This window comes from Streptomyces sp. URMC 124 (assembly GCF_051386455.1).
Lineage (GTDB): Bacteria > Actinomycetota > Actinomycetes > Streptomycetales > Streptomycetaceae > Streptomyces.
This window is the reverse complement of record NZ_JBPQTS010000033.1, coordinates 1-50,909: the sequence shown is the minus strand read 5'-3', so window position 1 is coordinate 50,909 and position 50,909 is coordinate 1. Positions and strand designations below refer to the sequence as shown.

Below are 50,909 nucleotides of genomic sequence, written 5' to 3'. Positions count from 1 at the left end.
CCCCAGCGCCCGTCCCCTCCCCCGGCGCCCCGCACCGGGGCACGGTCGCCGGTGCGCACGCTCCCGGCCACTCCGCCGCTCGCGAACGGGCCGCCCGCGTCTTCGCGGAGGGACGCAAGGCCGCCACCGCGCAGGGTTCGCTGGGCAACCACGCGCGCACGGCCGGCGGCGGGACCGCGACCCCCGAGGCCGGCCTCACGCACAACTGGTGGGGCGTCTTCCCGCAGCCCGGAACCCACGACGGCATCATGGCCACCCACAGCGTCGACGCCTCCTACCGGGTCTCGGACGGGGAGAACTTCACCTACTCCCCCACCACCAAGGCGCAGAATTCGTGCATGGAGGTGGTCACGGCCTACTGGAACAGCGGGAACGAGATCTGGGCCTGGGACTGGTGCTCGGATCCCGGAGGGCCCGCCAGGACCGTGGCCGTCGACGCCTCGTTCCTCGCCACGTACACCGACGGCGCGACCGGGCGACCGGCCTACAGCGTGCAGATGGTCCAGGACGACGCGTCGGCCAACCGGTGGTCCGCGTACCTCTACAACTACCGGACGGCAGGCTGGGAGCTGCTCTTCCGGAACGCGGGCCGGGACCGGAGCGGGCTCTCGCACGGCTGGGACATGTTCGAGATCTACGCCAGCGTCAACCCTGCGACCGGTACGGGCTACTACTGCAGCGAAGCCCGGAGCACCGTCTTCGACTCCAGCTCCGTGGCCCTGCGCAGCCGCGGGGCGTGGAAGCCCGCCCGGCCGGCCGACTCGCCGTGGACCGAGGCCGCCCCGCAGGGCCGTGACTTCCTCTGCCCGCCCCTGAAGTTCCTCCAGGCGGGCGCCAACGACCACTGGACGGTCCGTCAGTAACCGCACTCGCGGCGGCCGGCCACCGCGAGAACGGCCACGCCACCCACGCAGAGTAATCAACCAGCCAGAACTCATGAGCGGGCGGGCGGCGAAAACCGAAGGTGCGCCAGGGAAAGAGAACTACCCGGCCCCGGAGGCCGTCACACGCTGTGTCACCGGAGCGAGGGAGAGATCCGCAGATCCCGCCTCCTGCGCCCGGTGGATCCCCCGAGAGTTGCACCCATGAGCCTCACCACTGCGGGCAAAACTCCCGGACCCGTCCGCTTCTATCTGGCGTGCGATCACCACGGCTGCACCACGCACACCACCTTCGACCTCGTCATCCCCGACCCCGGCCCCTCGCGCGACGACGACCTGTGGGGGCACCTCCTGCACCACACGCACACGGCCACGCCGCACATCAAGGAGCTCGGCTGGAGCTACATCCACGGCAACGGCTACACCTGCCCCACCCATCAGGTGCCGGCCCTGCCCAGCGCCTCCTGACGTCCCGTCGGGGCGCCTCCCGGCTCCGGCCCCCACCAGGGGGCCGGGCCCGGCGCCGGCGGACCCCACCCCGCACCCCGCGCCCCGGGCCCGGGCCGGCGCCCGGCAACCTCCCCGCGAGTGGCATGCTGACGCCGTGAGCAGACCGGAAATCCATGTCACCGTCGCCCCTGAGCTGCGGCTCTTCGTCAACTCCGAGCTACGGCGCGAGCGGGCGCCCGTCACCGTCGACGCGTCGTCGTCGCTGGGCCACGTCGTCGAGTCCCTGGGCGTCCCGCTCACCGAAGCCGGCCGGCTCCTCGTCGACGGACGGCCCGTGCCCGCGGCGCACGTCCCCTCGGCGGGCGAATCGGTGGAGGTGCGCGCGGTCGAGCGCCCGCAGCAGGTGCCCGGCGCGCCGCTGCGCTTCCTCCTCGACGTGCACCTCGGAACGCTCGCGCGCCGGTTGCGCCTCCTGGGCGTGGACGCGGCCTACGAGAGCGAGGACATCGGCGATCCCGCCCTCGCGGCGCTCTCCGCGGCGGAACGCAGGGTGCTGCTCAGCCGTGACCGCGGACTGCTGCGGCGGCGCGAGATATGGGCCGGCGCCTACGTCTACAGCGACCGGCCCGACGAGCAACTGCGCGACGTCCTGAGCCGCTTCCTGCCCGTGCTGGCGCCGTGGACGCGGTGCACCGCCTGCAACGGCCGGCTCGCGGACGCCGAGAAGGACACCGTGGCGCAGCGGCTGGAGCACGGGACGCGGCGGACGTACGACGTCTTCGCGCAGTGCACGGCCTGCGCGCGCGTGTACTGGCGCGGGGCGCACCACGAGCGGCTGGAGGCCATCGTCGAGGATGCGGTGCGGGAATTCGGCGGACGGGTGGTGTGAGCCCTCCGCCGGGGCGTGCCGTACCGCTGAGGGCGGCTTGACGGAATGTAGCGTGCTGTCCGGTTTCCGCGAGCCGGTTCCGACTCCGGGAGCCGGTCGTGCACGGGAGCCGGTCGTGTCCGGAGGACGGTCATGCTCAAGGGATTCAAGAGTTTCGTCATGCGCGGTGACATCGTCGTCGTCGCCGTGGGCCTGATCATCGCGCTGGCCCTCAGCACGCTCATCAAGGCGTTCACCGACTTCATCGTCAACCCGGTCATCGCCCGGGCGCAGGGCGGCCACTCGATGGGGCTGGGCTGGCAGCTCGGCCGGCCGGGCAACAAGAACACCTACCTGGACCTCGGCTCGTTCCTGTCCGCGGTCGTCTACTTCCTCATCTTCATGGCGGTGGTGTACTTCTTCATCGTCGTCCCCTACCGGCACGTGCAGGGGCGGCGAGGCGTCGCCGCCTTCGGGGAGCCGGGGCCCCTCAAGACCTGCCCGGCCTGCCTGTCGGAGGACCTTCCCGCGGCGGCGCTCAAGTGCCGTTACTGCGGCAGCGAACAGCCCCCGTCGGCCGCGCCGGCCGGGAGGCCCGCACCCGGAGGGCGCTGAGGAACGCCGCGGGCGCGCCGCTCCCGTCCGGCGGGAGCACTGCCGACGGGGCGTCAGGGCCAGGTGCGGTTACGGGCCTCGGCGCGGGCGCGCCGCTCCTCCGTCCGGATGCGGCGCTCCTCCGCGGCCCGCCGCACTCCCTCGGCCCGTCGCTCCGCGTAGCCGTTGGGCTCGACGACGTGGAAGCACTGGCCGCAGACATAGCCGCCCTCGGGGCCCTCGATGACCGGGTTCAGACAGTCCTTGCACAGCATCACGACAGCATTCGGCCGGGAAACAAGACGCCCTCCATTATTCAGCCCGCCAGCCGCACCGGCAGCACAATCCGTTGCTGTCAGCCACCCGGAGTAACCGGTGGGATGGCGACAGACGTAGTCGCGACACTCGCCCGGGTGACGGGGCGCCCCGGTCCGGGCCGGGCGGACGGCCCGGGCCGGACCGGGGCTGCAGGTGCGGCCCGTGACGGCGGCTCAGCCCATCGCGGCCCGGGTGGCGGGGGCGTCCTCCAGGCCGCCGCGGTTGACGTCCTTGCACAGCGGGACGGCGCTGACGTTGCCGACGTAGGCGGCCGCGATCCAGGTGGGGCGGTTGCGCAGCATGTACCAGACGTCGTTGCCGCCGACGCTCTGGGCGTGGACCTTGCAGCGCAGTCCGATCTTCGCGCCGCGGCCGAAGGTTCCCCGCACGGTGGAGTCCGTGCTGGGGTACATCCGCTCGTTGACGCCCGTGGGGCTGGTGACGGTGCCGGCGGGACGTTGCGGCACCGGCGGGACGCCGGGGCCCGAGGCCGCCTGGGCGGATCCGGCGACCAGCAGCGAACCGGCGAGGGCGGCCCCGACGATGACGTCCGTCGAGATCTTCTTGCTGCGGGTTGCGAGGGTCCTGGGCATGGGGGCTCCCTGTGTGAGGGGTGGATGAAGCAATGCCGACGTACCACGCCGCAATCCTCGCTAAACCATGACAAAGCACTCTCATTCGGACGGGTGCGAGTCCTCGTGCGAGGGCGGGTCCTTACGGGCCCGGCTGGGCTGCACGCGCTTCGGCTCGCCCTTCATCTTGGGGTGCTCCGGCGGGTAGGGCAGGTCGCCCAGCCCGTGCTCGCGCTCGTCCCGCTCTGCCAGCTCCAGCGCGGCCTCCAGCCCGCACGGGTGGTCCTCCATGTCCGCGTGCAGATCGCCGACGGCCTCGAACCGGGCCGGCATGGTGGCCAGGTCGAAGTCCTCCGGCTCCGCGTCCGCGGCCACCTCGTCCCACGTCAGCGGGGCGGAGACCGGGGCGTGCGGGCGGGGCCGCACCGAGTAGGCGCTGGCGATGGTGCGGTCGCGGGCGGTCTGGTTGTAGTCGACGAAGACCTTGGCCCCGCGCTCCTCCTTCCACCACGCCGTGGTGACCTCCTGCGGCGCGCGCCGCTCCAGCTCCCGGGCGACGGCGATGGCGGCCCTGCGCACCTGCACGAACGTCCACTGCGGCGCGATGGGCACGAACACGTGCAGCCCGCGTCCCCCGGAGGTCTTGGGCCAGCCGGTCAGGCCCAGGCCCTCGAGGACTTCCCGGAGCCCGAGCGCGGCCCGGACGGCGTCCGCGTAGCCGGTGCCCGGCTGCGGGTCGAGGTCGATGCGCAGCTCGTCGGGGTGCTCGGTGTCGTTCCGGCGGACGGGCCAGGGGTGGAAGGTCAGGCAGCCCAGGTTCGCGGCCCACAGCACGGCCGCGGCCTCGTTGGGACAGATCTCGTCGGCGTAGCGACCGCTGGGGAAGGCGATCCGGCCCGTCGGGATCCACTCGGGCAGGTTCTTCGGCGCCCGCTTCTGGAAGAAGGACTCCCCCGTGACCCCGTCCGGGTAGCGCTCCATCGTGGTCGGGCGGTCCTTGAGCGCCCGGACGATGCCGTCGGCGACACCGAGGTAGTAGCGGGCCAGGTCGTACTTGGTGAAGCCCCGCTCGGGGAAGTAGACCTTCTCCGGGTGCGACAGCCGTACCGTCCGCTCCCCGACGGTGAGCTCCAGCGCATCCTGTGCCATGGTCCTCACGCTAGAGGCCCGCGCCGCACGGCGCCTGCGGGCGGCGGCGCGAAGAGGCGGCCGGAGGCCGGGGCCCGCACAATCGCGGTCATGGATCTCCCCGTGATGCCCCCGCTGCAGCCGATGCTCGCCAAGCCCGTGGCGAAGATCCCGCCCGGCATGCTGTACGAGGCGAAGTGGGACGGCTTCCGGGCGATCGTCTTCCGCGACGGCGACGAGGTCGAGCTCGGCAGCCGCTCCGGCAAGCCGCTCACCCGCTACTTCCCGGAGCTCGTCGACGTCCTCCGCGAGCAGCTTCCGCCCCGCTGCGTGCTCGACGGGGAGGTCGTCGTCACCCGCGGTGGGCGCCTCGACTTCGACGCGCTGCTCGAACGCATCCACCCGGCCGACTCCCGCGTCCGCCGTCTGGCCGAGGTGACCCCGGCGAGCTTCATCGCCTTCGACCTACTCGCCCTCGGGGAGGACTCCCTGCTCGCGACGCCGCAGCGGGACCGGCGGGACGCGCTGACCGCGGCGCTGCAGGGGGTACGGGCCCCGGTCCACATCGCCCCGGCCACCTACGACCTGGAGACGGCCCACGCGTGGTTCGAGCAGTTCGAGGGGGCCGGCCTCGACGGCGTCATCGCGAAACCGCCCGCCTCCCCGTACCGGCCCGGCGAGCGGGCCATGGCCAAGATCAAGCACGAGCGGACCGCCGACTGCGTCGTCGCGGGGCTGCGCCACCACAAGAGCGGGCCCGTGGTCGGGTCCCTGCTGCTCGGTCTCTACGACACGGGCGGGCGGCTGCAGCACGTCGGGGTCTGTGCTTCCTTGCCCATGCGCCGCCGGCAGGAGCTGATGACCGAGCTCGAACCCCTGCGGATGCCCACGGCGGAGGGGCACCCGTGGCAGGAGTGGGCCACCGAGGAGGCGCAGGCCACAAGCCGGATGCCCGGCGGGCCGAGCCGGTGGACGGGCGGCAAGGACCTGTCCTGGGTGCCCCTGCGCCCCGAGCGGGTCTGCGAGGTGGCCTACGACCACCTCCAGGGCGACCGCTTCCGCCACACGACGCAGTTCCGCCGGTGGCGCCCCGACCGCGAGCCGCACGAGTGCACGTACGCCCAGCTGGAGGAACCGGCGGACTACAAACTCGCCGACGTCCTGCGGCTGTGAGGGCCGCGACGGCGGCGCCCGCGCCGTGCCCGCTCAGAGCGTGCGCAGCGCGGGGAGCAGCTCCCTCTTGGCCCAGTCCAGGTACGGGACCTGGTGGTCACCGCCGATCTGGACGAGGGCGACCTCGGTGAACCCCGCCTCCGTGTACGCCCGCACGGCCTCGACGAAGCGGTCCACGTTGGATCCGCAGGGGATCCCCTCGGCGACCTGGTCCTTGGTGACGGAGGCGGACGCGGAGGCGAACGCCGTGTCGTGCGGCAGCTCGGAGTTGACGGGCCAGCCGAGCCCGAACCAGCGGAACTGCTCGTGGGCCCGCTCGACCGCCGCGTCGTGGTCGGGGTCGTAGCAGACGGGCAGCTGCCCGATGCGGGGCTTTCCGGCGCCGCCGTGGCGGTCGAAGGCCTCCAGCAGCTCCCGCCGGGGCTCGGTCGCGATGACCAGGTCGGCCAGCTGCCCGGCCAGGCGGCAGGAGTGGTCCCCCGAGACGGCGATGCCGATGGGCGGGGCGGGGGTGGGCACGTCCCACAGCTTGGCGTGCTCGACGTCGTAATGGGTGCCGTGGTGCGTGACGAGCTCCCCGTCCAGGAGCGCCCGGATGATGAAGACGGCCTCTTCGAGCATCTCGTGCCGGACGCTGATGCCGGGCCAGCCGCGCCCGACGACGTGCTCGTTGAGGTTCTCGCCCGAGCCGAGCCCGAGGCGGAACCGCCCTTGCGAGAGCAACTGCACCGTGGCCGCCTGCTGGGCGACGACCACGGGGTGGTAACGCGTGGTGGGACACGTCACGTACGTCATGAGCGGAATCCGTGACGTCGCCTGTGCCGCGGCGCCCAGGAGGGCCCACGCGTTGGGTGCGTGGCCCTGGGCGGCGAGCCAGGGAAAATAGTGGTCCGACGTGACGGAGAAGTCGAATCCCGCTTCCTCCGCGCCCACCACGTGGGCGACCAGGTCCCGGGGCCCCGCCTGCTCCGTCATCATCGTGTATCCGATGCTCACCATCGTGCCCGTCCTCCGATTTCCCCTTTTTCAGATCCCGTTCGGCGTAATCCGACGTGTCTGACGGGTCGGCACCTGTCACTCTGTCTGGAATGGACAGATCGGCCGATATGAAATATTGGGGGATCGATGTCATACAAGTCTCGGCGACACACGGCCCGGCCCCGCCCGGCCCGTGCGCGTACGGCCCGGACGCACGCGTCCCGGACGCACGCGGCCCAGGTGTCCACGACGAGAAGGCAGAGGAAGAGGGCATTGCGTTGCGGTGCGGTTGTCCTGGTGTGCGCGGGGGCGCTGGCGCTGGCCGGGTCGGCCAGCGTGGCGCTGACGGAGGACGACGACAACCTCGATGCCACGGCCCCGTTCTGGGTCGAGCCGAGGGGGCCGGCGGCCCGTCAGGTGAGGGTGTGGCAGGAGCAGGGGCGCGAGGAGGACGCCGCCGTCCTGCAGCGCATCGCGAAGGAGCCGATGGCGGTCTGGCTGACCGGTGACGATCCGAAGGCACAGGCCGAGAGCGTCACCCGGCAGGCCGAGCGCAGCGGAGTCATTCCCGTGCTGGTCGCCTACAACATCCCTCAGCGCGACTGCGGGCAGTACTCGTCGGGCGGGGCCGCGGACGCCGCCCACTACCGCACCTGGGCCGCACGGGCCGCGGCCGGCATCGGCGCCCGGCGGGCCTGGATCATCCTGGAACCGGACGCGCTCGCCCAGTGGGCGTCGGGCTGCGTCCCCGCGGCGGCCGCCAAGCAGCGCCTGGCGCTGATCGCCAAGGCCGTGCGGACCTTCAAGTCCCGGCCCGGCGTTTCCGTCTACATCGACGCCGGCAACCCCGGCTGGATCAGCGACCACAACATGATGGTGACCGCGCTCACCGAAGCGGGCATCGCGGAGGCCGACGGGTTCGCGCTGAACGTCTCCAACTTCCATACGACTCCGGTCACCCGCGCTTACGGAGACCGGCTCTCCGCCCTTCTCGGCGGCGCCCATTACGTCATCGACACGAGCCGCAACGGCAACGGCCCGCTGCCCCCGCCACCGGAGGGCGAAAAGAAGAAGAAGGAAGAACACAAGAAGGAGAAAGAAAAGGAGAAGGAGAAGGAGAAGGGGAAACAGGAAGCCGGTAAGCGGGAGGACGGCAAAGGAGGGAACGGTCGGCAGCAGCCCGTGCCGCACGCCGCCGGGGCCAGGAGGGCCGCCGGAACGCTGGAACCCGAGGGCACGGACGAAGCGGAACTGCAGGGCGAGGGCGAGGAGGAAGAGCACGAACCCGAGTCCTGGTGCAATCCGCCGGGCCGGGCACTCGGCTCCCGGCCCACGACCGCCACGGGGAACCCGCGCATCGACGCCTTCCTGTGGATCAAGCGCCCCGGGGAGTCCGACGGCGCCTGCCGCGGCGCCCCGCCCGCGGGCCGCTGGTGGGCGCAGTACGCGCTGGACCTCGCGCGCGCCACGCCGTCGTACCTCATGCCGCCGTCCCTGGAGTCCGGGCCGCCGGAAGTCCCCCTCCTGCCGTCCGTGCTGCCGCCCAACCCGCCGAGTGCCGCGCCGGCCGACGGCGCGCGGGCGCCCGCCGCTTCGGCCCCCGCGTCCGCTCCCGGGCCGGCGCCCGTGCCCGCTCCGGTCCCCGCGCCCGCCACGGGCCCGGCGGCCGGACCGTCCCAAGGCCCTGCTCACACCGCTCCCCCGGCGGCCCCGCCCGCCGGGCCGCCGACGGACCCGCCCGGCGACCGAACGGCCCCGCACGTTCCGGGCACGGACCCGGCAGGGCCGGGGCATCATGGGTGAGTGACTGCCGGGCAGGTCCGGAGCCGACGCGGGGGGCTGCGATGAACCCTGGGGAACGGGTCAACCGACGGGTGGCGTTCATCGCCGGCGCAGGGCACTCCGGTACGACGCTCCTCGGCCTGCTGCTGGGCACGCACACGTCGGTCTTCTACGCAGGAGAAGCGTGGAACAGCAGGCGCTTGGGCGCCGTGCAGGACAACGGGCAGACGGTGCACTGCATCTACTGCGGTGCCGGGTGCACCGTGTGGGCCGGTCTGCGCCCGGGCATCGACGGTCTGGGGCCGGCCGGCTCACCGGATCTCTACGAAACCCTGTCCGTGCGATCCGGACGGCCCGTCGTCGTCGAGTCGACCAAGGCCGTCGGCTGGATCGAGTTGCAGGAGGCGGCGGTGCGCGACGCCGTCCCGGCCCATCTCTTCCTTCTGGGCCGGGACGGCCGGGCCGTCGTGAATTCGCAGTTGCGCAAGTACCCTCGCGTCCCGGCGCGCGAGCACGCCCGGAAATGGGTGGAGCAGATCCGTGCCTCGGAGCGGCTCGCCGCCCGCTGGCCCGGCCCCGTGGCCCGCCTCCATTACGAGGACCTGGCCACGAGGACCGAAAGCGTGCTGCGGGGGCTGACCGCCTCCCTCGGTCTCGCCTTCGAGCCCGGGATGCTGAATCCCTGGCTCAGCGAGCAGCATCCGCTCGGCGGCAACAGCGGCACCCATTTCCTCCTCGCCCGTGCGCGCGGCTCCGGCGACGCGAACGGCGCCTCACCGGCGCACTTCACCGTCGACGCGAGCAAGAGGGAGCACTATTCCGGGCATCCGCCCGCCGTCGTCCTCGACCTGCGGTGGCAGCGGGAAATGCCGGCGGATGCCCTGGCCGTGTTCGACGAGGTCGCGGGCGAGGTCAACGTTCCCTACGCCAGGTGACCGGAGGCGTGAGGAGCCGTCGTGCGGGGTGCTCCGGGCGGCGGGCGCGGAGCGTCAGTAGTGCCAGCGCGGCTTGCCGCCCTCGCCGCCGCAGATGATGACCCGGCCCTGAGCGTCGTGCGTGCGCGACCCCGCATCGGCCGAACGGCAGTACTGGCCCGCCTTGTAGCAGTTGCCGGCGTTGGAGCGGATCTCGCACGTCGTACCGGCGTTGCGCGGCGCGGACGTACGGCCCGGGGCGCCGGCCGCATCGGTGTGCCCGGCGGCGGGCGCGGTCGCGGTCTTGCGCGGCGGCTTGGGCAGGACCGGCGAGGGCACCGTGCTGGGCGTGGGCGGGGCGGAGCGGGGCGCCGACGGAAGGGCCGACGGCGAGGAGGGGGACGGGGTCGTGGACGCCGAAGCGGACGCGGAGGGCGAGGACTTCTTGCCCGGCGAGGCGTCCTCGTCGCCCCCGGTGCAGCCGGCCAGCGTGAGCACGCCGGCCACGGCTATCGCGCAGGCGGTGGCCCAGCGACGGCGAAAGGCGGAGCGGGACGGGGACGAGGGAGAAACCGCAGAAGCCGGGGAGGCTTGGGAGGCTTGGGAGGAAGACATGACCAGGGAACTCCACGAGCGGAACGGGCAGGGAAAGCCGCACTTCGAAATCCGCGATTCCGCTTGCTGCGGACACGGAAATCGCTGCCGACACGTGGGGGGAACCAACTTGGCGCACCCACATTAGCGGCAGTACGCCACACAGGTGAACCAAGATCTCAGGGAAATGCGCGCTCGGCGATCCGCTCCGTTCTGGAATGATGGAGCCGTGGACGAAGAAGCCATCCCCGTGCTCCATGTCGAGAACGCGAGCGCAGCGGTCGCGTGGTATGCCCGCCTCGGTTTTGCCGAGCAGTGGGAACACCGCTTCGAGCCGGGTCTGCCCGCGTTCGTGGAGGTGGCGCGCGGTGCGGTGCGGCTGTTCCTGTCCGAGCACCGAGGGGACGCCCGGCCCGGCACGCTGATTTACCTGCGGGTCCGCGATGTCGACGCCGTCGCGGCCGAGTTCGGCGTTCCTCCCGTTTCCGCCCCGTGGGCGCGGGAGATCGAGTTGCAGGACCCCGACGGCAACCGGCTGCGCGTGGGCACTCCGGTGAGTTGACGGGCACGGCGCGCGGACGCCACCGACCGTCCGCCCGCCTACCCACGTGCCCGCCTTGCAACCATCCCCTCCGCGGCATTGACCGAATATCGACGTTTCGATGCGGTGAAGTGCGGATGCGCCGCTTCCCGACTTGGAGCTGTTGATCGCTGGCACTACCATCCAACTGGTTGCCTAAGTCAACTGCCGGCAATCGCACTGCCGCATCAGGAGGAATCACCCATGACCGCCACGGCGCAGCAGTTCCGCACCTACGTGGAGCGGAACCTCGACGTCCTGGGAGCCGAACCCACCAGGACGGCCGTCGTTCACCACGACCGCCGCGTCACCGCCGGCGAACTCCGCGACCTCGTCCACCGGATGGCCCGCGCGCTGCTCGCCCAGGGCATCGAGCGAGGGGACACCGTCACGCTGCTCAGCGGCAACCTGCCGGAGACGATCGCGGCCCGCTACGCCGCCAACCTGATCGGCTGCTCGGTCAACCACCTCTACAACAAGCTGGCGGCAGACGTTCAGGCCAACATCATGCGCGACGTCGAGACGCGCGCCCTGATAGCCGACCCCGCCTACGCCTCGCGCGCCGCCGAGCTGGCCGCGCTGACGGAGGTCCGCACCGTCCTCGCGCTGGGCCCGGCCGAGGTGGGCGCTGACCTGCTGGAGCTGTCCGCCGGGCAGTCGGCGGAGCCGCTCTCCGGCCTCGCCCGCCCCGAGGACATCTGCATGATCCGCCACACCGGCGGCACCACGGGTCACCCCAAGGCCATCTGCACCGCCTTCGAGCGGCTGCCCGGCTTCCAGGACGACGTCGACGAGATCCTCGAGCCGGAGGGCAAGGACGAGGACGGGATGCGGCAGCTGGTCTGCACGACGCTCGCCCACGCCGCCGGCCTGCTGGCCGACGTCACCCTCCGCACCAGCGGCGGCACGGTCGTCCTGCTCGACGACTTCGACCCCGCGGAGGTCCTCGCGGCGATCGAGCGCGAGCGCATCACCCACATGTTCCTGCTGCCGCCCCTGCTGTACCAGCTCATGGACCAGCCGGAGGTGGAGAGCACCGACACCTCCAGCCTGCGCAACATCACCTACGGCGGCTGCCAGTCCTCCCCCGCCCGGCTCGCCGCCGCCGTCCGGCGCTTCGGTTCCGTGCTGACGCAGTTCTACGGGCAGAACGAGGCGGGCGGCATCAGCGTCCTCGGCCCCGAGGACCACGACCCGGAGAACCCTGACCGGCTGCGCACCGCGGGCAAGGCCATGAAGGGCGTCGAGATCGCGATCCGCGACGAGTCCGGCCGCGACCTGCCCGCCGGGGAGCACGGCGAGGTCTGCGTGCGCTCGGAGCACATCATGCAGGGCTACTGGAAGCAGCCCGAGCTCACCGCCGAGGTCCTGCGGGACGGCTGGCTGCACACCGGCGACATCGGGTTCCTGGACGACGAGGGCTACCTGACCATCGTCGACCGGCTCAAGGACATGATCGTGGTGGTCGGCGGCCACGTGTACACCACCGAGCTCGAGGACCTCCTCAACACCCACCCGCAGGTCCTGCAGAGCGCCGTCTTCGGCGTCCCGGACGCCAACCGCATGGAGCAGGTCTACGCGGCGGTGGTGACCGTGCCCGGCAGCGAGCTCGACGAGAAGGAGCTGCGCGAGATGGTGCACCGGGAGCGGGGCGCCATGTACGAGCCGGCGCACATCTCCTTCATCGACGCCCTGCCCCTGACGGACGCGGGCAAGCCCGACAAGAAGCTCCTGCGCCGCGAGGCGGAAGCGGAGGCCGCGGCCTCCCTCTGACCCCGCCGGCCCGGCCGCGACCGGGCCCTCGTGGTCCGCGTACCGCCCCGCCGCCCTCGGCAGCGGGGCGCTCGTGCGTCAGCGCGCGGAGTCGGCGGCCGCGGATTCCGCGGCCTGTTCGGCGCGGAGTTGGGCGGCGACGGTGTCCGTCCGGGCCCGCAGGGCGAGGACGCGCTCGCCGGTCTTGGTGCCGTGCTGCGGGGGCTCGGCGGGGAGGACGGGGACGCCCTTGGCCCGGGCGGTGAGCAGCAGGCTGTCCATGACCTCGGGCTGCTGGGCCAGCAGGGCCGTGCTGAACATGTTCGCCCGCAGCGTCTTCTTCATGCCGAGCGCGCCGCGGTAGGTGATCTCGCACGCGACGTCCACGGTCTCCAGCCGCTGCTCGCCCGCCTGCTCCAGCGCGGCGAGCATGACGGAGGCGAGGCCCTCGACGACCTTGGTGACGACCCACTTCCGCCCGGGGAGCATGGGCAGGAGGTCCCGGATCCGGTCGATCTCACCGTCGAGCGCCTCCGTGGTCATGGCGCTGAAGGCGTCGTGCAACTGCAGGTGGACGACCTTCTCCCAAGGGATGTCCTCGCCGTCGAAGCCGACCGACTCGGGCCCGAAGCGCAGCGCGCCGATGCCGTCCAGCGGGCGCAGCGCCCTGGCGGTGACGGCGGGGACCTTGGGGTGACGGCAGATCAGGGCGCCGAGGGAGAACTCCCACTGCACGGGGGTGGGGGCGGCGGGGGCGGGCAGCGAGCGCAGGACGGAGAGGACCCAGTCGCCGGAGGCGTTCGTGCCGGCGCGCCCGGCGTCGACGCCGCGCTGCACGGCGTGGGCGACGTCCTTGCCGAAGGAGGTCGCCGCCGTCCCCACCTGGTCGCCCAGGCTCTTCACCCTGTTGAGTATGCCCATGCCCTGACCCCGTTTCACCTGCGATGTTCGTATGGCGGCGACACTTTACCCAGTGACCGGGCGGGGAGCGCCGGCGCGCCGAACCTGCGGTTCGACACCGTGCTGATGGGGCGCGGCACCTACGAGTCCGCTCACCGCGGAGATCACCACCCCGTACGCCCACCTGTGGCAGTACGTCTTCTCCCGGACGCTCGCCGGCGCCGGCCCGGCGGTCGAGGTCGTCCCGGGCGACGCGCTCGCGTTCGTCCGCGAGCTCAAGGAAGAAACGGGATGGCATGGGCATCTGGCTGTGCGGCGGCGGAGGGCTCGCGGGTACGCTGCTGCCCGAGATCGACGAACTGATCGTCAAGCCACCCGGTGGTCGCCGGCGGGACGGCCCTGCTCACCTGCACCAGGGGTCTCGACTAGCCTGAGGGCACGATGAACCGTTTGATGACGCCATGGGGCGAGCTGGACCTCACCCGTTTCCCCGAGGACCCCCGCGACCGGCTCCGTGCCTGGGACGCCGCCGACGAATACCTCCTCGGCCACCTGGCGGGGACCGCGGAGACCGCCGACGGCCCCACGGACCTGTCCGGCACAGTGGCCGTCCTGGGCGACCGGTGGGGCGCGATGACCACCGCGATCGCCGGGCAGGGGCACAGCCCCGTCCAGATCACCGACTCCTTCCTGGCCCAGCAGGCCACCCGCCTGAACCTCGAGCGCAACGGCGTCGCGCCCGGCGGCGCCACCCTCCTGTCGACGCAGGACGCCCCGCCGGAGCGCATCGACGTCCTGCTGGTCCGCGTACCCAAGAGCCTGGCACTCCTGGAGGACCAGCTGCACCGGCTCGCACCGCGGCTGCACGCCGGGAGCGTCGTCGGCACGGGCAAGGTCACCGAGATCCACACCTCGACGCTGAAGCTGTTCGAGCGGATCGTCGGCCCCACCCGCACCTCGCTGGCCGTGAAGAAGGCCCGGCTCATCTTCTGCTCGCCGGACCCCGCCCTCCCCCGGGCCACGAGCCCCTGGCCGTACGGCTACGCACTGCCGCTGGGCATCGGCCCGGCCTCCGGCCTGACGGTCACCAACCACGCCGGCATCTTCTGCGCCGAGCGGCTCGACATCGGCACCCGCTTCTTCCTGCGCAACCTGCCGCAGCGGCGCGGCCCCGAGCGCATCGTGGACCTCGGCTGCGGCAACGGCATCGTCGGCACGGCCGCGGCGCTCGCCAACCCGCAGGCCGAGGTGGTGTTCGTCGACGAGTCGTTCCAGGCGGTGGCATCCGCGGAGGCCACGTTCCGGGAGAACGCGGGCCCGCGGGCGGCGGCCGAGTTCCGGGTGGGCGACGGGCTGTCGGGGATGCCCGCCGAGTCCGTGGACCTGGTGCTCAACAACCCGCCCTTCCACTCCCACCAGTCGACCACCGACGCGACGGCCTGGCGCATGTTCACCGGTTCGCGTGCCGCACTGCGTCCGGGCGGGGAGCTGTGGGTCATCGGCAACCGCCACCTGGGGTACCACGTGAAGCTGCGCCGCCTCTTCGGCAACTGCGAGATCGTCGCGAGCGACGCGAAGTTCGTCGTCCTGAGGTCGGTTAAAAACTGAACTTTCCACCCGGAGCGACCCCACCGGCGGGCAGTGATTCAGATCACTGCCCGCCGGTGGTTTAAGGCTTCTTGGGGCAGCTGCACCCATGGCATGATCATGCCGTTACCGGCGGGTAGCCGTCCGGTTCACCCGCCCATGCCGTGTGATGCGGGCCGGAGTGCGGACTCCTCCGGCTCCGGTCCGCCCCCACCTCACGCTCCGAGGACCGAATTTGCGCAAGCCCGCACGATTCATCGCTTTACCCGTCATCACCGCGGCCTCCCTGCTCGCCACCGGCTGCTCCGCGGCCTCCGGGCCGTCCGGCAGTGACACGGGCGCAGGCACCGAGAAGGCCGCAGCGGCCCGTCCGCCGGCGGCGGAACCCCAGCTCGCCGTCCGGGCCGCCCCCGAGGGCGCGGGCGCGCCGAGTGCCGTGGCCCGCCCGTCGGGCTCCGGGAAGACCGCGCAGAAGTCCTCGCTGAAGGTCGCCTCGTTCGACCGCAGCAGCGGGCGCGCCGTCATCTCCGGTGCGGCGAAGCCCCCGAAGGGCCTGGCCCCCGGCCGCACCCCCACGCCCTCCGGTCCGGCCGGCAGCGGCGCCCCGGAGAAGCCGGCGAAGCCCCAGAAGAACGATCAGGTGGCCGTCGGCGACGTCATCGCCAGCGCCCCGGCCCCCGGTGCCCCCGACGGCGTCCTCGCCAAGGTCACCAAGGTGCTCGGCACGACCGACAAGGGCACCGAGGTCACCACCGCACCCGCCACGATGGGCGCCCTGCTGGGCGACGCCAAGGCCGGCGGATCGGTCCCCGTGGACCCCTCCACGGTCGGCGTCGAGCCGCTCGTCAAGGGCGTCAAGGTCTCGTGGGCGAAGACCGGGGACCTGCACTTCGGGCCCAAGGGCGCGAAGCTGCCGCTGGGCAACCTGCGGCTCGACGTCGGCACGTCCATCGCCACCGCCAAGGACGCCCCCGCGTCGGCCTCCGCGTCGGCATCGGGCTACGTCCAGCTGGCGCCCGAGGTGAACTTCGCCTACGACGGCGGCGGTTCGGGCTTCGGTGGTGCGCCCGCCAGTGCCTCGGTCTCGCTGTCGGGCGACTGGTCCTCCCAGTGGGAGCTCAAGGGCCAGGCCGCCGCCTCGACGGACGGCAAGCCGCTGCGGCTGCCGTTCGCCAAGCTGCACGCCTCGCCGGTCATCCAGGTCGGCGCGGTGCCGGTCGTGGTCAACCTCGGCCTCACCTGCTACCTGCAGGTGGACGCCGACGGCCACGTCAACGTCGACGTCAAGGAGGACCTCAAGGGAGGCTTCCGCGTCGGCGGCACGTACACCAAGGGCAAGGGCTGGACCCCGGTCAACACCTCCGACTTCTCGGCCACTTCGCCCCAGGCGTCGGTGTCCGCGGCCGGCAAGGTGAAGGCCGCGCTCGGCGCCGAGGCGTCCGTGGGTCTCTACGGCGCGGTCGGCGTCACCGCCGACGTCGCCCCGTACCTGCGGGCCGAGGTGGAGGGCCGGGCCGCTGCGGCCGCCGACGGCTCGGCCTCGGCCACCGGCAAGTGGAGCGCGTACGGCGGGCTGGACCTGGCCGGAGCCCTGCAGCTCCAGCTGAAGATCTTCGGCACGCCGATCTTCCAGAAGCCCATTCCGCTGGGCTCGCTCCACAAGGAGTGGAAGCTCGCGGGCGGAGAGGGAACCGTCTCCACGGCGGGCTCCCGCCGCAAGTAGGCTCCGCACCTGCGGGCAAGGGCACCGGTACGCGCCTCGAAGTGCGTGCCGGTGCCCTTTCCTTTGCCCTTGCTCTTTTCCTGGTTTCCCTCGCGGAACTCCTACGCCTTGGACGCGCGCAGCGAATAGACCATCGGGATGCGCGGGCGGCCCTCGGGCAGGCGGTAGACCGGGCAGCCGCCGCCCCGGCTGCCGCTGGTGTCCTGCGCCCGGACCATGCCGTCGAGGAACTCGAACAGCGTGAAGTCGTGCTCGTGCAGGAACTCCAGGCGCAGGCCCGCGGCGCTCACCGCACTGACGACGTCACCCATGGTGTGCTGCCACTCGACCGAGCGGTTGTGCCGGGTCGGGGCGCTCATGTCCGCGTACGATCCTGGCTCGTCGAAGGTGAGCGGCCCGCGGGCGAAGTAGTCCTCGGCGAAGGCACTGCCGTCCTCGCCCAGGCACATGGCCACGGGGTGGAACTCCGCCAGGTACAGGAAGCCGCCGGGCGCGACCAGCGAGGCCGCGGTGCGGGCCCAGCGCTCCAGGTCGGGCAGCCAGCACAGGGCCCCGAAGCCGGTGTAGACGACGTCGAAGGCCTCGCCCCGCAGCGCGGCGGGCGCCTCGTACACGTCCGCCTCGACGAACCGGGCCCGCTCCTCGCCCACTTCCGCCGCCAGCTTCCGCGCCGCCGCCACCGCCGGTCCGGAGAAGTCCAGGCCGGTCACGTCCGCGCCCTTGCGGGCCCAGGACAGCGTGTCGGTGCCGATGTGGCACTGCAGGTGCAGCAGCCGCTTGCCGGCGACGTCCCCGACCTCGTCCTGCTCGAATCCGCGCAGGTCGTTGCGGCCGGCCCTGAACCCGGCGAGGTCGTAGAAGGCGCTGTCCGTGTGCAGGGGGACCCGTTCGTCCCACAGGGCGCGGTTGGTCTCGCGCCAGTCCTCCGCGCGGCCGGCCCGCTCGCCGCCCGTCGGCTCGCCCTCCGTCCGCCCGCTGTCCGTCTGTCCGCTGTCCGTCGTCACCGGCGTGACGGTAGCGGGGGCGCTCGCGGCCACGCCAACGGATTTCCGGCCGCTCCGCGTGCGTCGGCCGCGTGCACGCCGGGGGGCGCGTGCCGTGGCGCGGCGGGCCGGTCGCACTGCGGGAGGGGCGTACGCAGCGACGGTTCGCGCGTTGTGCTGGGTAGGCAGGAGCGAGACGTCACGGATGCATACGTGCGTGACGGGACGAGAGCCATGGGAAGGAAGGCACGTTGATCCGTCTGGCGCGGGGCGCTACGGGGTTCCGGGGGCCGCACGAGGCCCCTCTGCCGCGGACCGAGGCGGCGCTGTTCCGGGCCGCCTGCTTCACCGCCGCCATGGAGGCCCGGGGGCGGGCCGGTGAGATGGTCCCCGGTGAGATGCACACGTTCCGCCACGCGACCCTGACCGACGGGTACGGCCGTGCGTTCACCGCGCTGGGCCACGCGCACCTGCCCGTGGTCGCCTTCACCACCGACGCGGTCTGCGAGGGCAAGCCGGTGCCCGGTTTCGCGGACCCGCCGCTGTGGGCGCAGGCCTTCGAGACGGCGGGGCTGCGGGTGATGGGCGTCAAGGAGCTCATGACGCCCCTGGAGGAGGTCGACGTGAGCGACCTGTCCCCGGCCGAGCTGACGGAGATCCGCTACTGGAAGCCCGCGTGCCTCGGGGACGTCCTGTTCAACTGGTGGGACTGACCGGGCCGCCGGCGGGGCCGCACCCGCCACCGGCCGGATCCCGCCCCTCCGGACGCGGACACGCGGTGTTACGGTCTGGTGTCCGTCGGCCGGAGGACGGTGAAGGCCGCAGAGCGAGAGAGGCGGAGGTGGCGTCGCGATGACCCCTCGCCGCAGTGCCGGGCCCGGCGAGCCGACCTTCACGGAGCGGGCGCGCCGGCAGCAGATCATCGAGAGCACCATCGACCTGATCTCCACCCGGGGGTATCCGGCGACGTCGCTGTCGGCGATCGCGGAGCGGGCCGGGATCTCCAAGGCGGCGGTCCTCTACCACTTCTCCTCGAAGGACAACCTCACGCGCGCGACGCTCGCGCAGGTGCTGGAGCAGTTCGGGGCGTACGTCACCGAGCGCGTGGAGCGGGAGGAGGATCCGCTGGACGCGCTCGTCGCCTACGTCCGGGCGATGGTCGGCTACCAGCAGGCCAACCGGCGCCACGTGCGGGTCATCACCGAGATGCTCCTCGACGACGAGGGCGGCACGCAGCTGAAGACCCCGGGCCGGCACGACACCGGCGGCCGCTGGCAGGCCCTGGCGGAGCTGCTGGCGGCCGGTCAGGCGGCGGGCCGGCTGCGCGCTTTCGACACGCGGGTAATGGCGCTCGCGATCGGCGGGGCGATCGACGGGGTGGTCTCGCACTGGCTCGCCCACCCGGACGTCGACCTCGCGGCGGCGGCCGAGGAGCTGGTGACGTTCACGCTCCTCGCGGTCCGGGCCTGAGACCGGGCCGGGCGCCCGTCCCGGCGCGCGCCTAGGCCCTGGCGAAGGCGGGCGCGCGCTCGGGCCGTATCCCGATGCCGCCCAGGTAGGCGGTGACCGTGCGCAGGGGCGGCACCCGGCGCAGGAGGCGCATCGGCACGGGCAGGCCGGCGGCCTCCAGGGTGCCGTCGAGGGCGCTGCGGATCAGCCGGTGCTCGCCCAGCTGCGACTGCTGCACCAGGGCCGTCGGCAGCCGCCGGCGCTGCTGCACGCGCGCCAGGTCGTGGAGGCGCACCGTTCCCTCGCGCAGCGGCCGGGCGAGGATGCGGGCGGCCGCCACGGCGTCCTGGATCGCGAGGTTGACGCCGACGCCGCCGACGGGTGACATGGTGTGGGCCGCGTCGCCGATGCAGAGCAGGCCTGCCGCATACCAGCGCGGCAGGCGCCCCATGGTCACATCCAGCAGCTTGACGTCGTCCCAGGAGCGGATCGCGCCGGTGACGTCCGCGTCCCAGCCGAAGAGGCCGCCGAGGCGGTCGCGGAACCACTGCACGTCGCGGGTGCGCAGTTCCGCGTCGCGGCCCTTGGCGATGAGGTAGGAGGTCTGGAAGTACGCGCCCCGGTCCATCGTGACCGCGGCCTGCCCGCCGCCGAAGCGGGCGAAGACACGGCCGTCCTTGACGCCGCCGCGGGGTGCGTCCACGCGGACCTGCCAGACGTCCATGGGGACGTCGAATGCGTCCGGGACGAGGCCGGCTTCCCTGCGGACGACGGAGCGGCGGCCGTCGCAGCCGACGGTCAGGTCGGCGGCGATCTCGCCGGGGGTGCCGTCCTCTGTGGTGTAGCGCACGCCGGTGACGCGGCCGCCTTCCTTGCGCAAACCCGTGACCTCGGTGCACATGCGCAGGGTGAAGGAGGGTTCGGCGGCGGCAGAGCTCGCCAGCAGGTCGAGGAAGTCCCACTGGGGGACCATGGCGATGTACTTGTGGCGGCCGGGCAGGCGGCGGAAGTCGGCCGCGACGACGGTGGTGCCGGCGATCTCCATCCGCATCTCCTCCAGCTTGGGGAAGGGCAGTTCCGCGAACCGCTCCCCGAGGCCGAGCTCGTCCAGCAGCCGCAGGGTGGAGGGGTGGACGGTGTCGCCCCGGAAGTCGCGCAGGAAGTCGCGGTGCTTCTCCAGGACGGTCACCCGGATGCCGGCCCTGGCCAGCAGCAGCCCCAGCATCATGCCCGCAGGTCCGCCGCCCACCACGCAGCACGTCGTGTTTTCCATGCTTCCCGCCTCTCGCCGCGCGCTGATCCGCGCATGACTCTGACCGATCGGTCAGTAATCTAACCGATCGGTTAGTCGCCGCTTCGGGAGGGGCCGAGAAGACGTCAGAAACGAGGGGGCCCTGCGGTCTTCACGCCGTCAGCGCTTCCCCTTCCGCCGCGTCGGCACCCGCCGCCGCGGCGGCCGCCAGCCGCTCCATCGACAGGTTCAGCACGGAGGCCAGGGCCGCGATCGTGAAGAAGGCGGGCGTCGGCGCGCGGCCGGTCTCGATCTTGCGGAGCGTCTCCGCGGACAGGCCCGAGGCGGCGGCGATCTCCACCATGCTCCGCTCGCCGCGCGCCTCGCGCAGCAGGGCGCCGAGCATCTCGCCGCGCTGCCGCTCCCAGGGGGTCAAAGGGGTCCTCACCATGCCCCCGATAGTAGACCGTGATACTAATACCGGTATAAGAATTGGATGCCTACCGAGGGGGTTCGGAAACCATGGTGGAGATCAAGACCGACGGGGAGCTGGAGGCCATGCGCGCGGCGGGCCGTGTCGTCGCCCACGCGCTGGCCGCGGTGCGCGACGCCGCGAAGACCGGTGTACGGCTGCGGGAGCTGGACGAGGCGGCGCGCACCGTGCTGAGCGAGGCCGGGGCACGTTCCCCCTTCCTGGGCTACCGGCCCTCCTTCGCTCCCACGCCCTTCCCGGCCGTGATCTGCGCATCGGTCAACGACGCCGTCGTGCACGGCATACCGGACGGCTACGCGCTGCGCGACGGCGACCTGGTCAGCATCGACTGCGGCGCGCAGCTCGACGGGTGGGCGGGTGACTCCGCCGTGAGCTTCGTCGTCGGCTCGCCCCGGCCGGCCGACACCGCCCTCATCGACGCCACCCGGCGGGCCCTGGACGCCGCGATCGCCGCGGCCGTCGTCGGCAACCGCATCGGGGACATCTCCCACGCCGTCTCCACCGTCGCCCGCGCCGGGCGCTACGGCATGCCCGAGGACTTCGGCGGCCACGGCATCGGCCGGCAGATGCACGAGGACCCGCACGTCCCCAACTGGGGCCGCCCCCGCAGGGGCCTGCCCCTGCGGCACGGCCTGGTCCTCGCGCTGGAGCCCATGCTCATGGCGGGCGGGCGCAACGACTACCGCACGGACCCCGACGGGTGGACGCTGCGCACCACCGACGGCAGCCGCGCCGCGCACATCGAGCACACGGTCGCCATCACGGACGACGGCCCGCAGGTGCTCACGCTGCCGTGAGTCCACCGCCTCCTCAGACGGAGAACTGCCGCATCAGCCGCACCCCTTGGGCCGCCGTCACGTGCGGCAGGTACGCCTTGCCGATGGCGCGGGTGATGGCAGGGAGGGCTGCCGGGTCCGGATAAGCCATGTACATGGGCCGGTACTGCGGCTGGAACTTGGATTTGAAGTTCAGGAGCGACCGGAAGCCGTAGACCGGTTCGAGGACCTTCCCCCCGTAGTCGAGGATCCGCTGGAGCGCCGCCGGCGGTTCCTCCGTGGCCTTGCGGGCGAGCGGGGCGCCCGAGAGGCTGAGGAAGCGGGCTCCCTCCTCCTGGAAGCCCAGCGCGGCGGAGGCGATGAGGAACTCCATGGAGCCGCGGAACCCGGCGGCCCGGCGCCGCATGAAGTCCAGCGTCCAGCCGACCGGCCGGCCCTCTGCGTACACCGGCATCCAGCTGGTGATCCCGTGCACCGTGCGGTCGCCGTCCACCGCGATCAGGCAGCGCACGGCCGGGTCGTCGAGCTCGTCCAGACCGCCGAGGGTGAAGCCCATCTCGGGCAGGCCCTTGTCGGCGACCCACTCCTCGGAGATCGAGCGCACCTGGTCGGTGATGGCCACCGGGGCGTCGGGGTAGGACCACCACTCGGCGGTGATGCCCTCCTTCTTGGCCTTGTTCAGGGCGGTCCGCACGTCCTGCCACTTCTTGCCGGTGAAGGCCAGGTCGGGCAGCGGGACGACGGTGTCCTCGGCGACCTGCACCGAGCGCCAGCCCAGGGCCTCCGCCGCGGCGCGGGACTCCTCGCCGACGCTGTAGAAGCACGGCGTCCAGCCGCGCTCGTCGCAGTGGCGCGCGAAGCCCGCGACGGCCCCGGCCCGCGCGTCGGGCGCGCCGAAGGGCTCGCCGGTGGTCAGGGCCACGGTGGCGACCACGCGGTAGGCGACGGCGGCCCGGCCCTGCTCGTCGAACCAGTAGTAGTTGCCGTCCCAGGTGGTGAGGTAGCTGAGCGTCGATCCGCCGTGGGCGACGAGGAGTGCGCGGGCGCGTACGGCGGCGTCGGCGTCGGTGTGCAGGCGCGGGCGGCGGAAGGTGACCAGCAGCGCGATCAGGGTGACGAGCCAGAAGACGAGCCCGCAGTAGTGGAACAGTGCCTGCGCGGTCCCGCCGACCGGCACCGGCCAGTCGGTGAAGGTGGCGAGGAGCGTCGGCGGCAGGAACTCCGAGGCCAGCCCGGAGAAGAGCACCGACGGCGTGGCCTCGGGGTCGTACTGGTCGCGCACCGCGTAGCCGATGCCGACGTACGCGGCGCAGGCCAGGACGAGCGCCCCGCCGGTCACGGCCGCGAGCCCGCGCGTGGCGGAGCGCGGCAGCCGCAGGTCGAAGCGGGCGCGGGTGACGATCAGGAGGACGACGATCAGGACGGGCAGCAGCATCTGCTCGGCGAAGGCCTGGGCGTACGTGGAGCGTTCGGCGGGTTCGGCCCATCCGGCGGGATGGCTGAGGAAGTCGTCCAGCCACCAGGAGAAGAGGGCGATCCAGGCGAGGTGGACGAGGACGGCCAGCGTCCAGGCGAGCCGCAGCCCGCGGCGCAGTCCTTCGGCGAGGACGAGCATCAGGGCGGGGACGAGCACGGCCATGACCGTGGCCGGAGAGTCGTAGAAGTTGCGCAGGGCGTGGACGAAGTGGCAGTCCTCCTGCGAGGCGGCGCAGGCGTCGGCGACCTCCTCACCGGTGGGCTGCACGGAGACGTAGAGCTGGAAGGAGTTGAGGGGCCCGTAGGCGTCCCGGTAGAGGATCGCGACCATCGGGCCGATCGCGGCGGCGGCCACGACGATCGCGACGAGGACGCGGGCCTCGGTGTGGGAGGAGTGCCGCAGGCGCAGGGGCCCGCTCCGGTGGTACAGCAGAGCGCCGAGGAGGAGGCCGACGACGGCGCCGCCGAGGCGCAGGACGCCCTGGAGGTGGCCGACGTAGAGGGCCATGACGAGGGCGAAGGCGACGATGCCGAGGCGGGTGCGGCGGCGCCACAGGGCGGTGAGCCGGTAGCTGAGGACGCCGCCGACGGCGAGGGCGCCGACGCTCGGGGAGACCGCGAGGTCGCCGGCGAGCTCCTCCAGCCACCACTCCCCCGCGAGGTTGCCGAGCTGGACGATGCCGGCGCCGAGGAGCGTGCCGAGGATCTGCCCGCCGACGAGGACAGCCGCGGTGCGGGCCACGCCCAGGCGCCGCTCGGAGGGGGTGACGAGGAGCAGGATGATGACGGTGGAGCCGATGTAGCCGCCGAGCCCGGGGCACCACAGCAAGGAGCTGACCGGCGTCCACCAGCGGCCTTCGGCGAGGGCGGGCACGCCGACGGCGACGGCTTCCGTGCGGTGGGGGCCCGGCCCGCTGCCGAGGCTGCCGGTGACCGCCCCGACGGTCCACAGCACCGCGAGGAAGGCGAGGGTGAAGGGGGCGTGCCGGACGGGGGCGAGCGTCCGGTCGAGGGTGACGCGCCAGGGGTGGGTGCTGTCACCGGTGGTGGGCGCGGGCGGCGGGGCGGTGGTCTCGCTCATCGGATCAGTCCCGTCTCCCGGGCGATCCAGGGCAGTTGTCTCTCCAGGCCGGGCCGCCAGACCTGCCAGCTGTGGCCGCCGGGGAGCAGGACCCATTCGGCCCGCATCCCGGCCCTGACGGCGGCCTCGTACACCTTGCGCTGCTGGGGCCGGTAGGTGCCGTCGTCGCTGCCGGCGACGAAGGCGGCCTTGGTGCCGGGGAAGCGCTGCCGCGCCATGACGTCGAGGGGGTTGACCGCGGTGAAGGCCGCGGTGTCGCCGCCGAAGGCCGCCTCGATGGTCTTCTGCCGGCTGCCGAGGGTGGGCGCCTCCTGGCCGGAGATGTCGTTGACGACCCCGTAGACCGCGGGGGCGTTGACGCCGAGCTGGAGCGAGCAGGTCCCGCCGAAGGAGATGCCGGAGATCGCCCAGGAGGTGCGGTCGGCGGCGACCTGGAGGTGGGAGCGGATCCAGTCCGGGACGTCGCCGGCCAGATAGGTCTGGACGTTGCCGAGCCGGGAGTCCAGGCAGAGGGTGTTGGCGAACTGCGAGCCGAGCGGGTCCACGACGACGACCACGGGTGCGAGGCCGCGGTGTTCACCGGCGAAGGCGTTCATCATGTCGACGAGCCGCCCGGAGTTGATCCAGTCGCCGGGCGAGCCGGGCTGGCCGGCCATGAGGACGACGACGGGGAGCAGGGGGCGCGGGGAGGCCCGGTAGGCGGGCGGCAGGTAGACGTAGGCGCTGCGCGCGTCGAAGCCGGAACGGGTGCCGGGGACGGAGGACTTGGACAGGGTGCCGTTGCGGGCCATGCCCGCGGGCGGGTGCCAGACGTCGGCGATCGCCTTCCCCGCGGGGACGCGCAGGGCGGGTTCGGTGCGGCCGGTGGCGTCGGCGATGCTCGTGGTCTTCGTGAGCCAGGAGTTGAGGGCCGAGCGCGCGGTGGGGTACTGGTCGAAGTGCCGATTGATCTCGGAGGCGCCCACCAGCACCACGAGGAGGGCGGCGAGGGCGGCGCCGGCCCGGTACCGGGGGCGCAGCAGCGGGATGCGGAAGGCGGCGAGGCAGACCCCGAGGAGGGCGATCCCGGCCCAGATCACCACGGCGAGGGGCAGGGGGTCGGGGAAGGGCTGCCACCAGTCGTCGACCGCGGTCTGCAGGAGCCAGGTGAGGACGGCGGCCAGCAGGACGGCGAGCGGGGCCCACCGGGTCCACCAGGTGCGGCGGCGGGAGAGGAGGAGCACCGCCAGGGCGCACAGCCCCAGGGCCAGCAGGGCCAGCGGAATCCATCCGCTCACCAGGGACCAGTCCAGCGGGCCTGCCGCGATCCGCATCCGACGCACCTCCCTGAAAATGCTACATATCCCCCTAAAGTCAGCAACTCGGGAAGGCGCGTCGCGGCCCTTGCCAGTCACGGGGGGCGGTGGGAGATTCTCGGTGGCCCCGTCCGGCCGTTCAGCCGAATGCGTTTCCCGCGAAGGAGATGCCTCGTGCCCACGACGTCGACAGGGAGCGGCAGAGCCGGCGCACTCGTTCTGCCCCAGGCCCCCGAAGGATTCCGCAAGGTCCTCAAGGCACTGCGCGCCCGGCCTCCCCTGCGGAGCGCCCGGCTGCCCGCGGAGCCGCCCTGGCGCAGCCGGTTCGTCGCGCCGGGCGGCGCCGGAGCGGTGACGAGCCTGCGGGAGTTCGGCTATCGCGACGAGGAGCTGTGGCGGTGGAGGGGGCGGGTCGACGACGCCGCGATCGCCGGCCCGTGGCGCGTCCTGACGGACGAGGGGCTGGACTGCCTCACCACGGTGTGCCGGCAGCTCGAAGGGGCGGCGCAGGACGCCGGGTTCACCGCGACGCGCCGACTGCGCGCCGCCGACCTGCTCTCGCCGTTCATCGCGAACATGATCCGCGACCGGGACTTCCTCCTCGCCTGCTCGAAACGGGTCGGCGTCCCGCTGATCCCCCATCCGCTGCGGCTGCCCACGGCCCAGATCAATTACGGCGAGGGCCGCGGCCGGCAGGGCGGCGTCCGCTGGCACCGCGACGGCATGGATTACGTCTTCACCCTTCAGCTGAGCGGCTACGAGGACTACGACGGCGGCCGGTTCACCTACTTCCAGGGGCGCACGGACGAATTCCCCGGGCCGGGGCGGCAGGATTCCCGCTTCCGGGAGGCGGACTGCGGGGAGCGCGGCGCCACGCTGTTCCTCCACGGCAGCCGTATCTTCCACGCGGTCACACCCGTGACGAAGGGCCATCGGGTGACCTTGGTCGTCTCGCTCTTCTGCCCCTATTTCGCGCGGCAGGATTCGAATACGTTCTGGCACCTGGCGGCCGACGACGGCATTCCGGCGACCGTTCCCTGCTGGCTGCGCCTGAAGCGTCCCGTGCGGAATCCCGCCGTGGATTACAGCCTGCGCGCCGGCAGCCCCGTCGTCACGTGGGACGACCTCCGCTAGGCCCGGGGGTGCGCTCGGCGGCACGGGCGGCGTCCGCCGGGCGCGCAGGGGCAATCCGGCGCGCTCCCCGGCGTGCGCGCACGGCTGCGATACCGCGGGCGGGGAAGGGCGCGCCGGGCGGCGCAGGAAAAGAGCGGGCCACAGATCATTTCCCTTCCGGGCACCGATTCCCGCCCTGTCCGTAACGGCCCGTAAGGCGCTGCCATTTGATCCATGCCATGCACATGCATACCCGGAACGGCGAGCAGAAGGACCATTTTTCACATGAGGCCTGGTGAGGCCGGAACCCCGCGCTCAGCGCGCTGCCGCCGCCACCCTTTTCGAACAGGAATCCATGCCATCCGTATGGTCATCACATCGCCCTCGATCAAGTAATACGCTCCGAAAAAAGTGGCCGGAACAAATATCCCCCGGCCCAACCCGGCCATGATTCGCTGACCGCGTATGTACGCATACCGCCCGACCACGGCGAGGAGAAGTTGATGGCCGAAGTCAAGAAAATGATCACTCCGACGCCCACGGCGTCGTCGCGCCCCTGCGGGTTCGTCTCACCCGACAAGGGCAACGCACCGACGATCACCCCGGTGCCGAAGGCGGAGTCCGTCCGCGCGGAGACCGAGGAGAAGGCGCCGGTCACACCTGCCTAGTCGTCCCGGCGCACCGGATCCGACGGGCCCGCCGCGATCCACGCCCGCGGCGGGCCCGTTCCACGAGCGCTCTCCCCCGGCCCGCCCGGGCCCGTTCCGGCCCGGTGCGGCCCGGCCCGTTCGAATCGCACCGTTTCCAGGAGGAAGTCCACCGATGTCGGCTCCGGTTTACCAGTCCTCCCGCTACGTCCGTACGATGCGCACCGCCAAGGACCGTGACTTCGCCCGGTTCGGCGGCCGGCTCGACGCCTACGACGGCACCGAGCGCACGGTGGCCTTCCACTCCCTCTTCGGCAACGCCCGCCTGGTGGACCGCGACACGGTCGAACTGCTCCGCGAAGCCGCCGGGGGCATCCCCCTGGACCTGCTGCGCGAGCGGGCCGGCAGCGAGACCGTCGACAGCCTGATCGAGGCACAGTACCTCGTGGAGGCCGGACACGACGAAGCGGCGCAGATCGACGAACTCCTCGCCGCCCGGGGCGAGGCGCTCAGCAGCGGCGTCTTCCACTCCTCCATCCAGCTGGTGCTGACCAACGCGTGCAACTTCTCCTGTCAGGGCTGTTTCGCCTACAACTTCGACGGCGGAGTCGAGGAGCGCAACACCTCCGGGGAGTCCGTCAAGCCGGGCCCGGTCCTCGTCCAGCTGCGCACCGCGCGCGGCGACAGCGGGCCGACGCTGGCCCGCGGCGACTGGAACGAGGGCACCGACGGCGCCCGCAACCCCTCGATGCACATGTCCCCGCAGGTGGCGGAGAAGACGCTGCGCGAAGCGGTGGCGCTGCGCAAGGCCAACGGCGGCGGCGAGCTCACCGTGTCCTTCTTCGGCGGCGAGCCGACCCTCGCCCGCAACACGATCCTGCACATCCTGCGCACCTTCGGGCACTTCCACGACGGCGTCTCGCTATCGTACGACATGACGAGCAACGGCTCGCGCATCGACGCCGAGCTGCTGCAGGCTCTCGCCGACTACCGGGTCTCGACCACCGTGTCGATCGACTACCTCGTCCCCGAGACCGGCGAGTTCCGCGGCGGGCAGCAGCAGCGCACGCCGTGGCCGGTGGTACGCAAGGCCATCCTCGACATGAAGGCCGCGGGCGTGCCCGTCAGCATCACCACCGTCCTGTCGCAGTACACCTGGGACAAGTGGGGCACCCCGCTGATCGACTTCGTCGCCGAGGCCGGCCTGGACTCCCTGGACGTGATCGTCTCCTTCCAGGCGCGCGAGTTCTTCGAGCAGCACAGCCCGCACGACGTGGCGCAGAAGCTGCTGTCCGCCGTCGACTACGGGCGCGAGCGCGGCGTCCAGCTCAGCGGCTACTGGTACCAGACGTTCCAGATGATCGCCGACGAGGCGAAGTGGGCGGCCCAGGCCGACTACAAGACGTGCCCGGCCGTGGGCCGGCAGCTGTCCATCGAGCCCAACGGCAGTGTGTTCGCCTGCAAGGCGACGGCTCGCAAGCTCGGCACCATCGACGACTGGCGGGGCGTGTTCAACTCCTCGGCCTACCGCGACTACGGCATGCGCGCCTACACCAACGGGCCCGGCTGCCAGGGCTGCGAGCTCCAGGGCACGTGTTCGGGCGGCTCGGCGGGCGCCCTGGAGGAGGAGAACGGATCCATCCAGGTGATGTCCCCGGGCTACTGCGCGTACATGCGCGAAGTCGTGCAGGGGCTGCTGGAGCGCCACCACGCCCAGTTCTGCGCGGGCGTCTGAGGAGCCCGGCCGATGCCGACGATCGGTCTCAACTTCGGGCACGACGGGGGCGCGGCGCTGGTCCGCCCCGGGGGCCTCCACGTCATCGAGGGCGAACGGCAGGTGGGGCTGCGGCACGTGTGCGGCGGCAACGCCCGGTTCGCCGACGAGATCGGCCACTGGGTGAACCGGCTGCACGCGCTCGCGCGCGGCCCGGTCACCGCGGTCGCCGTCGCCGACTGGTACACCCCCGCGTGCCGGATCCTGCCCGGGGGGCTCGTCGAGCTCGTCTCCGAGGACATCACGTGGAGCCGTCCGGGCGACGCCCTGGCCACGTCCGTGCTGCGCCCGGTCAAGTCCGTGGACTGGCCGCTCGCCGACGGCCCGGCCGGCCCGCTGCCCGTCGTGGCCGTGCGCCACCACTACGCGCACGCGGCCCTGGCCTACTACACCTCCGGGGCGGCCAAGGCCCTCACCCTCGTCCTGGACGGCACCGGCAACTACGCCGAGTGCGGCATGGTGTGCCTGGGCGACGGCCCGTCGCTCACGCCCGTCCTGTCCTTCAACAACCGCACCGGCCCCCGCTTCGGGCTGGTCTACGAGGCACTGGCCCGCCGGGTGCACGGCGGGCAGTTCGACACGGGCAAGCTGCTGGGCCTGGCCGCCACCGGCGCCACCGACCCGGAGCTGCTGCCGGTGCTGCGCACGATGCTCGCCGGGGAGCGCGCCCGGCGCGCCGCGCCCGACCTCCTCGCACCCCTCGGCGGCCAGGCGCCCGCCGGCAGCGCCCTGCGGTACGAGGACACCTGGTATCCGTACGACGAAGACGCGGGCGGCTACCTCGACGGACTGCTGGCCGACGCCACCGACGACGACGTGGTGCACTCCTACGGCGGCGTCTTCCCCGACGAGATCCGCACCCCGCGCGGGCGCCGCTACCTCGTGGGCCACAGCCCGGGCGACCCGGTGTGCCGCGCCCTGGCCGCCACGCTCCAGACGGCCGTCGAGGAAGACCTCGCCCACCTCGCCGCCGGGCTCCACGAGCGCCACCCCGGCTATCCCGTGCTCTGCTACGCCGGGGGCTGCGCCCTGAACATCACGGCGAACACCCGCGTCGCGGAGAGCGGTCTGTTCACCCGGGTCTCCATCCCCACCTGCTGCGACGACTCGGGGATCGCGCTGGGCGCGGCGCTGGCCGTGGCCGCGCCGGAGGACCGGCCGGCCGCCGGCGGGGTCCGTCCCGGTGCGGACCTCGCCTACTGCGGGCCCCCGCTCACGGGGCGCGGGCCGCTGCGCACCGGGCGGACCCGGCTGACGCCGGCGAGCGACACCGCCCTCGTCGACCACGTGGCCGCCCTGCTCGCCGAGCGCAAGTGCGTGGCGTGGCTGGCCGGCGGGATGGAGACCGGGCCGCGGGCCCTGGGGCACCGGTCGCTGCTCGTCTCGCCGCACTGGACCGGCGCCCGGCGCCACGTCTCGCAGACCATCAAGCGGCGCGAGTGGTTCCGTCCGGTGGCCCCGCTGTGCCCCGCCGAGGTGGCCGACGCCTACTTCACCGGCCCCCTCGACCACACCGGCACGATGCTGTTCGCGGTGCGCGTCCGCGAGGAGATGGCGGAGCTGCTCGCGGAGGTGCGGCACATCGACGGCACCGCGCGGCTGCAGACCCTGCACGCCGCGGAGCACCCGCTGCTGCACCACCTGTGCCACGCGGTGGCCCGCCGCACCGGACTGCCGATCCTCATCAACACCAGCGCCAACGGCGGCGGACGGCCCATCCTCAACGACCTCGGGGACGCGCTGGAGCTGCTGGACACCACGGCCCTGGACGCCGTCGTCCTGGCCGACGAGCGGGCCGTCATCACCTGACGGCCCCGGTGACCGACCGCCCCGCCCGCCCCGCCCGTGGAGCACGATTCACAAGGAGCACCGAACATGGCGAGGACCCAGCTCAGGGACATCCGCAAGGAGCTGCCCCTGCGTGTGCTGTCCCCCGAGGACTGGGAGCACTGGACCACCCGCGGCCACGTCGTCGTCCGGCAGGCCGTGCCCGGCGAGAACGTCGAGCGGCTGGCGAAGGCCCTGTGGGAGTTCGAGGACATGACGCCCGGCGACCCCTCCACCTGGTACGCGGGCCGCACGGACAACCAGCGGCTGCCCGGTCACAGCGGCCTGGTGGAGATCTACAACCACCAGGCCATGTGGGACAACCGGCAGACGCAGCGGGTGTACGACGCGTTCGTCGACATCTGGGACACCACCGACCTGTGGGTCGTGATCGACTTCGCCAACGTCAACCCGCCCAACCGCGGCAGCCGCGAGTTCGAGGGTTTCGTCCACTGGGACGTCGACACCTCGCGGCGGCCGCTGCCCATCAGCTGCCAGGGTGTGCTCTCGGTCAGCGAGGGCAACGAGGAGATCGGCGGCTTCCAGTGCGTGCCCGGCATCTTCGAGAAGCTGGACAGCTGGCTGGAGGAGCAGCCGCCGGACCGCGACCCGATGACGCCGGACATCACCGGCTACGAGATCGAGACGCTGCGCGTGGACCCCGGCGACCTGATCATCTTCAACAGCCTGCTGCCGCACGGAGTGCGCCCGAACCGCTCCGCGGACCGGGTGCGTATGGCACAGTACATCTCCATGGCGCCCGCCCTGGAGGACGACGCCGCGCTGCGGGACAGCCGCGTACGGTTCTGGCGGGACCGGATCCCGCCGCACGAGCACGAGCACCACGGAAGCCCTCGCAAGAAGGAGCGCGAGCTCTACGGGCGCGCCGAGCTCACTGCGCTGGGCGAGCGGCTCCTGGGGCTCACGAGTTGGTCGTGACCGCGCCGGGCGGCGGGGCCGCGGGGCACGGCCGGACGCGGAGTGAGATCCCTTGACCGACACCGGCGCACCGGTCCGCAAGCCCGTGCTGGGCAGCCGCTTCCGCTGGCTGTGGTCGTCGTCCGTGGCGTCCAACGCCGGGGACGGCGTCACCCGCACCCTGCTGCCCCTGCTGGTGGTCGCGAGCCACCCGCAGCCGATGGTGGTGGCCGGGCTCACGGCGGTCAACATGCTGCCGTGGCTGCTGTTCGCGCTGCCCGCGGGCGTCCTGGCGGACCGCCACGACCGGCGGCGCATCCTGCTGGTCAGCAACGTCACGCGCGCGGCCGCGCTGCTGGCGGCCGTGGCCGCGTTCGCGGCGGGCACGTCCCTGGCCGTGCTGTACGTGCTGTCGTTCGTCCTCGGCATCGCCGAGACCCTGGCGGAGACCGCGGCGCCCGCGATGCTGCCCGACATCGTGGCATCGGAGCATCTGGAGCACGCCAACGGCAGGCTGTTCGCCCCGCAGATCATCCTCAACGAGATGGCGGGACCGCCGCTGGCCGGTCTCCTGGTCGGGGTCGGCGCGACCCTGGCCCTGGCGACGGGCGGTGCGCTCTACGGGCTCGCCGCCGTCCTGCTGCTGGGCCTGGCCGGAGTCAGGGCCGCCCCGCGCGCGGCGCCCCCGCCCGGCACGTCCGCGGCCCGGTCCCTGTGGCAGGACCTGCGCACGGGCGTCTCCTTCGTGCTCACGCGCGCGGCGCTCACCCGCACGCTGGCCGCAAGCGCCCTCTACGGCCTGGTGTACTCCGCGACGTTCTCGATGCTGGTGCTGCTCGCCTACCGCACCCTGCACCTGCACGCCACGGGCTACGGGCTGCTGCTGACCGTCGGATCCGTCGGCTCGATCGCGGGCACGTGGCTCGCGCCCCGGCTGGCGCGGCGGCTGCCCACCCTCGTCCTGGCGCAGTGGTCGCTGATCCTGTCGGGCGCGGCCTACGTCGGGCTGGGGCTGGCGGACGGCACCGTCCTCGCGGGGGCCGCGATCTTCTGCAACGGCGTCTTCATGATGAGCTGGAACATCCCGGTCCTGTCCCTGCGCCAGCGGTTCGCGCCGCCGGAACTGCAGGGCCGCGTGATGAGCGTGTCACGGCTGTGTTCGTGGGGAACGATGCCGATCGGAGCGGCCCTCGGCGGCCTGCTCGCCCGCACGACGTCCGTCACCACCGTCTTCGTTACGTCCGGGGCCGTCCTGATCCTGGGATCCGTCGCCCTGCTCGCGCCGCTGCGCCAGGACGTGCTCGCCGGCGAACAGCCGGAGACCGCCCGCGTACCGCGGCAGCACACCGACACCGAAAGAGGAGAGCATGACCGCGGAAGCGTATGACACCGTGATCGTCGGCGGCGGCCCGGCCGGCCTCAACGCGGCGCTGTACCTGGGCAGGTCGCGCAGGCGCGTCGCCCTGGTCGACTCCGGCGACGCCCGGAACATGGCGGCCGGCGTCATGCACAACGTGCTCACCAACGACGGGGTGACCATCGCGGACTTCCGGGCCCGCGCCCGCGCCGAAATCTCCCGCTACGGCGTGGAGTTCCTCGACGACGAGGTGATCTCCGTGGCCCCCGAGGGCGACCGCCTGGTGACGACGGCCAAGGAGTCCGGGGCGCTCACGAGCCGCACGGTGCTCTACGCGGCGGGCGTGCGCTCGAAGCTGCCGGACGTGCCGGGGCTCGCCGCACTGTGGGGCAAGGGCGTCTTCGAGTGCCCGTACTGCCACGCCTACGAGGTGCGCGACGGGGACTTCGGCGTCTACGGCGGTGCGGTGCCCGGCGAGTGCCTGGCCGCGACCCTGACCGCCTGGACCTCCTCGCTCACCTATCTGTCGGACCGGCGGGAGCTGCCCGAGGAGGAGCGGGGGTTCCTGGCCGCCTCCGGGGTGACCACCGTGCCCGACGAGGTCGTCGGCGTCTCGGCCCACGGCGACGGGGTCGCCGTCGAGCTGGCAGGCGGCCGCTCGCTGGTCTTCACCGCCCTGTTCCTGCACATGGACACGGAGCCGCGCGTGGAGCCGCTGCGCCCCTGGCTGCAGGCCGCCGACCTCACGTCGGTCCAGACCGACGAGCGCGGCCGGACCTCGCTGCCCCGTCTGTACGTGGCCGGCGACCTGGGCAAGAACATGCAGCAGGCGGCCATGGCCGCCGCCAGCGGCGGGCTCGCCGCCATGGCGATCAACGCCGACCTGGTCCGCGAGGACCGGCCCGGCGCGCTCTACGACCTGCCGCCCGCCGCCCACTGACGCCCGCCGCCCGGACACCCGAGGAGAGCCCTGCCCCATGAAGTCCCCGCGCGCCGAACTCGTCCCCCACATGGAGCACTACACCTTCGTCCTGGAGGACCAGCCCTACATCGGCTTCTTCCAGTACGGCAACGAGCGGACCCCGGTGTACTCCACCGACTCCTGCGGGTTCCGGGTCACCCACACGACGGAGGGGCCCGCGACGGTGGCCGACGGCCGCCCGCCGGGCCCGGTCCGGCTGCTGGCCGGCAGCTCCGCGGTCTTCGGCGTGGGGGCGAGCGGGGACCATGCGACGATCCCCTCGCGACTGGCCTGCCAGCACCACGCACCGGGCCTGCCGTGGCTCAACTTCGCGGGCCAGAGCCTGAATTCGGCGCAGGAGCTGATGCTGCTGACGCTCTTCCAGCACCTGCTGCCCCAGGTGGCGGAGATCGTCCTGTTCTCCGGCGTCAACAACCTCGTCCTCAGCCGGCTGCCCGCGGCGCAGCACGGCCGGCACGGCGCCTTCTTCGAGTGCGGGCCCGCGCCGGACGCCTCGGCGGTGCCGGCCCCGGCCGAGCGGATCGCGCACGCCACCGGGCTGACGATCCGCCACCTGAGCGGGTGGAAGCTGCTGGCCGGGGCGCTCGGGGCGCGGCTGACGTTCGTCCTGCAGCCGCTCGCGCCCTGGGTGCGGGAGCAGCCCGCGGCCCAGGAGAAGGCGCTGTTCGACGAGCTGGACGACGTCTCCAACTGGCGCCGGCTGCACAACGACATCGCGTCGATGGACGTCGGCCGCGCCTACGCGGCGGCCTTGCGCGAGGGCTGTGCGGGGCTGGGGGTGCCGTTCCTCGACATGAACGAGGCCCTCGGGGCGGCGACGGGGCCCGCGGACTGGCTGTTCGTGGACCGGGTGCACTGCGTCGACGCGGGCTACGACGCGGTCGCCCGCGTCCTTGCCGAACGCCTCGGCGCGGCCTGAGAACGGAGGAGGAGGGATCGCATGGCACTGCTCCGCAGGCTCGTGGCGCGGCTGCTGCGCCGCAAGCGGGCGCTGAAGCCGCAGCCCGCGGACGACGCGTCCATCTACCCCATGTTCTGAAGGGAGTGGGGTCCGAAGGGTGCGGGATCCGAGGCGAGAGGGAACTGATGCGGGGAGGGACGGCGCGTGACGCAGTTGGTCCTCGGCCTGTCGGCCTTCTATCACGACAGCGCGGCCGCGCTGGTCGCCGACGGCGTTCCGGTCGCGGCCGCGCAGGAGGAGCGGTTCAGCCGCAGGCGGCACGACCCGTCCTTCCCGCACGAGGCGGTCGGCTACTGCCTGCGGGAGGCCGGGGCGGAGCTCGGTGACCTCGCCGCCGTCGCCTACTACGAGGATCCGGCGCTGAAGTTCCGGCGGGTCCTCGCGACGTACGCGGGGGCCGCGCCGCACGGTCTCCCGTCGTTCCTGGACGGGATTCCGGCCTGGCTCGGCTGGAAGCGGCACGCCACCCGGGCGGTGCGCGAGCACCTCGCCGGGCCGCGGGGACGGGCGGTGCCGGAGGTCGTGGCGCGGCGCCACCACGAGTCCCACGCCGCGTCCGCGTTCTTCGCGAGCCCCTACCCGTCGGCCGCCGTGCTGTGCGTCGACGGGGTCGGCGAGTGGGCGACGACCACCTTGTGGCAGGGCGCGGGCACCCGGCTGCGCCACCTCGCCGAGCTGCGGTTCCCGCACTCGCTGGGGCTGCTGTACTCGGCGTTCACCTACTTCTGCGGGTTCAAGGTCGACTCGGGCGAGTACAAGCTGATGGGCCTCGCGCCGTACGGGACGCCGCGCTTCGCGCCGCTGATCCGGGAGCGGCTGATCGACGTCAAGCCGGACGGCTCGTTCCGGCTGGACCTGCGCTGGTTCGAGTACCTGCGGGGGCGGGTGATGACCGGCCCCGGCTTCGAGCAGCTCTTCGGCGGCCCGCGGCGCACCCCGGAAGGGCCGCTGACCGAGCGGGAGTTCGACCTGGCGGCGTCGGTGCAGCAGGTGACCGAGGAGGTGGTCATCCGGCTGGCCCGTACCGCGCGGCGGCTGACCGGGGAGCCGCGGCTGTGCCTGGCCGGCGGCGTCGCGCTCAACTGCGTGGCCAACGGCAGGCTGCTGGAGGACGCGGGCCTGACGGAGCTGTGGGTGCAGCCCGCCGCCGGTGACGCCGGGGGCTCCCTGGGGGCGGCGCTCGCGGAAGCCCACGAGCGGGGGGCGCCGCGCGCGCACCTCGGCTCCGGGCACGATGCGATGGCGGGCGCGCTGCTGGGCCCGGCGTACTCGGACGACGAGATCGGCGCGTACCTGGACGCCCACGGCATCCCCTACGAGCGCCCGGGCTTCGACGGCGTGGTGCGGCAGGTGGCCGGTGCGCTGGCGGGCGGTGCGATCGTGGGCTGGTTCCAGGGCCGGATGGAGTTCGGGCCGCGGGCGCTGGGCTCGCGGTCCATCCTCGCCGACGCGCGCGACCCGGGCATGCAGTCGGCGCTCAACCTGCGCACGAAGTTCCGCGAGTCGTTCCGGCCGTTCGCGCCCGCCGTGCTGGCCGAGGACGCGAAGGACTGGTTCGACCTGCGCCAGGAGAGCCCGTACATGCTGCTCGTGGGCAAGGTGGCGGCCGCGCAGCGGCTGGCCGCCGAGGTGCCGGAAGGGGTGCGCGGCCTGGACCTGCTGCACGTCCCGAGGTCGACGGTGCCGGCGGTGACGCACGTGGACGGCTCGGCGCGGGTGCAGACGGTGGACGGGCGCCACCCGCGGCTGCGCCGGCTGCTGCTGGCGTTCCGGGAGCGCACCGGCTGCCCGGTGCTGGTGAACACCTCGTTCAACGTGCGCGGCGAGCCGATCGTCCGTTCGCCGCGGGAGGCGTACGCCTGTTTCATGCGGACCAACATCGATCTGCTGGCGCTGGGCGGGTTCCTGCTGCGCAAGGAGGAGCAGCCGCCGTGGCAGGAGGAGCGGGACTGGCGTGGCGAGATCCCGATGGACTGACTGCCGGGGAAGGAGGTGCGACGCCGTGCGGACGGTGCTGCTGACCGTGGTGTACTACCTCGTCGTCACCCCGTGGGGCTGGTGCCGGCGGCGGGTGCGCGACCCCCTGGCCCGGCGGTGGCGGCCGCGGGCGCGGACGTACTGGCACTTCACGGCGGGGAGCGGCCCGAGCGGCCCCGGGGAGCGCTGAGGGCGCAGTGAGACGGGTTGCGGCCGGGACGGGTGTGCCTATGGTGGAAATCAATCATGACGCACGTCACCGGTCCGGACGGTCAGCTCCGGGCGCCGCGCCTGCCGCATCGCGCACGCCTCCTCGTCGTGGCGGCGTACGCCCTGCTGGGCACGGCCGTCGTCATGGACCTCGCGTCGGACCCGCGCTGGACGGTGTCCCCCGTCCTGGCCACCGCGCCGGTCCTCGCCAGCATCGGCTCCCGGAAGGCGCGGGTGCCGATGCTGGTCGGCCTGGGGGCGCTCGTCCTCGTGGCCCCGCTGGCCTTCGCCGACGACGAGGTGCCGGCGCTCGTCCACCTGACGTCGGGCTTCACGGTGCTGGCCATCACGTGCGTCAGCACCGCGAACGTGCTGCTGGTGGCCACGCGCGAGCGGGAGCTGCTGCAGTCGCGGTCGGTGGCGGAGGCCGCGCAGCAGACGCTGCTGCGGCCGCCGCCCGAACGGCTGGACGGACTGCGGGTGGCGGTGCGCTACCTGGCGGCCGCGGCGGAGGCCCGCGTGGGCGGCGACCTGTACGAGACGCTGTCGACGCCGTTCGGGAAGCGGCTGCTGCTGGGGGACGTGCGGGGCAAGGGGCTCTCCGCGATCGACACGGCGGCGGCCGTGCTGGGGACGTTCCGGGAGGCCGCGCAGGTCGAGCCGTCCCTCACCGCCGTGGCGGGGCGCCTGGACGCCACGATGTGCCGGCGGCGGCCCGGCGAGGAGTTCGTGACCGCGGTCCTGGTGGAGGTGGCCGAGGCGGGCCGGGCGGAGCTGGTGAACTGCGGGCACCTGCCGCCGCTGCTGTGGCGGGCGGGCCGGGTGAGGGAGGTGCCGACGCCGGTCCCCCAGCCGCCGCTGGCACTGCTGGGCATGGTGGAGGACGCCTACCACGGGCAGTCCTTCGTCTTCGAGCGGGGCGACCTGCTGTTGCTGTTCACCGACGGGGTGACGGAGGCGCGGGACGCGGCGGGCCGCTTCTACCCGCTGGCGGAGCGCCTGGCCGGCATGCCGGAGTCGTCCCCGGCGGCGCTGCTGGACCGCATCGTCGCGGACCTGCTGGCCTACGCGGGCGGCGAGCTGTCCGACGACGCGGCGCTCCTCGCGGTGCGGCGCGAACAGTGATGCCGTCCAACGCGACGGTGACATCTGCCTCTTGGCGGTTCCGCCTGTGGTGCATAGCGTCGTTGGCATGCAGACGATCACGTTGGGCGGAGTGGACATCACCCGCATCGTGGAATGGCACGCGCCGGTCTCCCCCGTCCCCGCCATCTTTCCCGCCAGCACCCCGCGGATGTGGAAGGAGAACGAGTCGTGGCTGGCGCCGGACTTCTGGCGGCCGGCCACCGACCAGATAGTGTGCAACGTCCAGACGTGGGTGTTGCGCAGCGAGGGCCGTACGGTGCTCGTGGACACCGGGCTGGGCAACGACAAGGACCGGCCGCACATGCCGGACTGGTCGCACCTGAAGACCGGCTACCTGGAGCGGCTGGCCGCCGCGGGGGTCCGTCCCGAGGACGTGGACGTCGTCGTCAACACCCACCTGCACTCGGACCACATCGGCTGGAACACCCGGTTACGGGACGGGGTGTGGGTGCCGACGTTCCCGAACGCGACGTACCTCGTCGCCAAGGCCGACTTCGACTACTGGAACCCGGACGGCCCGCACACCCCCCGGGGCGTCCTCGGGGACCTGAGCCTCGCCGAGGGCGTCGCCGAGGTGTTCGAGGACAGCGTGCTGCCGGTGCACCGGGCCGGGCAGATGGTGCTCTGGGAGGGCGAGGGCCACCGCATCGACGCGGGGCTGAGCCTGGAGGCCGCTCCCGGGCACACGCCGGGCTCGGCCGTGGTGCGGCTGGAGTCGGGCACGGAGCGCGCCCTGTTCATCGGCGATCTGGTGCACAGCCCGCTGCAGTTCTCCGAGCCCGGCTGCGACACGTGCCTGAGCGAGGACCAGGCACAGGCCACCCGTTCGCGCCGGCGGTTCCTGGAGGAGGCCGCCGACACCCGGGCCCTGGTGTTCCCGGCGCACCTGCCGGGGCACGGCGCCGCCGAAGTGCGCCGGGAGGGCGGGAAGTTCGCGCTCGCCCGGTGGGCGGCGTTCGACCGGACGGAGGACGGGGACCCGGGCCCGTCCTGACGTGCCGACGGGCCGGTCCTTCGGGACCGGCCCGCGGTGTCGCTCGCACGAGGTGCGCTACTTGCCCGGCCTGATCGCGAAGGGCAGGTCCTGGTGGAAGAAGGAGAGGTCGCCGTTGCCCACGGTCAGGCCCGCGTCGGCCTTGGTCACGTCGCGCGGGGCCGATCCGGCGACGGCGAGCCGCAGCCGGTAGGCGGCGGTGGCGCCCGGCGCCAGCGGGCCCTTGGTGACCGGCAGCAGCGCGGCGCTCATGCCGGGGTCGCAGCCGCCGGCGACGAGCTTGACGCGTTCCCAGCCGTGGCCGGGGCGGTACTGCTGCAGGACGAGGTCCTTGGGGGCCAGGGCGTGGGCGGTGCCGGCGCCGTAGGCGAAGTAGGAGGCGTAGAGGGAGGGGTAGGGGCGGTCGGTGGTGTTCTTCACCGTGAGGGTGAAGGGGGCGCTCGCCGCGCCGCCGCGGTGCAGGGCGGTGCCGCTCTTCCAGCCGCCGGCCTTCACCTCCGGCCGGGTGGCCGTGGCGGTACGGGCCGGGGCGCGCAGGGTGCGGCCCTTGCCGTCCTCGACGGAGGGGGTGACCGTGACGGTGCCCGGGCGGTCGAGGTCCTGGATGCGCAGGGTCACGCTGTGCGGGCGGGAAGCGCTCGCGTCCGCGGTGAGGGGGAAGGTGAAGACGCCGTGCGTGCCCGAGCCGGAGGGGCGGGTCTTCAGGTCGGTCCAGCGGTGGGTCTGCGGCACGTAGCGCTGGATGACGAGGGAGTCGGTGCTGAAGCCGCGGCTGCGGACGTCGAGCCGGACGGTGCCCTTGCTGACGGGCGCGCGCAGCGTGAGCCCGGCGCGCGACCACAAGCCGATGGGCAGCTGGGAGGGCAGGCCGAAGGAGAGCTTCTCCGCAGCGGTGCCGACCGCGGCCGCCGGCGGCTCCGCCGTGGCGGCGCCCGCAGCGGCGGCCTCGGCGGCGGACGGCCTGCGCGCCTCCTGGTCGCTGCCGCAGTCCGGTGCCGCCTGTGTGCTGCCGGCGGCCGGTATGGCCGCGGCCGTCCCGGGCGTCCCCGCGACGAGGATCAGCCCGGCCGCGAGCGCGGCCACCGATCCCATGGCGCCCCGCACCGCCGGCGACCGCCGCTGCGCGACTCTTCGTGACATGTACCGCCCCCTGCTTTCGGGTCGTACGCACACTCGTGCGTCCTCGACGTACGAGATTGCCTTCCGTAGCTGATGGTTCCCTGTGCGATCGGAAATACCACGGAATCTCGTAGTTGTGCCGCGCATCGGTCCGGCGCGACACCCCGGATGCCGCAAGGCCGGACGAAGAGCGTGCCCCGGCGCGCGGTGCGCCGGGGCAACTGTACGGCAGTTCGGGCGGTATGAGTGCGGGTCAGCCGGTGCCCTGCGCCTGGATCCGCAGCAGCGAGGCGGCCAGCCGGTCCACCTCCTCCGCGGTGTTGTACAGCGCCAGCGAGGCCCGGGTCGCGGCCTCCACCCCGTAGTGGCGCAGGGAGGGCTGGGCGCAGTGGTGGCCCGCGCGGACGGCGATGCCGTCCTGGTCGAGCCGGCGGGCCACCGCCACCGGGTCCTGACCGGCGAGGGTGAAGGTCAGCACCGCGATCTTCTCGGGCGCGCTGCCCAGGACGGTGAGGCCCGGCACCGCGGCGAGGGCCTGCCGGGCGTGGCCGAGCAGGGCGGTCTCGTACGCGGCGACCGCGTCGCGACCGAAGGAGGTCAGCCAGTCGATGGCGGCCTTGAGGCCGACGACGCCGGAGATGTGCCCGGTGCCGGCCTCGAAGCAGTGCGGCGGCGGAGCGTACGTGACGCGGCCGAACTCCACTTGGTCGATCATGTTGCCGCCGCCCTGCCAGGGCGGCATGGAGGCCAGGACCTCCGGCTTGGCGTACAACGCCCCGATGCCCGTGGGGGCGTACAGCTTGTGCCCGGAGAAGACGTAGAAGTCGCTGTCCAGGTCCTGCACGTCCACGGGGAAGTGGGCGACGGCCTGGGCGCCGTCCACCAGTACCTTGGCGGCGTAGCGGTGGGCCAGTGCCGTCATCTCCTTCACCGGCGGCACCGTGCCCAGCACGTTGGAGGCGTGGCTGATCGCGACGAGCTGTGTGCGGAAGGAGAGCAGGCCGGCGTAGGCGTCCTGGTCGATGCTGCCGTCGGGCAGCAGGGGGATCGGCACGACCCGGGCCCGCCGCTCCTTGGCGATCATCTGCCAGGGGACGATGTTGGAGTGGTGTTCCAGGGTGGAGACCAGGATCTCGTCGCCGGGGCCGAGGTTGGCGCGGCCCCAGCTCTGCGCGACGAGGTTGACGGCCTCGGTGGTGCCGCGGGTGAAGACGATGGTGTCGGGTGAGGGGGCGCCCAGGAAGTCGGCGACCGCGGCTCGTCCGCCCTCGTACATCTCGGTGGCCTCGCGGGCCAGGGTGTGCGCACCGCGGTGGATGTTGGAGTTGGCGGTGGCGTAGTAGGCGGCCAGGGTCTCGATGACCTGGCGGGGCTTCTGGGTGGTCGCGCCGTTGTCGAGCCAGACGACGGGGCGCCCGTTCACGGGCCGCTGCAGGAGGGGAACGTCCCGCCGGGCGGCCTCGGGGGTGAATCCGCCGCTGCGGGTGGTCGCGCCGCCCGCGGTGGGCTGCCGCGGCACGGCCGTCATGCCCGGGGCGTGAGCGCCCCACGACATGTCAGGAGTAGTCATGGTACTTGGACACCTCGACGTTCTGGAGCACGGCGAGGGCGTCCTCGACCAGCACCGCGGCGTTGAAGTAGGCCGTCATCAGGTACTGGGTGATGCCCTTCTGGTCCATGCCCATGTTGCGCATGGACAGGCCCGGCTCGACCTCGTCGGGCACCTTCGAGGGCCGCAGGCCCACCACGCCCTGCTCGGCCTCGCCGACGCGCATCAGCAGGATCTCGGTGGTGCCGGCGCCGTTCGGGCCGGTGATGCGCACCTTGTCGGAGGGCAGCAGGGGGACGCCGCGCCAGGTCAGCAAGGGGCTGCCGAAGCGGTTCTCGATGACCGGGGGCACGCCGCGCCGCGTGCACTCGCGCCCGAAGGCGGCGATGGCGCGCGGGTGGGCGAGGAAGTAGGAGGGCTGCTTCCAGACCTTGCTGAGCAGCTCGTCCATGTCGTCGGGGGTCGGGGCGCCGGTGCGGGTCTGCACGCGCTGGCCCGGGGCGACGCTGTTGAACAGGCCGAACTCGGGGTGGTTGAGCATCGACCGCTCCTGGCGCTCGCGCAGCGCCTGGACGGTCAGGCCGGCCTGGGCCCGGGTCTGGTCGATGGGCTCGTTGTAGAGGTCGGCGACGCGGGAGTGGACGCGCAGCACGGTCTGGGCGAGCGTCATGTGGTACTCGCGGGGGACATCCTCGTAGTCGACGAAGGTGCCCGGCAGGTCGGGCTCGCCGACGTGTCCGGCGGTCAGGTCCACGGGCACTTCGGAGCCGGGCACGGTCCGCTCGCCGGCGTTGAAGGCGGCGAGGGCGGCGCTCAGCGCCTCGTCGCGCTCGGCGAGCCGTGCCAGCTGGTCGCGGTCGGCGCACAGCGCGGTGCCGGGGGTCAGGGCCTGGACGCGGTAGGGCGCGGGGTTGCCGTGGGACCAGGAGTCGAGGTCGAAGAACTGGCCGTCGCCGACGACTTCGAGGAGCGCGTCCTCGCCGTAGCGGCCGGTGGCCCGCTTCTCCGCCCGGCCCTGGACGATGACCCACAGTCTGCCCGTGGTCTCGCCCTCCCGGACCAGGGTCTCCCCGGCCTCGAAGGCGACCTGGGTGAAGGAGGAGGCCAGCTCGCGCAGGAGGTCCTCGCCGGCCTCGCGCAGGTAGGGGATCTCCCGCAGGTCCTCCGGGACGACGTGGTGGGCGTCGTCGTTGCTGTACGTGGTGATCCGGTCGTCACCGAGTATGAAGGTCCGCCGGCGGTTGACGCGGTAGACGCCGGACTCGACGTCCACCCACGGCAGGGCGCGGAGCAGGTAGCGGGGCGTGATGCCGCGCATCTGCGGGGTGGTCTTGGTGGTGGTCGCAAGCTGCCGTGCCGCGTCCGGGCTGAGACTCAGCCGGTCGTTCATGAGGACCTCCTCGTGTGGGAAACGAGGATGATCGTCTTGTTGGCAACATTGCGGTCACAAGACTGCAGTAATGCAACATGGCTTTAAAATACCGTGACGTGATGGAGCAACAAATGCATGCAGAACTGAACTCGCCTTGTTCGGACGGCTCCTGATCAGGTTCGATTTTCGGACGCACGCCGCGGCGTCCGACGGGCAGGGAGCGTCAAAGCCTCTTCGGTTCCCTGCACAATCGACCGGATTTGATCGTCACGAGCCTTCCTCGCGACCAGTTCTGTTACGCCGCCTCCTGTTGCGGCCGCTTCGGTGACGCCCCCCTCTGCCGCACCCTGCGAACGAGGCGGCGAGCAGGGCGAGCCACACCCCGACCAGCACCAAGTGGGCCCGCTGGGGGACGCCGTGCCAGCCCGGCCGGCCGAAGAGCGGACCGACGGTGAGCAGGGCGGTGGTGAGGGCGGCGGCCAGCACCCACGGCCCCCAGCGGCGGATCAGCGGCCACCGGGTGCCGCCCGCCGCGGCCGCCACCGTCAGCACCATCGAGCCGAACAGCGACGCGTGGGCCAGGGCGCTGGTGGCCGTGTGCCAGGGGTTGACCACCTCGCAGGCGCTGTTCACCGAGGGGGCGCAGCGCATCGGCACGATGACGTCCGCCACGGAGGACGCGGCGAAGGCCACCAGCGACCAGCGGCCCGCGAGGGCGCAGCGGCTGCTGTCCGGCGGGCGGGGCAGGGGGGCCGCCCCGACGGCCACGAGCACGGCGGTGGCGATCTCGATCGCGCCGAACAGCACGTGGAAGCGCTGGTCGGCGGCGTAGAGCTCGCTGACGTAGGAGTGGCGGGCGTCCAGGCCCGTGGGCAGGAGGAACTCCAGCAACCAGGCGTTGTACGCCAGTGCCGCCGCGGCCAGCAGCCACGCCGGGCGCCGCTCGCGCGCGGCCGCCCGCGCCCCGGCGGCGGCCGGGGCCGGGCGGGGCCCGGCCTCCTGCGACCGGGATGCGAGCGGCGCGTCGCGCATCGGAGGTCTCAGACCCGCCGCCGGGCGGCCCGGGTCACGGCGCGCCCCCGGAGCCGGCGTTCCGGTTCTGCGGGCCGTACGCGGGCCCGGGCTCGTTCGGCGGCGACTTCGGCGGGGACGGCGGGGCCGTGGGAGGCGACTCCGGAGCGGACGAGTGCGGCTTCGAGGGCTCGACGCTGCTCGGTTCCTCCGACGCGGGCAGGGCCGGGCCGGACGTCACGCCGCCCTTGGGGGGCGGGATGGGGCGGTCCTTGCTGCCGTCGGTGCCGACCGGCCGCTCGAACCACTGCCCGGTGCGCGGGTCGTAGATGATGATGACGACGATGACGGTGCGGGCCGGGGCGACGGCGACCGTCCGGTTCGACTTGTACGTGCTCCAGCTCTGGCCCCGGGTCTTCGTGCTCCCCTTGATCGCAACGGGCGGGCCCAGCGGGTTGCCGCAGGCGCAGCGCACCCGGGGCACTCCCCGGTTGTCGGCCAGGACGGCCGTGCCGGCCTGCAGCACGGCCTGGTAGGGGGTGGCCGAGCCGTCCTTGTAGCCGTGGTTGGTCACGCGCGTGTCGGAGCGCAGCTGCACGGGGGTCAGGCCGCGCAGGTAGCCGGGGATCTCCCCCGGCTGGATGCCCGCCGCGCTCGCGAAGGCGCGGGACTTCGCCTGGTCGCCCGTCAGGTACGTGATCTGGCGTTCCACGTCGCAGCTCGACTCGTTCTCGCTGCCGCCGTAGAGGCCGGGGCTGGAGCCCTCGATGGTGCGGGTGCCGCCCGGGGCCGGGGAGACGGGGGCCGCGGTCGCCTCCTTCGTGCCCTTGTCCTGGGCGGTGGACGGGGTGAAGGGATCCTTGCCCTCGGCCGAAGCGGCCTGCAGGAAGACTTCCCCGCCGCCCTCCGGCCGGAGGAAGAAGACCGCGAGGGCCGCCGCGACCACCACGGCGCCGCCGACGAGGGCCACCCGGGGCCCCGAGCGCCACCAGGGGCGGCGCGGTTCCCCACCGGGCGGCTGTGCGGCGTGGCCACCGGTCGGCGGAGCCGGAGGGCCGGGCGGCTCCGGGCCGGAGGGCACGTTCCGGGTCCCGCCGGACGAGGGCCAGTCCGCCCGGGTCGGCTCGGGCGGCTCGGCCGGGGTGGGCGGTCCCGCCTGCCCCGACCCGCTCCCTCCACCGGAGAGGGGGCCGGACGGCGGGCCGCTGGGGCGGTCTTCTGACGGTGGTTCGGACGACACGGGCCCTGCTCCTCCGCTTTGGTCCTCTGATGGGTCCTGCACTGGGATGTCACCGCCCCCCGTGATCATTGTGTGCCGCAGACCGGCGCGGCCCGCAAGCGGGGTTCGCCCGGGGAGGGGTGGCCCCGGGAGGTGGATCCCCGACAGGTGGAGCGGGTCGCGCGGGCGTACGTTGGGCTTCCGGGCCCCTCTGCCGGACCCGTTACCCGAACGTCGACGAGGCATGCGGAGGCAGTGTGAGCCAGCCGCCCGGGAGCGCGCCCTCCTTCGTCCGCGTCTGGTGGGACGCCTTCGCCGCCGTGGCCGCCGCGGTGGCGGCGATGTTCGCCGTCGCCGCGCTCGGGCTGTGGGCCGCCGGCGCCGACGGCCTGCCGGGCGCGTTCCCGTCCGTGACCGCGGCCACCGTCGTCTCGGCCGTGGGCGGAACGGTGGAACTGACCGGCAGCGCGGGCGTCCTGGGCCGTACGGGGGCCGCCCTCGACGTCGTTCCCCTCTCGGTGACCCTGGCCGGCGCGATCACCCTCGCCGTCGTCTTCCTGCGCCCGCTGCGGCACCACGCGGTGGCGGGCGGGCGCGACCTGCTCGCCCGCGTCGCCCGGACGGCCGTACTGTGGCTGATCGCCCTGCTGCTCATCGCCCTCGGTGCGCGGCACACCTTCCGGATCGACCTGGGCGACTCCCTCCTCGGCGACATCGGGGAGGTCCTGGACGTCTCGCCCGGCGTGGGCTTCCGCGCGGCCGTGGGGCCCACCCTCGGCTACGGTCTGCTGTGGCTGCTCGTCCTGCTCGCCGTGGCGGTCGCGGCCTCCCGCAAGACGCCGCTGCCGTCGCGGCTGCTGCGCTTCCAGGACCCGGTGCGGCCCGCCGCGTTCGCCGTGCTGGCCCTGCTGCTCGGGTACGTGGTGCTCGGCCTGCTCGTCGGGCTGGTGGCCGCCGTCACGCGCGGCGACCCGGCGGGAACCATGGCGGCGATCCTGCTCGGCCTGCCCAACCTGGCCTGGATCGCCCTGGGTCTCGGCCTCGGAGGCTCCTGGGAGGGGCGCGTACCGGGTCAGTCCCTCGGGCTGCCCCTGCCCAAGGCGCTCACGGCGGTGCTGCGCGAGGGCGGCGAGGGATCGTCCACGGTGACCGTCTCCTCGCTCGCGCAGCACGACGGGCGGGCGTGGCTGCTGGTCGTCGTCGCCGCCATCGCCCTGCTCGCGGCGGGCTTCCTGCTGGCCGTGCGGTCGCCCGCGACGATGCGGCCGTGGGAGCACGCGCTGCAGATGGGGGTGGCGCTGGCGCTCACGCTGTTCGTCGTCGGCACCCTCACCCGCATCTCCGCCCGCGTCGGGCTGTCGCTGCTGGGCATCGGCGACCTGTCGTCCTTCGGCGGCGAGGTCACCCTGCGCCCGCACTTGCTGACGCTGACGGGCGTGGGCCTGCTGTGGGGCATCGTCGCGGGTTACCTGGGCAGCCTGCTCTCCCGGAGGGCCGGGCGCCGGGGCCCGGTGGAGGAGACCGCGGAGCCGGAGCGGGGGCGGGCGGAGGGGCCGGGACCCGCCTGAAGGCCCTGCCTGAACTCCCGTCTCGCGCTCAGCGCCACCGCTCCGGGAACACCACCGCCGCCCACCGCGGCGGCTCCGGGACCTCGGGCGGCTCCGGGACGTCGGGCGGCTGCGTATCGCCCGCCGACGCGGACCGCAGGGCCGCCACGAACCCGCAGCAGCTCTCGAAGCGCTCGTCCGGCACCTTCGCCAAGGCTTTGCCCAAGACCTCATCCGCCGCGGCCGGCAGCCCGGGCTGCCGTTCCGACAGGTGCGGCGGCGCGTCGTACTGGTGCGCCCACAGCAGCGCCATGTCGTCCTCGCGCCGGAACGGCGGCGCTCCCGTCAGCATTTCGAAGACCACGCACCCCAGGCTGTACACGTCGCACCGCCCGTCGACGGGCTTGCCCGCGATCTGCTCGGGGGCGACGTAGTCCAGCGTGCCGACGAACTGACCCACCCGCGTGTACCCGGTCAGGGACAGCGACTTCTTCGTCAGCCCGAAGTCGGTGAGGTACACGTGTTCGGGGTGGTCGCTGTCGGTGCCCTCGGCCACGAGGATGTTGCCCGGCTTGACGTCCCGGTGCACGAGGTCGTGGGCGTGGGCGGCGTCGAGCGCGGAGGCGACCTGACCGGCGATGCGGCACACGGCGGCCGGGTCCAGCGGGCCCTCGCGGTCGAGGAGGGCGCGCAGGTCCTGCCCGGCCACGTACCGCATGGCGATGTAGAGCTGCCCGTCGGCCTCGCCGGCCTCGAACACCGGGACGATGTGCGGGTGGTCGATGGCCGCGGCGACCTGCGACTCGTGCGCGAAGCGCTTGCGGAAGGTGTCGTTGCGGGCCAGTTCCGGGGCGAGCAGCTTGAGGGCGACGATCCGGCCGAGCCGCAGGTCGCGGGCGCGGTAGACGACGGCCATGCCGCCGCGGCCCAGTTCGCTCTCCACCTCGTACCCGGCGATGCGGCGGCCGATCAGCTCGGACGGGCGTTCCCCGGCCGGGGCCATCAGCTCTCACCGCCGGGCCCGGCCGGGGAGGCGAGCGCGGCCATGTCCGTGCCGTCGCAGTAGCACCACACGTCCCGTCCGGCGTCGTAGAGCCAGAGGGAGTCGCCGTCCATCACGGCCCCGATCCGCAGCCCCCGGGTCGTGCGGCCGAAGGTCTCGCCGTCCATGCGCCCGGCGGCGAGGTCCTCCATCGCCGTGCGGTACTGCCCGAGGGCGTCCTGGACGCGGGCGAGGAGGTCGCGCGCGTCGCGCGTCCGCTCGGGCAGGCCGCCGGCCTCGGGCGGTCCCTGCGGGAGGGACACCAGGAGCCGGGCGTCGGTCCACGCGGCCCAGCCGTTGGAGCACAGCACCTGCCCCCACTCGCCGCGCCGCTCCACGAGCCGCACGGGCAGCAGCGGGTCCAGTGGCTGGGTGGGCACGGTCCCGTCGGGGGCGGTCCAGGTGGCGAGTCCGCCGGGGGGAACGACGTGGGTCGGCAGGAATCCGGGGATGCCGCCGGACGCGCTGCCGGGCGAGAGGGGGACCGTGCTCATGGATGACTCCGACTCCGTCACTTCCGCATGACCGCGGGCTCGTGGCGGCGCAGGAGGAGGGCCACCAGCGAGGCGAACACGAGGGACAGGACCACCATCATGCCCATGTCGAGCAGCCAGGTGCCGACGGCGTGCCGGAAGAGCGGGTCGCCTCCTCCGGCCGAGGGCGGGAGCTGTCCGGTGGCGGGCGGGATGTGGGTGAAGTCGATCGTGGAGCTCATGGCCGCCAGCGCCCAGCGCGAGGGCACCAGCCAGGAGAGCTGTTCCAGCACCAGCTTGTCGTTCAGCTCGATCATTCCGCCGCAGAAGACGACCTGGACGAGGGTGATGAGCACCAGCAGCGGCATGGTGACCTCTTCGCGGCTGACGATCGCCGACACCAGCAGGCCCAGCAGCATGGAGGTGAAGGACAGCACCGCCAGGGCCAGCGTCATCTCGGCCAGGGGCGGCATGAGCACGCCGTTCCCGCCGGGCGCGCGGGTGTCGACGCCGCCCAGGCCGACGATGGACAGGACGATGGCCTGCGTCACCGTGATCACACCGAGGACGATGATCTTCGACATCACGTAGGCGGACCTGGACAGGCCCACGGCTCTCTCGCGCCGGTAGATGACCCGTTCCTTGACGAGTTCGCGCACGGCGTTGGCGGCGCCCGTCAGCACGCCGCCGACGCACAGGATCAGCAGGACGGTGTTCGCCTTGTCGGCGGAGGCGAACCGGGTGCCCGAGGACAGCCGGGCCATCGCGCCGGTGACGAACGGCAGCACGATCATGATGATCAGGAACGTCCGGTCGGTGCTCAGCGCCCTGACGTAACGGCGCATCAGCGTCCACAGCTGGGCGCCCCAGCTCTGGGGCTTGGGCGGCGGCGCGGGCGCCGCCTCCGGCGCGGCCGCCGCGGCGGCGCGCGGCTGTTCGGCGGCGGCCGCGACGTACTGCCGGTGCTGGGGCGAGGCGCGGTACTCCCCCGGCCAGTCCCGGTTCTTGTCGTTCTCGAAGGCTTCGAACGCCTCGGGCCACTCCTTGAAGCCGAAGAAGCCGGGAGTGTCGCCGGGCGGTCCGTAGAAGGCGGTCCGCCCGCCGGGGGCGAGGACCAGCAGCCGGTCGCAGACGTCGAGGCTGAGCACGCTGTGGGTGACGACGATGACCGTGCGGCCGTCGTCGGCGAGGGTGCGCAGCGTGTTCATCACCGAGCGGTCCATGCCCGGGTCGAGGCCGGAGGTGGGCTCGTCGAGGAAGAGCAGCGACGGCTTCGTCAGGAGTTCGAGGGCGACGCTGACGCGCTTGCGCTGGCCGCCGGAGAGGCTGTGGATGGGCTGGTCGGCGCGCTGTTCGAGGCCCAGTTCGCGGATGACCTCCTCGACGCGGGCCAGCCGCTCGGCCTTGGCGGTGTCGCCCGGGAAGCGCAGTTCGGCGGCGTAGGACAGCGCGCGGCGCACGGTGAGCTGGACGTGCAGGATGTCGTCCTGGGGGACGAGCCCGATGCGGGCCCGCAGCTCGGCGTAGTCGCGGTAGAGGTCGCGGCCGTCGTAGAGCACCGCGCCCTGGTCGGCGGGGCGCAGGCCGGTGAGGGCGTTGAGGAGGGTGGACTTGCCCGAGCCGCTGGGGCCGACGACGGCGAGCAGGGACTTCTCCGCGACGGGGAAGGAGACGTCGTCGAGGAGCCGCTTGCGGCCCCCGTCGGCGTCGACGTGGACGCACAGGTCCTGCACGTCGAGGGAGATCTCGCCGCTGTCGACGTACTCCTGGAGCTGGTCGCCGACGAGGCAGAAGGCGGAGTGGCCGATGCCGATGATGTCGCCGGGCAGGACCGGGGCGCGGCGCACGGGATGGCCGTTGAGGAAGGTCCCGTTGTGGCTGCCGAGGTCGACGATCTCGTGGGCGCCGCCCGGCCCTGAGCGCAGTTCGGCGTGGTGCCGGGAGACGACCAGGTCGTCGACGGCCACGTCGTTGTCGGGGCCGCGGCCGATGCGCACGGTGCGGGGAGGCAGCGGGCGTACGGAGGTGGGCTGCCGGAAGGTGCCGGTGGCGGCGGGCTGGGCGACGGACGAGGGCCGCTCGGCCCGGGGCGG

The 50,909-nt window shown here is 73.0% G+C and carries 46 protein-coding genes; 27 read left to right on the top strand and 19 right to left on the bottom strand.

All coding sequences use genetic code 11. From position 1 onward, the window contains the following. From ACSNOG_RS09955 to ACSNOG_RS09940, 4 genes are all read left to right on the top strand, one after another. On the top strand, nt 1-863 hold an 863-nt coding region (locus ACSNOG_RS09955), incomplete at its 5' end, for a carbohydrate-binding protein (RefSeq protein WP_436752214.1). Nucleotides 864-1,085: 222 nt separating this feature from the next. Continuing rightward, nucleotides 1,086-1,349: a hypothetical protein gene (locus ACSNOG_RS09950; protein ID WP_058043386.1), complete on the top strand. Its 264-nt coding sequence runs from the start codon at nt 1,086-1,088 to the stop codon at nt 1,347-1,349. Between the two features lie 136 nt (nt 1,350-1,485). Next, nucleotides 1,486-2,220 (top strand): Mut7-C RNAse domain-containing protein, encoded by a 735-nt coding sequence (locus ACSNOG_RS09945; RefSeq protein ID WP_436752213.1) that lies wholly within the window; start codon nt 1,486-1,488, stop codon nt 2,218-2,220. A 132-nt stretch (nt 2,221-2,352) separates the two neighbouring features. Continuing rightward, nucleotides 2,353-2,814 (top strand): MscL family protein, encoded by a 462-nt coding sequence (locus ACSNOG_RS09940; protein WP_436752212.1) that lies wholly within the window; start codon nt 2,353-2,355, stop codon nt 2,812-2,814. Nucleotides 2,815-2,867: 53 nt separating this feature from the next. Here ACSNOG_RS09940 and ACSNOG_RS09935 read toward each other — a convergent pair whose 3' ends face one another. The 3 genes from ACSNOG_RS09935 to ligD all read right to left on the bottom strand — a co-directional run bounded on the left by ACSNOG_RS09935 (nt 2,868) and on the right by ligD (nt 4,832). Beyond that, complete coding sequence (locus ACSNOG_RS09935) at nt 2,868-3,068, bottom strand: hypothetical protein (protein WP_058043383.1); 201 nt, start codon at nt 3,066-3,068, stop codon at nt 2,868-2,870. A gap of 216 nt (nt 3,069-3,284) precedes the next feature. After that, the gene (locus tag ACSNOG_RS09930; RefSeq protein ID WP_436752211.1) at nt 3,285-3,704 is read right to left on the bottom strand and encodes an SH3 domain-containing protein; all 420 of its coding nucleotides are present in this window, start codon (nt 3,702-3,704) and stop codon (nt 3,285-3,287) included. 81 nt (nt 3,705-3,785) lie between these two features. Next, a complete protein-coding gene (gene ligD / locus ACSNOG_RS09925; RefSeq protein WP_436752210.1) occupies nt 3,786-4,832 on the bottom strand; it encodes a non-homologous end-joining DNA ligase in 1,047 nt (348 codons plus the stop codon). A 90-nt stretch (nt 4,833-4,922) separates the two neighbouring features. Here ligD and ACSNOG_RS09920 point away from each other — a divergent pair, with 90 nt between their 5' ends. Next, nucleotides 4,923-5,984, top strand: a complete 1,062-nt coding sequence (locus ACSNOG_RS09920) for an ATP-dependent DNA ligase (protein WP_436752209.1) — start codon at nt 4,923-4,925, stop codon at nt 5,982-5,984. Between the two features lie 33 nt (nt 5,985-6,017). On the opposite strand, the gene ACSNOG_RS09915 is transcribed toward ACSNOG_RS09920, so the two are convergent. Then, complete coding sequence (locus tag ACSNOG_RS09915) at nt 6,018-6,983, bottom strand: TIGR03557 family F420-dependent LLM class oxidoreductase (RefSeq protein WP_436752208.1); 966 nt, start codon at nt 6,981-6,983, stop codon at nt 6,018-6,020. Between the two features lie 252 nt (nt 6,984-7,235). Here ACSNOG_RS09915 and ACSNOG_RS09910 point away from each other — a divergent pair, with 252 nt between their 5' ends. Next, nucleotides 7,236-8,765 (top strand): glycoside hydrolase family 6 protein, encoded by a 1,530-nt coding sequence (locus ACSNOG_RS09910; protein WP_436752207.1) that lies wholly within the window; start codon nt 7,236-7,238, stop codon nt 8,763-8,765. Between the two features lie 41 nt (nt 8,766-8,806). Continuing rightward, nucleotides 8,807-9,679, top strand: a complete 873-nt coding sequence (locus ACSNOG_RS09905) for a hypothetical protein (protein ID WP_436752206.1) — start codon at nt 8,807-8,809, stop codon at nt 9,677-9,679. Between the two features lie 54 nt (nt 9,680-9,733). Here the strand turns inward: ACSNOG_RS09905 and ACSNOG_RS09900 are convergent, their stop codons facing one another. Next, on the bottom strand, nt 9,734-10,165 hold the full coding sequence (locus tag ACSNOG_RS09900) for a hypothetical protein (RefSeq protein WP_436752205.1): 432 nt from the start codon (nt 10,163-10,165) through the stop codon (nt 9,734-9,736). A 316-nt stretch (nt 10,166-10,481) separates the two neighbouring features. Here ACSNOG_RS09900 and ACSNOG_RS09895 point away from each other — a divergent pair, with 316 nt between their 5' ends. After that, complete coding sequence (locus tag ACSNOG_RS09895; RefSeq protein WP_436752204.1) at nt 10,482-10,814, top strand: glyoxalase superfamily protein; 333 nt, start codon at nt 10,482-10,484, stop codon at nt 10,812-10,814. Nucleotides 10,815-11,036: 222 nt separating this feature from the next. Further along, nucleotides 11,037-12,605, top strand: coding sequence for an AMP-binding protein (locus ACSNOG_RS09890; protein ID WP_436752203.1), 1,569 nt, complete (start codon nt 11,037-11,039; stop codon nt 12,603-12,605). 78 nt (nt 12,606-12,683) lie between these two features. Here the strand turns inward: ACSNOG_RS09890 and ACSNOG_RS09885 are convergent, their stop codons facing one another. After that, entirely contained in the window at nt 12,684-13,505 is an 822-nt protein-coding gene (locus tag ACSNOG_RS09885) for a hypothetical protein (protein WP_436752202.1), read from the bottom strand. Between the two features lie 420 nt (nt 13,506-13,925). Here ACSNOG_RS09885 and ACSNOG_RS09880 point away from each other — a divergent pair, with 420 nt between their 5' ends. Continuing rightward, nucleotides 13,926-15,092, top strand: coding sequence for a methyltransferase (locus ACSNOG_RS09880; protein WP_436752201.1), 1,167 nt, complete (start codon nt 13,926-13,928; stop codon nt 15,090-15,092). A 214-nt stretch (nt 15,093-15,306) separates the two neighbouring features. After that, nucleotides 15,307-16,794, top strand: coding sequence for a hypothetical protein (locus ACSNOG_RS09875; protein WP_436752200.1), 1,488 nt, complete (start codon nt 15,307-15,309; stop codon nt 16,792-16,794). A gap of 101 nt (nt 16,795-16,895) precedes the next feature. On the opposite strand, the gene ACSNOG_RS09870 is transcribed toward ACSNOG_RS09875, so the two are convergent. Beyond that, nucleotides 16,896-17,693, bottom strand: a complete 798-nt coding sequence (locus ACSNOG_RS09870) for a class I SAM-dependent methyltransferase (RefSeq protein ID WP_436752215.1) — start codon at nt 17,691-17,693, stop codon at nt 16,896-16,898. A gap of 335 nt (nt 17,694-18,028) precedes the next feature. Between ACSNOG_RS09870 and ACSNOG_RS09865 the strand changes: the two genes are divergently transcribed. Both ACSNOG_RS09865 and ACSNOG_RS09860 read left to right on the top strand, forming a co-directional pair. Next, nucleotides 18,029-18,490, top strand: a complete 462-nt coding sequence (locus ACSNOG_RS09865; protein ID WP_436752199.1) for a hypothetical protein — start codon at nt 18,029-18,031, stop codon at nt 18,488-18,490. 139 nt (nt 18,491-18,629) lie between these two features. Further along, the gene (locus ACSNOG_RS09860; protein WP_436752198.1) at nt 18,630-19,247 is read left to right on the top strand and encodes a TetR/AcrR family transcriptional regulator; all 618 of its coding nucleotides are present in this window, start codon (nt 18,630-18,632) and stop codon (nt 19,245-19,247) included. A gap of 31 nt (nt 19,248-19,278) precedes the next feature. On the opposite strand, the gene ACSNOG_RS09855 is transcribed toward ACSNOG_RS09860, so the two are convergent. Beyond that, nucleotides 19,279-20,499, bottom strand: coding sequence for an FAD-dependent oxidoreductase (locus ACSNOG_RS09855; RefSeq protein ID WP_436752197.1), 1,221 nt, complete (start codon nt 20,497-20,499; stop codon nt 19,279-19,281). 130 nt (nt 20,500-20,629) lie between these two features. Next, nucleotides 20,630-20,908 carry a helix-turn-helix domain-containing protein gene (locus ACSNOG_RS09850; protein WP_436752196.1) on the bottom strand — a complete coding sequence of 93 codons (279 nt, stop codon included), beginning with the start codon at nt 20,906-20,908 and terminating at the stop codon, nt 20,630-20,632. A gap of 71 nt (nt 20,909-20,979) precedes the next feature. On the opposite strand from ACSNOG_RS09850, the gene map reads away from it, so the two are divergent. Continuing rightward, a complete protein-coding gene (gene map, locus ACSNOG_RS09845) occupies nt 20,980-21,747 on the top strand; it encodes a type I methionyl aminopeptidase (protein WP_436752195.1) in 768 nt (255 codons plus the stop codon). 13 nt (nt 21,748-21,760) lie between these two features. Here the strand turns inward: map and ACSNOG_RS09840 are convergent, their stop codons facing one another. Both ACSNOG_RS09840 and ACSNOG_RS09835 read right to left on the bottom strand, forming a co-directional pair. Further along, nucleotides 21,761-24,283, bottom strand: coding sequence for a bifunctional lysylphosphatidylglycerol flippase/synthetase MprF (locus ACSNOG_RS09840; RefSeq protein WP_436752194.1), 2,523 nt, complete (start codon nt 24,281-24,283; stop codon nt 21,761-21,763). Beyond that, nucleotides 24,280-25,596, bottom strand: coding sequence for an alpha/beta hydrolase (locus ACSNOG_RS09835; RefSeq protein WP_436752193.1), 1,317 nt, complete (start codon nt 25,594-25,596; stop codon nt 24,280-24,282). The genes ACSNOG_RS09840 and ACSNOG_RS09835 overlap by 4 nt, the downstream gene beginning before the upstream one ends. Before the next feature lie 156 nt (nt 25,597-25,752). On the opposite strand from ACSNOG_RS09835, the gene ACSNOG_RS09830 reads away from it, so the two are divergent. The 12 genes from ACSNOG_RS09830 (at nt 25,753) to ACSNOG_RS09775 (ending at nt 39,484) form a co-directional block, all read left to right on the top strand. Beyond that, a complete protein-coding gene (locus ACSNOG_RS09830) occupies nt 25,753-26,712 on the top strand; it encodes a 2OG-Fe(II) oxygenase (protein WP_436752192.1) in 960 nt (319 codons plus the stop codon). 482 nt (nt 26,713-27,194) lie between these two features. Further along, the gene (locus tag ACSNOG_RS09825; protein WP_436752191.1) at nt 27,195-27,359 is read left to right on the top strand and encodes a hypothetical protein; all 165 of its coding nucleotides are present in this window, start codon (nt 27,195-27,197) and stop codon (nt 27,357-27,359) included. 154 nt (nt 27,360-27,513) lie between these two features. Further along, the gene (locus ACSNOG_RS09820) at nt 27,514-29,073 is read left to right on the top strand and encodes a radical SAM protein (RefSeq protein ID WP_436752190.1); all 1,560 of its coding nucleotides are present in this window, start codon (nt 27,514-27,516) and stop codon (nt 29,071-29,073) included. A gap of 12 nt (nt 29,074-29,085) precedes the next feature. After that, complete coding sequence (locus ACSNOG_RS09815; protein ID WP_436752189.1) at nt 29,086-30,921, top strand: carbamoyltransferase C-terminal domain-containing protein; 1,836 nt, start codon at nt 29,086-29,088, stop codon at nt 30,919-30,921. A 66-nt stretch (nt 30,922-30,987) separates the two neighbouring features. Beyond that, nucleotides 30,988-31,878: a phytanoyl-CoA dioxygenase family protein gene (locus ACSNOG_RS09810; RefSeq protein ID WP_436752188.1), complete on the top strand. Its 891-nt coding sequence runs from the start codon at nt 30,988-30,990 to the stop codon at nt 31,876-31,878. A gap of 52 nt (nt 31,879-31,930) precedes the next feature. After that, a complete protein-coding gene (locus ACSNOG_RS09805; protein WP_436752187.1) occupies nt 31,931-33,244 on the top strand; it encodes an MFS transporter in 1,314 nt (437 codons plus the stop codon). Continuing rightward, nucleotides 33,225-34,154: an NAD(P)/FAD-dependent oxidoreductase gene (locus ACSNOG_RS09800; protein WP_436752186.1), complete on the top strand. Its 930-nt coding sequence runs from the start codon at nt 33,225-33,227 to the stop codon at nt 34,152-34,154. Before ACSNOG_RS09805 ends, ACSNOG_RS09800 begins: the two co-directional genes overlap by 20 nt. A 37-nt stretch (nt 34,155-34,191) precedes the next feature. Then, the gene (locus ACSNOG_RS09795; protein ID WP_436752185.1) at nt 34,192-35,115 is read left to right on the top strand and encodes an SGNH/GDSL hydrolase family protein; all 924 of its coding nucleotides are present in this window, start codon (nt 34,192-34,194) and stop codon (nt 35,113-35,115) included. 186 nt (nt 35,116-35,301) lie between these two features. Continuing rightward, complete coding sequence (locus tag ACSNOG_RS09790; RefSeq protein ID WP_436752184.1) at nt 35,302-37,134, top strand: carbamoyltransferase family protein; 1,833 nt, start codon at nt 35,302-35,304, stop codon at nt 37,132-37,134. 25 nt (nt 37,135-37,159) lie between these two features. Continuing rightward, nucleotides 37,160-37,324, top strand: a complete 165-nt coding sequence (locus tag ACSNOG_RS09785) for a hypothetical protein (protein WP_436752183.1) — start codon at nt 37,160-37,162, stop codon at nt 37,322-37,324. A gap of 56 nt (nt 37,325-37,380) precedes the next feature. Further along, nucleotides 37,381-38,469 carry a PP2C family protein-serine/threonine phosphatase gene (locus ACSNOG_RS09780; protein ID WP_436752182.1) on the top strand — a complete coding sequence of 363 codons (1,089 nt, stop codon included), beginning with the start codon at nt 37,381-37,383 and terminating at the stop codon, nt 38,467-38,469. 67 nt (nt 38,470-38,536) lie between these two features. Then, entirely contained in the window at nt 38,537-39,484 is a 948-nt protein-coding gene (locus tag ACSNOG_RS09775) for an MBL fold metallo-hydrolase (RefSeq protein ID WP_436752181.1), read from the top strand. A gap of 57 nt (nt 39,485-39,541) precedes the next feature. On the opposite strand, the gene ACSNOG_RS09770 is transcribed toward ACSNOG_RS09775, so the two are convergent. The 5 genes from ACSNOG_RS09770 to ACSNOG_RS09750 all read right to left on the bottom strand — a co-directional run bounded on the left by ACSNOG_RS09770 (nt 39,542) and on the right by ACSNOG_RS09750 (nt 45,505). Next, complete coding sequence (locus tag ACSNOG_RS09770) at nt 39,542-40,624, bottom strand: hypothetical protein (RefSeq protein WP_436752180.1); 1,083 nt, start codon at nt 40,622-40,624, stop codon at nt 39,542-39,544. Nucleotides 40,625-40,856: 232 nt separating this feature from the next. Continuing rightward, nucleotides 40,857-42,173: a SufS family cysteine desulfurase gene (locus ACSNOG_RS09765; protein ID WP_436752179.1), complete on the bottom strand. Its 1,317-nt coding sequence runs from the start codon at nt 42,171-42,173 to the stop codon at nt 40,857-40,859. Further along, nucleotides 42,160-43,542 carry a family 2B encapsulin nanocompartment shell protein gene (locus ACSNOG_RS09760; RefSeq protein ID WP_436752178.1) on the bottom strand — a complete coding sequence of 461 codons (1,383 nt, stop codon included), beginning with the start codon at nt 43,540-43,542 and terminating at the stop codon, nt 42,160-42,162. The genes ACSNOG_RS09765 and ACSNOG_RS09760 overlap by 14 nt, the downstream gene beginning before the upstream one ends. A gap of 249 nt (nt 43,543-43,791) precedes the next feature. Further along, nucleotides 43,792-44,556 carry a DUF998 domain-containing protein gene (locus ACSNOG_RS09755; RefSeq protein WP_436752177.1) on the bottom strand — a complete coding sequence of 255 codons (765 nt, stop codon included), beginning with the start codon at nt 44,554-44,556 and terminating at the stop codon, nt 43,792-43,794. A 34-nt stretch (nt 44,557-44,590) separates the two neighbouring features. Beyond that, on the bottom strand, nt 44,591-45,505 hold the full coding sequence (locus ACSNOG_RS09750; RefSeq protein WP_436752176.1) for a DUF6777 domain-containing protein: 915 nt from the start codon (nt 45,503-45,505) through the stop codon (nt 44,591-44,593). A 506-nt stretch (nt 45,506-46,011) separates the two neighbouring features. On the opposite strand from ACSNOG_RS09750, the gene ACSNOG_RS09745 reads away from it, so the two are divergent. After that, nucleotides 46,012-47,322 carry a streptophobe family protein gene (locus ACSNOG_RS09745; RefSeq protein WP_436752175.1) on the top strand — a complete coding sequence of 437 codons (1,311 nt, stop codon included), beginning with the start codon at nt 46,012-46,014 and terminating at the stop codon, nt 47,320-47,322. Nucleotides 47,323-47,350: 28 nt separating this feature from the next. On the opposite strand, the gene ACSNOG_RS09740 is transcribed toward ACSNOG_RS09745, so the two are convergent. The 3 genes from ACSNOG_RS09740 to ACSNOG_RS09730 all read right to left on the bottom strand — a co-directional run. Next, the gene (locus ACSNOG_RS09740) at nt 47,351-48,304 is read right to left on the bottom strand and encodes a serine/threonine-protein kinase (RefSeq protein ID WP_436752174.1); all 954 of its coding nucleotides are present in this window, start codon (nt 48,302-48,304) and stop codon (nt 47,351-47,353) included. After that, nucleotides 48,304-48,837 (bottom strand): hypothetical protein, encoded by a 534-nt coding sequence (locus tag ACSNOG_RS09735; protein ID WP_436752173.1) that lies wholly within the window; start codon nt 48,835-48,837, stop codon nt 48,304-48,306. The genes ACSNOG_RS09740 and ACSNOG_RS09735 overlap by 1 nt, the downstream gene beginning before the upstream one ends. Nucleotides 48,838-48,854: 17 nt before the next feature. Then, on the bottom strand, nt 48,855-50,909 hold a 2,055-nt coding region (locus tag ACSNOG_RS09730; RefSeq protein ID WP_436752172.1), incomplete at its 5' end, for an ATP-binding cassette domain-containing protein.

Bases quoted from the DNA above. Each gene is read 5' to 3' on its own strand.
- ACSNOG_RS09950 (WP_058043386.1), top strand. From the start codon at position 1,086: ATGAGCCTCACCACTGCGGGCAAAACTCCCGGACCCGTCCGCTTCTAT.
- ACSNOG_RS09940 (WP_436752212.1), top strand. From the start codon at position 2,353: ATGCTCAAGGGATTCAAGAGTTTCGTCATGCGCGGTGACATCGTCGTC.
- ACSNOG_RS09935 (WP_058043383.1), bottom strand. From the start codon at position 3,068: ATGCTGTGCAAGGACTGTCTGAACCCGGTCATCGAGGGCCCCGAGGGC.
- ACSNOG_RS09930 (WP_436752211.1), bottom strand. From the start codon at position 3,704: ATGCCCAGGACCCTCGCAACCCGCAGCAAGAAGATCTCGACGGACGTC.
- ligD (WP_436752210.1), bottom strand. From the start codon at position 4,832: ATGGCACAGGATGCGCTGGAGCTCACCGTCGGGGAGCGGACGGTACGG.
- ACSNOG_RS09920 (WP_436752209.1), top strand. From the start codon at position 4,923: ATGGATCTCCCCGTGATGCCCCCGCTGCAGCCGATGCTCGCCAAGCCC.
- ACSNOG_RS09915 (WP_436752208.1), bottom strand. From the start codon at position 6,983: ATGGTGAGCATCGGATACACGATGATGACGGAGCAGGCGGGGCCCCGG.
- ACSNOG_RS09905 (WP_436752206.1), top strand. From the start codon at position 8,807: ATGAACCCTGGGGAACGGGTCAACCGACGGGTGGCGTTCATCGCCGGC.
- ACSNOG_RS09890 (WP_436752203.1), top strand. From the start codon at position 11,037: ATGACCGCCACGGCGCAGCAGTTCCGCACCTACGTGGAGCGGAACCTC.
- ACSNOG_RS09885 (WP_436752202.1), bottom strand. From the start codon at position 13,505: ATGGGCATACTCAACAGGGTGAAGAGCCTGGGCGACCAGGTGGGGACG.
- ACSNOG_RS09880 (WP_436752201.1), top strand. From the start codon at position 13,926: ATGAACCGTTTGATGACGCCATGGGGCGAGCTGGACCTCACCCGTTTC.
- ACSNOG_RS09860 (WP_436752198.1), top strand. From the start codon at position 18,630: ATGACCCCTCGCCGCAGTGCCGGGCCCGGCGAGCCGACCTTCACGGAG.
- ACSNOG_RS09855 (WP_436752197.1), bottom strand. From the start codon at position 20,499: ATGGAAAACACGACGTGCTGCGTGGTGGGCGGCGGACCTGCGGGCATG.
- ACSNOG_RS09850 (WP_436752196.1), bottom strand. From the start codon at position 20,908: ATGGTGAGGACCCCTTTGACCCCCTGGGAGCGGCAGCGCGGCGAGATG.
- map (WP_436752195.1), top strand. From the start codon at position 20,980: ATGGTGGAGATCAAGACCGACGGGGAGCTGGAGGCCATGCGCGCGGCG.
- ACSNOG_RS09840 (WP_436752194.1), bottom strand. From the start codon at position 24,283: ATGAGCGAGACCACCGCCCCGCCGCCCGCGCCCACCACCGGTGACAGC.
- ACSNOG_RS09835 (WP_436752193.1), bottom strand. From the start codon at position 25,596: ATGCGGATCGCGGCAGGCCCGCTGGACTGGTCCCTGGTGAGCGGATGG.
- ACSNOG_RS09825 (WP_436752191.1), top strand. From the start codon at position 27,195: ATGGCCGAAGTCAAGAAAATGATCACTCCGACGCCCACGGCGTCGTCG.
- ACSNOG_RS09820 (WP_436752190.1), top strand. From the start codon at position 27,514: ATGTCGGCTCCGGTTTACCAGTCCTCCCGCTACGTCCGTACGATGCGC.
- ACSNOG_RS09815 (WP_436752189.1), top strand. From the start codon at position 29,086: ATGCCGACGATCGGTCTCAACTTCGGGCACGACGGGGGCGCGGCGCTG.
- ACSNOG_RS09810 (WP_436752188.1), top strand. From the start codon at position 30,988: ATGGCGAGGACCCAGCTCAGGGACATCCGCAAGGAGCTGCCCCTGCGT.
- ACSNOG_RS09800 (WP_436752186.1), top strand. From the start codon at position 33,225: ATGACCGCGGAAGCGTATGACACCGTGATCGTCGGCGGCGGCCCGGCC.
- ACSNOG_RS09795 (WP_436752185.1), top strand. From the start codon at position 34,192: ATGAAGTCCCCGCGCGCCGAACTCGTCCCCCACATGGAGCACTACACC.
- ACSNOG_RS09780 (WP_436752182.1), top strand. From the start codon at position 37,381: ATGACGCACGTCACCGGTCCGGACGGTCAGCTCCGGGCGCCGCGCCTG.
- ACSNOG_RS09775 (WP_436752181.1), top strand. From the start codon at position 38,537: ATGCAGACGATCACGTTGGGCGGAGTGGACATCACCCGCATCGTGGAA.
- ACSNOG_RS09770 (WP_436752180.1), bottom strand. From the start codon at position 40,624: ATGTCACGAAGAGTCGCGCAGCGGCGGTCGCCGGCGGTGCGGGGCGCC.
- ACSNOG_RS09765 (WP_436752179.1), bottom strand. From the start codon at position 42,173: ATGACTACTCCTGACATGTCGTGGGGCGCTCACGCCCCGGGCATGACG.
- ACSNOG_RS09760 (WP_436752178.1), bottom strand. From the start codon at position 43,542: ATGAACGACCGGCTGAGTCTCAGCCCGGACGCGGCACGGCAGCTTGCG.
- ACSNOG_RS09755 (WP_436752177.1), bottom strand. From the start codon at position 44,556: ATGCGCGACGCGCCGCTCGCATCCCGGTCGCAGGAGGCCGGGCCCCGC.
- ACSNOG_RS09740 (WP_436752174.1), bottom strand. From the start codon at position 48,304: ATGGCCCCGGCCGGGGAACGCCCGTCCGAGCTGATCGGCCGCCGCATC.
- ACSNOG_RS09735 (WP_436752173.1), bottom strand. From the start codon at position 48,837: ATGAGCACGGTCCCCCTCTCGCCCGGCAGCGCGTCCGGCGGCATCCCC.